The sequence below is a fragment of the Tropicibacter sp. S64 genome (assembly GCF_049803835.1).
GTDB lineage: Bacteria > Pseudomonadota > Alphaproteobacteria > Rhodobacterales > Rhodobacteraceae > Pacificoceanicola.
The window spans coordinates 112,292-160,747 of record NZ_JBNAGK010000013.1; the positions used below are offsets into that span (position 1 = coordinate 112,292).

Sequence of the window (48,456 nt, forward strand, 5' to 3'; positions counted from 1 at the left end):
ACCGGGCGCCTTGGCCTTCCTCGGCTCTTGCCTATCCGGGACGACCGGCTGCGGACGGCCAAGATGCGCTCGGGCCTCGGCGAGAAGGTCGGGGAAGCGCGTGATCCCCGTCCGGGCGCGGATGATGTCCAGGAGATCGCCATGCTCGCCTGTGGCCCCATCCGTAAACTTGCCCGCTGCCCCTGGTCCCGACGCAGGGCCCGCCAACCGCACGAAGAGCGACCGGCCGGGGTTGTTCTGCAGATCGCCGACGATCCAGTAGGATCCTTCCCGCCGTCCGGCGGGAAGGTAGGCACGACAGACGCCTTCGGCATTTTCTGCCAGATCGCGCACGAGGTCTTCGGTCTCGGAATACATAGGTCAACAGCCTCGGCGATCATGTAGACTTGCGACAGGACAACGTGCAAGCAGACGATCCAGTATCGCGATGCCATCGGCGTCGGTCGGGCAGAACAGCCGCAGCTTCCAGCTGATGATCTCCGAGAAGAAGCCATCGGACTTGAGCCGGTCCTTGGCGGCCTCCGAGAAGCCCGAGAGTTCAATCCGGTTCACGCCCATGACGCGGGACCGGTGCAATTCCATTCCCTCGGCCAGCCGCACCACGGTCTTGCCTTCCAGAACGAGGGCATGGACCTGCGCGGCCGAGAGCTCGGGCGCATCGGCGGCCAGCGTGGTTGCGACCCAGGCGGGCGAGACGCGGCGGCCGATGATGCGCTGCCCGTCATCGGTCTGCAGGCGGTAGACGCGGGTTTCATCCTGGGGGAGCTGCTTCCAGATAGGAAGAAGCAGACCCGCCACGATGTGCAGCGTGGAGTCCGAAAACTTCGGCACCTCGGCCAGTTCCGCCGTCCAGGCGGCGGCGAAGGCCGCGCGGTCGGCCTCCAACCAGTGGGTGTCCTCCATGACCTTGGCCGGGACCGTGCTGGCATCAAGCGGGCGGATCAGGCGCAGGCGCGGCTCGATGGTCCCATCGTCCAGCATGTAACTGGTGGCGGGAACCTGCACGGCAGCCCGGCCCGAGCGGCTGTTGACCAGAAGCCGCGCCTGCGGGTCATCCAGCCATTCGAGCGCATCCGCGAGCGCAGTTGGCGTGTTGCGGCGCTTTTCCGCGATGGTCAGGAGTTGGGTTTCCGCGCCGGAGCCGGGATGGGTGTAGATGACCTGTACGTCGGTGACGCGGAAGCTCTCGGCGCGGAGCGTCTCGAGTCCGAGGTCATAGACCCCGGCGGCGATGGCCGCCTCGATCCGTTGATCGAGCAATTCCTCGAAGGCCGAGAAGAGCACGGCCTGCATGTCGATCGTCAGCGCCAGCAGGCGATTGAGGAAGGTCGTGATCGGCGGCAGGTCATCCTTGAGCCCGTTATCATCGGTCAGACTGAGCCCGGTCGCATTCTCGAAAGCCCCGAGCGAACATCCGGCCAGATCGCCGCGATAGATGCGGCGGTAAAGCTGGCGCAGGGCGTCGCGGGCGTAGGGCGACTCGAGGTTATCCTCCGGGCGGAACAGCCCTTGCCCGCCGGTCTGGCGCTGGCCGCGAGTAATCGCGCCAAGCGTGTCGAGGCGGCGGGCAATAGTCGAGAGGAACCGCTTCTCTGCCTTCACATCGGTGGCCACCGGCCGGAAGAGCGGCGGCTGCGCCTGGTTGGTGCGGTTGGTACGGCCCAGACCTTGGATGGCCGCGTCGGCCTTCCAGCCGGGCTCCAAGAGGTAATGGACCCGCAGGCGCTGGTTCTTCGCCCCGAGATCGGCGTGATAGCTGCGCCCCGTGCCACCGGCATCCGAAAAGATCAGAATGCGCTTCTGGTCATCCATGAATGCTGCGGTTTCCGCGAGGTTGGCCGAGCCCGCCCGGCTTTCGACGACAAGGCGCGCGGAAACGCCCTCGCCCTTCCGCACGATGCGGCGCGAGCGGCCGGTGACCTCGGCCACCAGATCGGTGCCGAAGCGCTGGACAATCTGGTCGAGCGCGCCCGGCACGGGCGGCAACGACGCCAGCTTCTCGATCAGCGCGTCGCGCCTGCGAGCGGCCTCGCGGCATTCGACCGGCTGGCCATCGCGCACCACGGGCCGGGAGGAGAGATTGCCTTCGCTGTCGGTGAAGGGCTCGTAGAGCTGCACCGGGAAGGAATGGGCGAGGTAGTCCAGGACATATTCCCGCGGGGTGATGTCGACGCGGATGTCGTTCCACTCCTCGGTCGGGACCTCCGACAAGCGGCGTTCCATCAGCGCCTCTCCCGTCGAGACGATCTGGATGACAGCCGCATGGCCTGCGACCAGATCGGCCTCGATGGCAGCGATCAGGGTGGGGGTTTTCATGGAGGTGAGCAGATGGCCGAAGAAGCGCTGCTTGGCGGACTCAAACGCTGACCGCGCAGCGGACTTCGCCTGGCGATTCAGCGTGCCATTCTCACCCGTGATGTTGGCCGCCTCCATCGCGGCGGCGAGGTTGTTGTGGATGATGGCGAAGGCCCCGGCATAGGCATCATAGATGCCGCGCTGCTCGGGTGTCAGCGCGTGTTCCAGCATCTCATATTCGACGCCGTCATAGGAAAGCGACCGGGCAGTGTAGAGGCCGAGCGACCGCAGGTCGCGGGCAAGGACCTCCATCGCGGCGACGCCGCCGGCTTCGATGGCTTCGACAAACTCTCCGCGCGTCGCGAATGGAAAGTCTTCCCCGCCCCATAGGCCAAGCCGCTGCGCATAGGCGAGATTGTGGACCGTCGTGGCCCCAGTGGCCGAGACATAGACCACGCGGGCATTGGGCAGCTTGTGCTGCAGGCGCAGGCCTGCCCTGCTGCGAGGCTTCGGTGTCACCGCGCTCGCCCTTCGACCCAGCGGCATTGGCCATGGCATGGCTTTCATCGAAGAGGATCACCCCGTCGAAATCTGCCCCGAGCCAGTCCACGATCTGGTCGACGCGGGACTTTTTTGCGCCTCGCTCCTCGGAGCGCAGCGTCGCATAGGTGGTGAAGAGGATACCCTCGGCGAGCGGAATGTCGCGGCCTTGGGCGAAGCGCGACAGGGGCGTTACGAGCAGGCGCTCCTGACCCAGGGCAGACCAATCGCGCTGCGCGTCCTCGAGGAGCTTGTCACTCTTCGATATCCAGAGCGCCTTGCGGCGGCCCTGGCACCAGTTGTCGAGCAGGATCCCGGCCGACTGGCGGCCCTTGCCCGCCCCGGTGCCATCGCCGAGAAAGAAGCCACGACGGAAGTGGACGGCGTCAGCGGCAGCGTCGGGCGCGGCCGAGACCATATCGCCAGTTTCATCGACAGTCCAAGACCCCGCGAGATAGGCGCCATGGGCTTCGCCCGCGTAGATCACAGTCTCGAGTTGCGCGTCGGAGAGCAGACCGTCGCGCAGAACGGCGGTGGTGAGTTTCGGGCGATAGGAGGGTTTCGGGGGCGCGACCGAGGCCATCGCCGCCGACTGCACCAGCTTGGTCGGGTGCGGGGCCGCGCCGGGGATGTCGATCGCCTGCAGTCGGAAGGTCTCGTAGATGGCGTCGGACAGGCGCGCGGCGCCGAGATCCTCCGCCGTCTCGCGCAGGGTGTAGGCGAGGTCGTCGGCATCCAGTGTGGTGACATGAGCATCAGTCTTGGCGGCAGACGACGCACGCGGTTTGCTAGTCGGGGTGGCGGATGCACGGGCAGGACCTCCCGGGAAGGGGGACGTGGAGCGGGATCGAGCGGGATCGCCTGCATCCAACGCAAGGCGCGGAGGGACCTCGGCCAGGATTCGGGTGAGGAGCTGTGCCGCATCGACGGACATCGGCCGGGCGAGATCAGCGGTGATGCCACCCTTTTCGCCGCCGCGGCATTTGTCGAAGACCGAAATCCGCGTCTCGAAGCTGGTGCCATGCTTGGCGAAGGCGGCGCCGGACACGGCGCCGGTAAAGACCAGATGCGCGGCCGCGGTGAGACGGACGAAGGTCTCGGACCAGGCGGGCGCATCCGGTGCGAAACCGGAACCGGTGATGGCCACGAGCCGACCGCCGGGCACGAGACGCGCCAGCGCCGAGCGCAAATGCCGGGCCGTCGCCTCGGTGCTGCGGCCATCGACTTTGGCCACAGCCGAGAACGGCGGGTTCATCAGGATGACGCTGGGGCGCAAGCCCGCGTCGAGGTGATCGTCGATCTGTGCGGCGTCGAAACTGGTGACAGGGCACCCCGGAAAGAGGAGGCGCAGAAGATCGGCGCGGCTGTCGGCCAACTCGTTCAGCGCGAGGCTGCCACCCGCGATCTCAGCGAGGATCGCCAGAAGCCCGGTCCCGGCCGAAGGCTCGAGGACCAGATCGCGCGGCGTGATCTGTGCGGCGGCCAGTGCTGCAAGCCCCATGGGCAGCGGCGTCGAGAATTGCTGGAACCGCTCCATCTCTTCCGAGCGCCGGGTATGCGTGGGCAAAAGGTCCGCCACCTTGGTGAGGATCGGCAGAAACGCGGCAGGTGAGCCCGCCCGGGCCAGAAGCGCGCGGCCATACTTCCGCAGGAAGAGGACCAGCGCCACCTCGCCCGCCTCATAGGCAAGCTTCCAGTCCCAGGCGCCATCGGCATCGGAGCCGCCGAAGGCGCGCTCCATCTCAAGGCGAAGACGCAGCGCGTCGATCTGGAAGCCTTGGGCGAGATCGGGCTGCAGCACTTCGGCGACAGTGAGGATCGCGGGCGCGCAATCACGAGATGGAACGGCAACGGGAGGCGCAACGGGTGCGAGATAGGTCATCGGGAAACTCCGGAATGAGGGGCAGGAACAGGCCCGGACACCCTCTCTCGGGCACCCTCAGGCCTGATCTTTCCCTGCCCATCTCTCCCTCTCGAACCGATGTGCTCCGTTCGCTTGGCTTGATTTTGTTCCTGTTATGTTCTATATTGAAGACCAAGCCAGAAAGGGAGTTTCCCCATGGAAAGCACAACATACGCCCTGCCCGCGACGCCGAAGCAGATCGCCTATGCGCGGTCACTCGCCCTGCGCAATCAGACCCTTCTGCCCTGGGAGGTTCAGCAGGACCGCCGGTCCTTGAGCGTCTGGATTGAGGCTCAGGCCCAGCTGAAGCCGGTCTCCGACATGGACCGGCTGCCGACCTCAAAGCAGGTGGCCTTCGCGGAGAGACTCGCCCGGATCAAACGGCGCGCCGTCCCGGACGAATGCTTCCGCGACAAGGGGTTGATGTCGAAGTGGATCGACGGGAACAAGTGAGCACGGCACCGGCTGGCTCCGGCCTTCCGTAGCTTTTGCCATACCGTGGCTTGGCAAACCGAGCGTGGTTGCCAACCTATAGATTGGCAGATTAGCCCTTTGGGACATCAGCCTCGGTCAAACTCCTGTCCGAAGGACCAAGGTCTGGTCCCAACGGCACGCCAGGAGGTACACCGCTGCGACCTTCGGCAACCACTGCAAGTCGTTGCCGTCTCTCGACCCAGCGTCTTCAGAACTCCCACCACGTGGGGCTACCCCCTCAGATCTTTGGAAATCTTGATATTGGAGCGTCCATAACGCTGGAAAAGCAACCTCATCGAAGAAAAATACAGTGGTCTCTTGGGGCCGAGACGTCGCCGTGTGCCGGTTTCATGTCTTCGGACCCCGCCAAACAAGCGCTTGCGCCGCAAGGCGTCAGCCGACGACCGTAAGCGAGTAGTGCGGTGTCCCATCCCAAACAAGATCCCAAGACGCGCCAGGCCGGACGTTCTGGATGGCGTGGGGCTCGAAGCAGACGAGGCAATTCCCGCCCGGCGCGGGAGCCCGAACTGAGGGGTAGATCAGGCCACGCGATCCAGCCCGGCGCAGATGCTGGGCGAGGCTTTGGCCCTCGGGATATCCGACAGCCGGATCGGGATGCAACGCCGGATGGCCCGGCTCGTCGGTCAGATCATCGAAAATCCCGATGAAATCCGCCAGCAGTTCCACATAGCGGGCGCTGTCATGATAGCTGCCCACAAAGCCGAGTTCGCGCGTGCGGTGCCACGCCACTTCGCTGACGGAAACCATCACGTCCCACGCGCAGTACCAGCCGCCGCGCTCTTCGGTGTTGAAGCGGTTTCCGCCGGCGCGGGTGTAGGTAAAGGCGGCGTTGACGTGACTGTCGCCATAGAGGCGCAGATCACGGCTGCGGCGCTGCCAGGCCAGCTCGCGCGGGTCCAGATGCGGGTTGCGGCCACGTTCCGCCAGAAGACGGCCGCTGGTCAGGCCCTCGATTTCTGCCAGGATCTCCATCTCGTCTTCGGTATCGACGAGGCCGCGCAGGGATGGCGGCTTGTGGTAGGTGGCGGGCAGGAGACGAACGAGACCGCGATCAGAAATCTCGGTCTGCTTCATGCCCCACCGCGCAATGCATCAAGATAGGTCCGAACCGCGAGAATTTGCGGCAAGCCCCCGTCGATGGCGGTATCAACCGGACGGCTACCCCCGAACAGCGGCCCTGTGTTCGGTCGGGTGAACCAGCTTCGCGCGAGCGGCTCGGAGAAGTAGAGTTCGAGCGATTTGTAGATGCCGATCACCGCACTGAGCCGCAGCAGTTGATCCTTGGTCAGTTCTCCCGCAAAGTCAGGCTTCTTGGCGCGCTTCCAGGTGCTCTCTGACATATCGGCAAGGCCCGCCGCTTCCTTGAGGCTGAGACCCCAGGCATCGACCACGCGCGCATAGGCCTTCAACGCGACGGCGTTGATCTGTGCAGGTTCCCGGATTTTCTCTGCGACTTGCATGTCGTCCTCCATTACCCCGAATATAGACCATATGGACCAACTGTAAAGACCAAATGAACTGCGCGTCCTTGCTGAGGATCACTCGAACCGCCGCCCAGCTTCGGTGGAATTTCGAGGAGATGAGCTGGCCTTCCGAGCCGATCGGCTGCGACACCAAGAGCAACCAGTTAGTCTATGTCGCTGAAGCGCAGGAATGCCTCAGCCATGGACCATCTCTCCGACCAATCGTGCCAGCCAAGTCGGAAACTGCGGCGCGGCGGACATCAGCTCAGTCTTTGCCGTCTCCGTAAGCTTGGATCGCAGGATTTGCAGCGCCTTGGGAGCCTCATCCGGCCCGAGCCATGCCAGCGCACGTACGGCCTGGCCCGAGGTCTTGCTCCCAAGGGCCAACTGCCAGCGCGGCGCATGACGCAGTTCGACCGCTTGCCGGCCAAGGTTCAGCACACGGCTTCGACCGGAAGTGAGGTAAACCGACTTGACCGGCACCTGTGTCGTGAGGCCCAGAGCGTTTGCCGCGGCAGCACCGCTCGGCACAATCGTCTCGCCCCGCTGCACTGCGAGCGCTTCAATCGCCTGTTCAGCCGACGGACTGCGCGGACCAAAGCGTGTCTGGACGGGGCGCATGTAGATGCCGCGTCCCGCACGGATCAACTCGCCGCGCGCGGCCAGACGCGACAGCGTCTGATCGACTGCCGCGCGCGAGCCGAGGTGCAGGAGCCCCTTCGCTGCCAAGGGCACCCCCTCCGGCAACGTCGTCGCGACATTCATAATGCTCTCGGCCATGCGCTCCATGATCGCTCCTTTGTCAGAAATATACGCAGTTTTCTGACAGATTTCAACCGTGCGCTCTCACCCGAACCGCCGCCCGGCTTCCGTGAACGTATACTCGTTGACGATGATCCCCTCCTCGATGGCCTCGTCCGAGGTGAGATGGTCGTATTCGGCTTCAAGTTGGCGGTAGAGCCAGCGGGCCAGATCACGCAGCGCCTCGGTCACGATCTCCTCGGCGTCCTCGGTCGGCGGCTGCCAGGTCGGGCTGTCGCGCGTGACGTCCACCGACATGGTGTATTCGTGGTAGTAGCGGCTGCGGTGGCTGACCACGGCCGCGAGCTGGTAGAAGTTCCGCCGCTGGATGGCCTGCAGCCGGTCGGCGATGCCGTGCAGCGTCGCGTCGCTCGGGGCGTAGTCCCGGATGCGCGCGGCCGCGCAATTGGCGTGGGACCAGTAACCTTCGAAGCAGGCCCCGTCGCCCTGGCTCCAAAAGCCGGAGAACCAGATGCAGGGCTTGGCCCGCGTGCCGCCGCCCATCAGGCGGACGGGTGTGGTCTTCAGGCGAATGCCGAGGATTTCGCAGACCCGCTCGAAATCCTCGTAGACCCCATCCCACCAATCGTCATGGGGGCCAAGCTCGCGATACCAGCTGCGGGCCTTTTCCTTGGCGGCCTCCGAGAGTTCGGGGAACTGGTAGACCGTGGTGCAGATGAGTTCAGGCATCGACGTCCTCCCCGTTGAGAGCGCCGGCCAGCCATTCTTGCGTGCTGGTCCAGCCAATGGATTTGCGGGTACCGAGATCGATGACATGCGCGCCGCCACCGAAGGCGTCGAGGCGCGGCCGGGAGCAAGTCAGCGCATATTGGAACCCCCAGAGGCCGGTGAGATTAAGCTCTTCCGCGAGGCGCAGCACGAAGCGGATGACGGCCTCGACATCGCCGTACTCGTCGTCATGGATCCAGAGCGTGCTGCCCTCGGGCGCGTCCTGGCGCGCGATGTCGAAGCCCGCGACCTCCGGATCGTCAGCGTCCTGATCCGCAGCGCGGAGTTCCTGGAACAGCGCGAGCGCGCGGGCAGCCTTGTCGGGGGTGCCGACGTCGAGCAGGCACGAGAAATGGGTGAAGTAATCCGCCATGGGGACCTCCTGAATGGGGAAGACCCGGCCGAGAGACCGGGCATTGTGTTGGAATGAAGGGGTGGTTGGGTGCGATCAGCCGGTTGGCTCGTCGCCCGCCACCTGTCGCGCGGCATGCGCGCAGAGTATCTGCCGGTAGAAGCGCTTGCGCGCAGCCCGGAAGCCGCGCACGGCGCGCGTGTCGGGGTGCAGCGCCCGGACCGCCGCGCGCAGGACGGCGAATGGCGAAGCCGTCGCCGGCAGGCCGAGGCGCTGATAGGCCGGATCGCTCATGTCAGGTGACCTCGACCACGGACGAGGCGAGATGCGGATCCACCAGCGCCTCGATCCGCGCCGACCGGCCCATCCAGGGCTCGGGCCGGATGGCCTTCACCCAATCTGCGAAGCTCGGGATGAAGCCAAGGTCTTCCTTCACTTGTTGTTCGCCAACCCAGCGGGTCGGGATGATGCGCCCGGTCGAGAGCGTGAGGGTCGCCCCAAAAATCGTCTCGGCCATGAAGATGCCCTCGGCATGGTGGCGGAGCGCCCGGTGCCGAAAGTCGGCCGTAATCTCCTTGCTCTGGTCGAACCAGGCATGCACTGCCATGAAATCATCGACCCTGCCGCCCCATTTCTTCACGGAGGAGAGGGCGTGGTGATAGGGATGTGCCATCGCCGCCCCCTCAGAAATCGTGGGTATGGAGTTCGGACGAGGTGAAGCGCTCGTTGAACTCGAGGTGGATACAGCGGGCCGCCGCGTCGAAGCAGAACTCGCCCCAGGCGCCGTCGTTGTTCTCCCAGCCGCCATGGGTGTCGGAGAGGAAGTCGTAGGCCAGCTGCTCGACGACATCCTCAAGCGACAGGCTGCGCATTTCGACCTCGGGGTCGTCCCAGGTCAGCGCCGCGTAGGCGATCTCGGTCGCGGGGAACTCGACCGCGGTCTCGCCGGACCATGCGCCGATGCTTTCGATCTGGCCACTGTCACCGGCACCATCGAAGGTCACGATGACATGGGTGATGCCGGCGGCCATGAGGCCATCGAAAAGGCGGTCCTTGTTGCCGGGGCGCAGCGCTTCAATGCGGGCCGCGCGCGCGGCATGCGCGGCGAAGATCTGGGACATGTCGACAGTCGGGGGTGCCATCGGCGGCGCGAGGGTGGGTTCAGTCAGGGTCATTGGGTGTCTCCAGTAAGGGGAAGGGATCGGAGCCGGTCCGGGCGATCTCTCTCTCCCGGACAAGCTCCAAATCCCCCCTGCCCTCCTCTGTCTCTCGGACCTCACGCAGCGACCTGCAGCGCCCGGGCGGCAAAGGCGCGCCAGAGCGGATCGACGAGCCGGGCATCGAGAAGATCGGCGCGGTGGCGCAGCCGCTGCGCTAGATCTGGCTCACCCCAGCTGGCCGCTCGGCCCGCCTGCGCACGCAGCTGGCTTGCCTCGGTCACGACGCCGCGCGCCTCTGCCGCGCTCGACACCGGGTGGCACCAGGCGACGGCGTGGTCACTGGCGGCACCAGCCAGAACAAGCCGCTTGTCGCGATCGAGGATCGCCAGGAGCTGGGGCGCTGCATCCGGGGCGGTTCCCTCGGCATGGTCGATCGCGCCCTGCATAGCGTCCGCCAGAGTCGCGAAGCGGGCGAAGACGAGCGGAGCGGCCCGGCCCGACATGAGGTCGGCCGGCGCACGGCGCGACAGGGTCAGGGCGAAGGGGTGACTGTGGTCAGCGTCGTCCGAGGGAACATGCGGCGGGACGCCCCGCGCGTGGGCGGTCGAGTGGATTGGCGAGGACAAGTCGAACATGGGAAGATCTCCGACGGCGCGGGAAGCCTCTCTCCCCGCCTCATCCGTCAAAGACCAAACCGCCGCCCTCTTCCTCGAAGGGGCGGCGGTTCTTGACGTCTGCGTCGACAATGCGGGACATTGTCGACACTGCCATGATCTGAAAAGGTTCATTGATGGAAATCCCTAACCTCCCTCCTGACTTCCAGTTCGCCCGGCTTGGCAAAAACCCCGATGACGTTGCATTTGCTTTCGAAGCCAAAGGAGCAGCCATGGGGCCGCACATCATAAAGCGATGGACTTGGGACGAAGCATTCCAACGAGATCTGCATGAGCGCCACTACTGCGAGAAGCCGTTTTTCGAGATACGGCGCGCGGAGCAGAGACTTGGAACGTTATCGTTTCACAGGCAGCCGGATCACTTGCGCTTCGGTGAGTTTTACTTGTTCCCAGAGCATCAAGGCAAGGGACTGGGTTCTGCCATTCTTGCGCACTGTCTCGCATTGGCCGATGGTATGAGGTTGCCTGTCAGACTGGAGTATTTGCACTGGAACCCGGTTGGCTCGCTCTATCGACGGCATGGCTTCAAGGAAATCGATCGCTCTGAGACCCACTGCTTTCTGCAACGAGAAGCCGTCGGCTTTTAGGTCCGCCTTCGGCTCATGACTGCGTTTTCGGTGGGACGCCAGCAAGGCGCCCCCCTGCGTCAGCCAACTCGGTCGAGGAGCTTCTTGGCCCGCCCTTCCATGTCTAGACGCGCATCCTGCTGGGTCTTGTCCCGTGCAAGCCGCGTGATGCCCTGCACGAAGTCGAAGATGCTCTCGGGCGGGCGGCCCTCTTCCATCAGCACCTTCTCGATGATCTTGCCGGATTCAGCTTTCGAGAAGCCCCGCTTGCGCAGGAAGTCGTCCCGGTCCTCATCCGTCCGCGCCACGATCTGCTGCCGCGCCGCCTTGATACCATTCACGAAGCCCTGCGGCGAGGAATTGGCAAAGCGCGTCAGCGCCGGGGCGGCCTCATGGGCGAAGCGGGAGGCCGCGTATTTCGAATGCCGGATCCGGATTTCCTGAAAATCCTCGACGCCCCATAGATTCCTGTTTTGACACACGGCCCGCAGGTAGAAGCTCGCCATGCCGAGGGTTTTCGCGCCCACCTCGGAGTTCCAGCAATAAAAGCCCCGGAAGTAGAGATCGGGGGAGCCGTCGGGCAGGCGGCCCGCCTCGATCGGGTTGCGATCATCGACCAGGAACAGGAAGACGTCGCGATCCGAGGCATAGAGCGTGGTCGTATCGCGGCTGATCTCGACATCGGGGTTGTAGACCCCGGTCGACCAGTCAAGCACGCCCGGCACCTTCCAGCGCGTGTCGCCGGTCCCATTGCCCGCGATGCGCTGCACTGCTTCGACCAGTTCATGGTCATGGATGCGGCCGTAGTCGGGGCCGGTCACCGCGCGCAGTTCGGTGCGGCCATCCTCAGTCTCGAAGGTCTTCACTTGCTCGGCGCGGTGATTGGTCAGCCCGTATTGCAGGTTGATGCCCGCCAGCGGCGCCGGCAGCTGCCGCAGGTAGGACGCCGGAGCACCGACGATGCTCGCCAGCTGGCCAAAGGCCCAATGCGTGGGTGCCACCGGTTCATGTGCTTTCGGCAGCATCAGGTGCAACCGTTCGGGGTTGTCGCGCGCCGCCTCGACGCGGATGTCCGCCGTCTGCACGACACGGCTGCGGCTGCGCTCGGACCGACCTTTCACATTGGCCCAGAGATCATCGAGCGAAAGATACCGCTCGTCATCCGGCCGGTTGAACCATTCGGACGACACCCGCCCGTTCCGCTCCCCCCGGCTCACTTCCACTTTCCAGCCACCTGCCCGCGTCGGTGCGACCGGATCCAGAACTTCCACAACGCCCATCGGCTATCTCCCGCGACGGGCGCCGGAAGCCACTCTCCCAGCCCTCAACCCGTCACCGGGAAACCGGCACTCCTCTCACTCTTCAGCCGGAACGCGAATGGCAGCAACGCGGGACAAAGCGGAAGATTGCGGTTTTCGTCTGGATGGCCGCTTGATTGCCCGTTCAAGACACTCAAGGGATGTCGAGCATCTGATCAGGTCGCGTCATGATCGAAGTCACGCCAAGGCATAGGGCCGGCGGCAGCGTCGAGTTCGGCGACAATTCGCGTCGCGGCCTCGTGTAGCTTTGAGCTGTCTGATCGACCAAAATATCCTCGATCAACGATCCTTAGGGGGCGCGCAATTTCATTTGAGAGGTATCTCTCCCATTCCTCGTGTCGCCCCTCGTAGGTTTCAGCGTGGATTGCCGAAGCGATCCTTTTCAGCAATGGCGCTTCCGCGAGATTATCGTATTTAGCTTCAAATAGGTCGGCCGCGCCTTCAAGCTCGTCAAAGCCGCCCTGACCCTGCGCATCCACGCATCGGGTGTAGAGCAAATCCTCAGTCTCCGGGCAAAGACCGTGCTTCTCGACGATCATCGAGATCGTCCCGCTTTGGTTTACCTCGTGATCCATATCCCAGATTGGCAGGAACCGAGTGTAAACGGGTACGAAAGCGAGGTCTTGGAGCGCGCACACAGCCGCGCCCAATTCACCAAATTGCGAAGAGTCACACTCCCAAAGGCTCTCGCTCCAAGATTGCAGCTTCTCCGACCGTTTGATGAGTTCCGAAACCGCGTCAAACCAGGCCATGGCATCTTTGCGCAAGCCCGGGTCGGCGACGATTGCTGCCCAGAAGGCAATTCCATCTTCTCGCCACGGATCGAACATTCCTTCGTCCGGGCGCCATTTGCCTGTCGGGTCCAAACCGAAATAGTAGATGTCTTCATCCCTCAGGAGTTCTTCGATTTGACCCAGCACGGCAATCATTTCAGCCAACGTCGCACGCAATCCCTGCTGGGTGGTGATATCGTGGCCGTGTAGGGAGTACACAACTTGGCCGTACCCTTGGTTTGGGAAAAATTGAGATGGCATATGTCGTCCTGGTGGTTGAAACCGTTGGCATACTACGATGAAATTTGTCCCAAATTTGACTAGCGAAAAACTCTATTTGTTAACAGCAGCGCATTGATGCGATCGCGCCAGTACTGCCATTGGTGCAAGGCGCAGCATCAGTCACTCAGGGCTCGAAGCTGCCTTGCGGCAGTGCAACGGGCCCGGCGGTTTTCCCGCCGGGCCCGAGGGGGGACCCCGTTCCTCAGAACGGGATCTCGTCGTCGCGGTCGACCAGCTCGGGGTTTTCGTTCTCGGCCGACTTCGGGCGGCTCAGGAAGTCGACCTTCTCGGCGATGATCTCGCAGCCGTAGCGGTCGTTCCCCATGCTGTCGATCCACTTGGTGTAGTGGATGCGGCCGTGGACGAGGACCTTCATGCCCTTTTCGCAATGCTCTGCGACCGTCTTGCCGAGACCGTTGAAGCAGGTGATGCGGTGCCATTCCGTGTCCATGACCCGGTAGCCGTTCTCGTCGCGCAGGACGCGGCCTTCCGAGAGGCGGGGGCGGGAGGTGGCGAGGCTGAAGTTGGTGATCTTGGTGCCGCCCTGGGTGGTGCGGACTTCAGGGGTCTGGCCGATGTTGCCGGCGAGGATGACGATGTTCTGCATGGTAAGCTCCTGTGTGTCCTGTCTTCGGGACCGTCCCTTCGACAAGACCCGGAAAAAGCCCGTCGGGTGACGCGTGCACGGTGGACAGAATGGACGCCGGAAACCCCCAGAGGACCGGGGTGGAGCGGGCAGCCCCAAAGGGGCAACACGGCCCGGGCTGACGCGGGGTTGCGCGCAAGAGCCCGAACGGGATTAGGGGATTGTCAGTCGAAGGGATGGCCCAGGAGACAGCGATGCGCGGGGAGCCCATGCCAGACCCTGTCACCCTGTCCTTCGGAACAGCCTGACCCCCAATCCAGCACCCCTCCGGCGGCGAAGACGGCGATCACCAGCCTCCGCCACCCCTGCCCTTGCCTTCCGGGAGTTGCGGCAGCCTGCCGCGACAGGCTATCGATACCGGGACATTCAGGACACGGGCCGCATCAATGGCTGATTACGATCTCGAGGCACTGACGCTCAGCGAGCTGAAGAAAATGCAGAAGGACGTCGCCAAGGCGATTGCCACATTCGAAGATCGGCAGAAGGCGGAAGCCCGCGCCAAGGTGGAAGCTCTCGCCCGGGAACTGGGCTACTCCCTGGGTGAACTTGTCGGCACCGAGACGAAATCCTCCCGTGCACCGGCAGCGGCGAAATACCGGCACCCTGAGGACCCCGCACTTACGTGGTCCGGTCGTGGGCGCAAACCGCAGTGGTTCGTGGAGGCGTTGGAGGCGGGAAAGACCGCGAGCGACCTCACCATCAGTTGAAGGCTTGACCTACGCGATCGGCCCGAAGCGGACATCTACAGACCACTCTGGGTGCTGTGATGCAATCCTCCGAAGGAGACATTCGGGCGCGTGCCAGATGAGGCGGGAAGCGAAAGTCAGGTGTTCGGATTTACTGGATACCGCAGCATTCAAGACTTGGCGGAGATTTTGAACAATGTTGACTCATTGCAAGCCACCGGAATCTGCGGATGAGAATTATTTTTTGGCTTCACAACACTTGGCCGACATGTGATCCAAAAGTCCAAAGCCCACATACCCCATGGCAGGGGTATAGCCGGAAACACGCCGGTGACGAATGATGACTGCTCGCCGCCAAAGTTTTCCCACATTTGGTTGTTCTAGATCAATCTGATGATAGGTACTCGCTTTTCGCAAAAAGCGATCAGTTCCAGAGCTGAAGTCTGGGCGTTGGGGAGTAGACCAATGAATGATTCGTCCGAGCAGGAGTTTATTCAGCAACAGTTAGAGCAGATTGAAAGTTGGTTCAGAGAAGGCCGGATCACGAAGGAACGCTACGAGCTAACTCGCACGAATTTCCTTGCGCAATTCGATACGGTAAGTGACGAAGAATACTTCGCCTTGCGCGACGCGGCGCGCCGTCCGGCGCTGTTGCTTGACAAGATGCCGCGACCGGACATGCCGGGCGCGCCGGGATGTTGGCTTGGTGGCCTGCCGACGCTGCCTTCGGACATTGCCTGGCCGTGGTTCACCTACCATGGCAGGCCGCTTGCCCCCATGCATTTTGTCGCGCAAATCGATCTGGCGCAGCTGCCCAATCTTGAAGGCTTGCCCGCGCGCTCGACCACGGGGACGCTGTTTTTCTTCGTCAGCCCAATCCTGAACCAGCTACTGGACGGAAATGGCTGCGGACCGAAGGGCCACGTTTTCTATGTGGCGGGGGATGTGTCGAGGCTGGCTCCACGCCCGATGCCGGCTTTTCCCGACTTTGCCGACTTTCCGAACTTAGTTGAGGGTTGGGAGGTCCATTACGAAGAAACGCGGACCACGTCGCTGGATCGTTGGAACATCGGTTTTCGTCCTTTCGAAAACCTTGAACGAGTCGATGATCGGCGTACAGCCGTCACACGTCGTATCGGCGAAGAACAGTCTGAAATCATGGATGCGCTCTCGGCGGAAGCCGTCAGCCGACTGGCTGGCGCGACGCGAATGACCGATTACGCCGCTCTGCACCGAATGTTCGGGCTGTGTATGGGGTCCCCGCGCACCCCCGACCCAACCGACGCGAAGTCGGGGAAATGCCGGTTACTGCTCCTCGATTGGGATGCCGATATTGGCTATTATGACTACCTTACCAGATGGACATCGTTCTGGATTGGCCGCGACGATCTTGAACATGGCCGTTTCGAGCGCGCATTCTTGGAGTTTGAGGGCGCGTAATGGCGAAGATTTCCGGAGCAGACGCGACGGAACTTTGAGACCGCCCTGTGTCGATTTCCACCCTTTGGGTCAAATGGCCTGCCTCCTGATCGCAAGATTGCTCGAATGTCTGCTTCCATGCCCCGGATCGGGTGCCTTCGCACGCGCAGAGAAGGTCCGGAATCCGCCCTTACGTACCGCGATCTGCGCGGGCGGCACACTGGGCTAACAAGATCGGCACCGCCGATCACTCTGTCGAAGATAGGCCCGGAGGCGCACCTGCGCCGTGCCGGGCCATCGGAAAGTGAGGCCGAAGCCTCACCCGAAGGGATCGTATTCCGAGACGATCAGGACCTCGTCGCCGTCGATTTCGTCGGCGGGGACGGCGCCGAAGGTTCCATCCCCTGCCTGGAAGACGACGATCGAGACCATGAGCGTGGCGGCGAGGGAGGCGGCGAAGGCGTGTGCATCTTTGCGGGACATCTGTTTGGCTCCTGTCTTGGAGGCGGGGGACCATCCCCCGCGCGACAGGACCCCGCAGGCCCGAAGACTGGCTGACATCACCGGGTGCGTTCGGCTCGCCCGAATCCACCCGGCGGCACGGGCTCGCCCGTAGTCCGACCCCTCGCGGGTTGATCTCGAAGACGGGATTCGGGGCAAGGAAGGGAATGGCGAGCGGGGGATGGTGCCCTGACGACTGGAGCCGGTTGTCCCTCTGATGCTTGTAACGCGCCGCCGGTCTCCCGGGCAGGCTTGTGGTTGAAGACCTCCGTCTTTGGGGATGGATCCTATGGTGCCCCGGGGCATCGCGGGACGATGGTATGATCGGTGAGAGGCCTGCCCTTCAGAAGGCCCCCCACGCATTTTCAGGGCTCAGGCGGCGAGTTCCGCGCCCCCTGCCCTATCGCTGTCCTCGGCACCGACGATCTCAAGCCGCGCGTTGCGATAGCCCTCTCGCGCGATCCAGAGCTCGGCCGCGGTGACGGACTCCGCCAGATGCAGCAACTCGGTGTTGCCCCCGAAGTCCAGAAGCACGCGCACCTGCCCAGCCTTCGGTTCCTCGGCCACCTCGAAGACCAGTCGGCTGTCCGCCGAATGGCTGCGCATGATGGTGACGAGGATGACCCCGGCCGAGGAGAAGTTCCCTTCATGCAGCGTGAAGGAGGCCGGAGCAGTCCAGTTCGGATATACCCGAGGCGGTTCCTTCTTCACGAGACGGCCGACGCCGTTCGAACGCTCCCAGGCGGCAAGCTTCTTGGTGAACCGTGCCGGCGGCTTGGGACTGCCGTCGGTATAGCGGATCAGCGCCCCCAGAGGGGCTGTGTCGATGATGGTTGTTGCAGACATGATTCCTCATCCAGAATGCGAGTGTTCGCATTCATCATATTGATATTGCTGCGTTTTGTGGGGGTGAGGGCGGGTTTCCCCGCCCCCGGATGGCTCAGATCACTCTGCCGCCATCATCGCCGCGACGCTGTCCGGCAAATCGGCGGTCAGGAAGGCCGGAAGATCGACATCCTCGGGCTGGCCCGCGCCCTCCCCCTGCCCTTCTGCAATCTCCTCGCCGTCGTCCACCACCAGATCGGCGCGGCGCAGGACCTCGGGCAACCAGCCACTGCCCTTGAGGAGCCGCTCGGCTTCGGTCGCCATCTCGCCCTTTTTGAGGTGATCGAGAAGCTGCGCAGTCCCCTCGCCTTTCGCCTCGCGCACAGCCTCGAGGATCCGGACCTTGGGCACGCGGTTGAGGTAACCGTCGACCGTCGGCTCCCAACCTGCCTCGACCATGTCGAGCTCCACCGCGCGGGCCACGAGATCGGCATGGGCCATGCGGCGGGTCAGGCCGGTGGCCGAGATGCCAGCCCCATAGGGGTTCACCTTCTCATGGAGCGCGTTGATCCCGAAGCTGAGGCAATGCGCGAGCAGGGACAGCCGGCTGCCTTGGTCGAGAACGGACAGATAATTCCAGAGCGCAACATCGTCGCCGAGGGGCAGATCAGCCTCCCAGGCCGCGTGCCGTTCGTCGACCAGCTTCGCCACCACGCTGTCCTTGAGATCGGGCGCCTGGGCCGACATGTAGACGTGTCGGACGGAGGCTTCGAGGCAGCTGCCTGAGGCCGAGGAGGTGCGGAAGGTGTCCGTCACCAGCTTCAGGAGCAGGAGCGTCAGCGCGACGTCCGGAGAACGCCCGATGGCCTCGCGCAGGGCCAAGGTCCGGTGAGCGGTCAGTTCCATGACCAGCCGCTCGGGCAGCGGCTTCAGCGCCCCGTCGTCTTCCTCCTCGGACGCATCGACGCCGATCGGCTGTCCACCCGAGGTGATGACGGTACCCCCGGCGGAGGTCACCGACGGGTTCCAGTTGGAAACACCGACATCACCCCCCTGCCCCATGGCATCCGCGCAATCACCATCCTGGACCGCGGTCTCCTCGCGCGGCTCGTCCTCGGGCCGGACATAGCCGCGACAGACAGCCAAGCTGCCGTCCCGATCCAGCGACACGAAGACCCCCGCCCGCGCAATCTCGGCCGGGTCGTAGATCAAGGGCCGCTGTTCGAGTGCTTCCATTGCCATCTCGAGCTGCCCGAGCCGGGCATCGATCTCCTCAGGGTACTCGTCCTCGCCGGAGTATTCCTCCTCCAGCGTCCGATACTCTGCGAGGAGCGTCGCGTGGGCCGCGCTTTCCTCGTCGGTCATCGGTGCGGGATCACCGGCCAGACGCCGCAGCCCGTGGCTGTAGCCATAGGGCAGGTCGGTCGCCACCTCGATCCACTTCCAGCCCTCCGAAGTAAGTGCCTCGGCTTCCGCCTGGAGCTTCTCGGAGACCAACCGGTCGAGCAGGGCAGGGTCCTCGAGCCAGCCACCATCGTCGCCCTGGAAGAGATCACGCAGGACGGCACCGCCCGCCGCCTCATAGGTATCGACACCCACGAAGACCGCACGACGATCGGAAGCTCGGACCGAGGTCTCAGTGAGCATGCGCCGGATGGCGTAGGGCTCCTTGTTCCAGGAGTTCTTCACTGCATCCCAGACCTGCACCTGACGCGCGTGATCCGGGTTCACTGTGAAGGCCATCAGCTGCTCCAGCGTCATGCCGTCCTCGGCATAGACCTCGAGCAGGGCAGGGGCCACGGACGCGAGTTTCAGGCGCTGCTTGACGATCTGCCGCGTGACGAAGAACGCCGCCGCGATCGCTTCCTCACCCTGACCCTTCTCGCGCAGGGCCACGAAGGCGCGGAACTGATCGAGCGGGTGCAGAGCGACGCGCTGCATGTTCTCTGCCAGCGAGTCGTCCTCGGCCAGAATGTCGGACGCAGCATCCCGCACGATGCAGGGGATCGGCGCGGCCTTCGCCAGCCTCTTCTGCTTCACTAGGAGCGACAGCGCCTCGAAGCGGCGGCCACCGGCCGGGATCTCGAACGTGCCGGTTTCGACCCCGTCGGCATCAAGCACGGGCCGGACGTTCAAGCCCTGCAGCAGGCCGCGCCGGGCGATGTCCTCGGCCAGTTCCTCGACCGATACGCCGGCCTTGATGCGCCGCACGTTGGACTGGCTCGGCACGAGCTTGTTGAAGGGGATATCCCGCGACGGGGACAGGGTGATGTTCTGGGCAACCTTAGCCATCAGATCTTCTCCACGACGGGCGTCGGAAGCCACTCTCCCGATCTCACTTCCCGTCACCCCTCAAACCCCCAGCCTTTCCCTCTATCTGCTGGTTGCTCATCAGACGGCGCAGAGAGTTCACAGCTGTGAACTTCATCGATTGGGATGCCGACGGGGAGAATGTTCACAGCTGTGAACATCACGCAGCGCTTCGCCGGGACATCAGAGCCATGACCATCGGCCCGCAGGAGAACTCGCCCGCCGCCGCCTTCGATGTCAGCGCACGGAGATAGCCACCGGGCGATCGGATGTCGGAGAAGCGTTCCAGCATGGCGACAACAACGATCGATGCCTGCTCGGGGCCCATGAACCGTTGCGCTTCTTCCCAAGCGGAAGCACTGATCCCCATGGCCGGCCGCACATGGCAAGCCGCGTCGAAAAGCTGATGCCAGTGGCGGATATCGCCCTGGTAGAAAGTTTTGAGCGACGGGCAGCCCGCGATCACCAGATGGAGCGGGATCTTTGGCACGCGTCTTGTGTCCGCTTCTTCCACGTCAGCAGCAGGTGCATCCGTTTCAACATATGGCGCGCTGGCCGCCGCCCCGCCTTTTTCTAAGGCAGGTTCAAGATCTATAGATTCTTTATTTGAATTATGATGGTGGCGTTCAATATTGGCACCATTGGTGTTCATTTCTTCTGTTTCAGGACCATCAATGACGTTGCGTGCGTGGTCGAGAATGGCTTCAAGGTCGGCGCGAAATGCTGAGAGCTCCTCGAGCGTGAGCTTGCGGCGGAGGGCGCGCGCCGTAAGGGCCGCCTTGTCGCGAAGCTGATCCCAAAGGCCAAGGCCAGGGCGGATCTCCTCTCCGAACTCGGCCAGGGCAGCAAGGTCTCGCCGCATGAGGCTCACGACTTCCCTCAGGCGCCGAACACGCTCCTCGGCCTCACGCACGGCCTCTGCGGCCCGTGCAATCTCCTCGGACCGACAGTAGATTGGCGACAGGTCGAAGCCGAAGGCCACGCGCTCTTCGCCGTGCTTTCGGACATAGCGCTTCCCGTTGGGGCTATCGCGCCGCATGAGCAAGCCAGCATCCACCAGACGGGCAATGTGCCTGCGCATCGTGGAGCAGGGCATGCCGTTCAGCCGCTCGCAGATTGCCTTGTTCGACGGGAAGACGACCATCTCGGTATTCCCGCCAAGTGCATCATCCGGAAAGAAGCTGAGAAGCCCCTGCAGAACGGTCAGATCGCGTTCGGAAACCCCAAAGGCCGCCTGCGCCTTAGACAGCTCGCGAAGGAGCTCCCACTTGTTGACGGGCTTGCCCGGAACAGACGCCTCAGGACGCTCGACCACGCGCAGATGGGCGTGCGAGATCGGCCGCATAAACGGCGAAATCGGTGTGTACTCCATGATGTCATTCACGAAGGCATAGAAAAGCTGTTCCGCGAATCACATATGACTTGCGGTTTGCGCGCCGGCCCACTACCTTGAAAGTGCTAAGATCAAAGTTGGGGTCTCGTGGAGCGCAAGCTTTGCGGGACCTTTTCTTTAGCCTGTACCGTGCCTCCTTTTTGTTGCTGCTCTGCCTCTCTTCATGTCTCGCCTTTCCAGCGATCGTGAAGCTCTTCGAGGACGTCCTGCGCGCGTGCATCAAGCCACTCCGCAAAGGCATCATCCACATCCGTCAGGTCCAGGCGAAGCGCCCGGCCAGATCTCTTGATAGCGCCCACGGGCGTGCCATCGATCACAAGGGCAGTGGTCTTCGATCTCGGCTTCTTGCCGAGCGTCGAGCTCACACTCTTTTTTACGTGCCGCGCAACGGCCTCAAAAGCCGCCACCGAAGGATCAACCTGCGGATCCTCATCCGCCTGTTCGTTCGCGGCCGCCTTGGCGCGAACATCAAGAGCAATTCGGGAAAGATCGTCGTTCTCGACCCGGCTGTCGGCAAGCTCCTTGGCCAAAGCTTCCCATCTGGGACGGCCGACGCCGTGCGCCGGTCCGATTGCATGGGCCAGTGCAGTTCCGATCGCCTTGGCAACCGAGATCGACATCGATACCGCCGAACGGGTCACGTTCAGCACTTCGGCAATCTGTGCCTGCGAGCCAAAGCCACTATCGAGCAGTTCCTGAGCGAAGAGGGCACGCTCGATGTAACTCAGGTCACGTCTACCAGTATTCTCTGAAACCTGAGCGCGGAGTGCCGCCGTATCGTCCAGGTTAGCGATGAGGGCGCGAACCTTGCTCACTTTGTCGGAGGCACGAATGGCCTCAAGACGGCGGCGTCCATAGACGAGGAGATACCGATTGGGGTCGGTCGCACGGCGCCGAACAAGGATGGGCACAGTCTGCCCGTTTTGTTCAATCGACGCGCGAAGGTCGTGCACATCCTTTGGGTCGAGGCGATCCGAGTATCGCTCGTCTTGGATCTCAGCCGGATCGAGCTCCCAAACATGGTGAGCATCGACAGCATCACGCGCTGACCGCAGGGCCCGATTGCTAGACATCATGCTACCAGGGGCAGGGGGCGTCCCCGCCGCTGCAAGACTATCCAGCATGGACATGCGCTTCTTCTTGCTGTCGGCCATCAGCGCCCCCAAGTCTTCTGAATGAGCTGGGCAATCTCGTCGTTGACCGCATTCAGGCTTTCAATGGCCCGGTCATAGGTCGTCCGAGTGAACGCGCTGCGTTCGACCTCGTAAAGGGTCTGCTTGGTCAAACCGGCATCTGAGATGGCCGTCGACTTGAGCATCGGCGCGTTCAAAACCTTGTCGCCGTACATCGTTCGTAAGAAGGCGACGATACGGTTCTGCGGTGCGTCTGTCGGCTCATACCGGGTCAAGAGATACCGCATCCAGTCATGCGACATGTCGGCCCCACTGTCGGCAATGACGTCCATCAGGTCGGCCGTCATTCTGAGGAACTGGCTCATCGACATCACGTCGAGCATCTCGGGATGGATCGTAACGAGAACGCCTGTCGCGGCCGACAGCGCGGACATGGTCAAGAACCCCAGTTGCGGAGGACAGTCGATGACGACGACGTCATACCGCTCATCGACCTGCGCCAGCGCCTCCTTCACACGGAAAAAGAACAAACCCGCGTTGCCGCGAGAAAGCGCCCGCGGCGTCTCGTGCTCGAACTCCATCAGTTCGAGATTACCAGGAATCAGATCGAGGTTCGGGATATATGTCTTGCGGATCACCTCGGCGATCGGAACCGGGTCTTCATAACGGATCGCATCGTAGAGCGTGCCGCCGTCCAGCAGGTCAAACTCAGGCTGAACCCCATGCAAGGCCGTGAGAGAAGCCTGCGGATCTAGGTCGATCGCCAGAACTCGGTAACCCTTGAGAGCCAACCGTTGAGCGAGATGCGCCGAGGAGGTCGTCTTGCCCGACCCACCCTTGAAGTTCATCACGCCGATGATCTGCAGATGGTCACCTGCGCGACGACCTGGAAGGTAGTCTCCCGGCTTGCGAGCCGTTTTTTCCAACAAAACGCGCAAGTTATGGATGTCTTCGGCCGAATAGTGCCGCCGGTTCCCCGATGAAACTTCCGGCGACGGCCCCTTGCCATCAAGGTGGAGCTTCCTGAGGTATGAATCGTTGACGCCCAGCAGAGCAGCTGCTTCCCCAGAGGTGAATTTGCGCATAGACTTGGATGCGTCGGGCGGAAACAGGCTCTCACGCTGCGAATGCAGTTGCGCCGCCAGCAGTTCAGAGTGCTGACGGATCACAGCGTTGAGGTCTTCCTGTGTATCGGCTCTGCTCATCTGCCCTCGCGCGCCCGTGGCGTGTTCACGGATTTTGGCGTTTAGTCGCCCTTTTCCGTGACTATTGCCGGAGAACTCAGATTCGTGCAAGCTCTTTCTAAATCTGGTGTCAGGCGCCGCATGATGCACAAGAGTAGCCTGGGTTCGGGGACAGGCTTGCCGACGTGACCAGCTTGATATACATTCCTGAACGTATATCCACGCAGGAGGTCACGATGCAGGTCGCAAAATGGGGCAACTCGCTGGCCGTCCGTTTGCCCGCGGAGCTTGTCCGGGAACTTGACCTTAAGGAAGGCGATCAGATCGATCTGGTCAAGGACGACGGCCAAGTCAAAGTTCGTCGTCTGGCGCGTGCGGATGAGGTGCTCACAGGTCTCCGCCGCTTCCGGGGTAAGCTGCCCGCTGCAGAACGCCTAAGCCGCGACGACGCGCATGAGCGCTGAATTCGCGGATACGAATGTTGTCCTCTACCTGCTCGACGACGGCCCGAAGGCCGATCGAGCCGAGACCATCCTGGGGCAGGGGCCTCGGATCAGCGTTCAGGTCCTGAACGAGACGCTGGTGAACTGCCGCCGCAAGGCTGGCCTGAGTTGGGAGGAAGCAGCAGCATTTCTCGAAGGCGTGCGCGCCTTGTGCCCCGTCGAAGACCTGACACTTCAGACCCATGACGTCGGTCGCGCTTTGGCGGAACGCTACGGCTTCTCGATCTATGATGCGATGATCGTGGCGAGCGCCCTGATTGCGGGTTGCGCCACGCTGTGGAGCGAGGACATGCAAGATGGACTGCTCGTTGAAAACCAGCTGCGGATTGTGAACCCGTTTGCATAAGGGGTGGCGGTCCGCTGCGTCTACCCCAGTAGCCCTAGCCTTTCGGCCCGCTCCAGCAGCATCTTTACCGACGAGGGCTGCCAGCTGGTCCGCCCACGCGGCGTCCGCTCCCGCATCTTCTCGAGCCGGTTGCAGATTTCTTGCAGCGTAATTTCCGGGTTTGCGCCCTTGATGCCGGCCACGATGGCGGGCAAGCGGTCGTCGGTATCGCGACGACCGGCACGGCCCAGAACGGTTTCCGGCAGAAAGCCGTCGCGGACATAGGCATTCACGGCGCGTAGCAATCGGCTTTGTGTCCACTGGCGCTCATGGGGCAGGGGGCCGTTGACGATGCGCACTACGTCTTCCCAGGCCAAGTCCGGGCGCAGGCGACGGACATGGGGAACCCAGTCCTGCGCCGTCTCGTTCAGGCGTTCCATGTAGCCATCCTGCCGCGCCAGCCGCACCTTGCGCAACGCCGCCGGATCGCGGGCGCGCAAGCCCGGATTGCCGCCGATCCGGCCCTTGCTGCGCGCGCTGGCCAGCCCCGCCTTGGTGCGTTCGCGGATCAGGGCGCGCTCGAACTCGGCCGCGGCGCCGAGAATTTGCAGGGTGAACTTGCCCTGCGGCGAAGACGTGTCGATCGGGTCGGTCAGAGAGCGGAAGAAGGCACCCTTCGCCTCCAGCCGCTCGATCACCTCCAGCAGATGCGAGAGGGATCGCGCCAGGCGGTCGATGCGCACGACGACCAGCGTGTCGCCTTTGCCGATCCGTTCCAGCACGCGGGCCAGCACGGGCCGCGCGCGGTTCCCGCCAGAGGCCTGCTCCTCGTGGATCTCGACGCAGCCCGCCGATTTCAGGGCCTGCGACTGGGGCAGGGGGGTCTGATCTTCGGTCGAGACGCGCGCGTAGCCGATCAGGGGCATCAAAACAGGCCTTTTGCAGTTTCATGTAGCGCGAATAAACGACCGTTTGTAAACGAATGCAAGGGCGCTCTCTGTGACCCTGCTCAACGAAAAGCCGTTGGTTTCCATACACTGAGCGCGATCACAGAGCCCTCGCCGACCATCGCCTGCGCGTGCTATATAAGGTGCGTGAGTGCACTCTGACAAAACCCTTGGGTAAGATGCAAAACTTAGATATTTTGCATATATGAAGCCTCAAGCGCCTGTCTTAAATGATGAATATGATGCTCTCATCCTCGCCGGTGAGGAGGTGGAAGAGGCGTCTGAGGACGATCTGTGGTTTCTGCCCGGTCCGATGGAAGAGGAACCGGATTATTTGCCGCCCGGACCACGGGCCGAACCGTGTGAAACCGAAGTCCTCGACGATTGGCGGAAAGCAGAGGCGGGCCAAGCCGCGCGTCTCGCCCGCGCCGCAGGTCGGCTCGGCGCGCTTGATGATAGGCTGCGGCGCGGGCCAGAGGGTTGGCGCCACAGGCTGGCCCTGATCGAGGCTGCCGATCTGAGTTGGTTCGCGGGCGACCGCATTGGACCGGATAGGCTGGCGCTCTGGATCTCCATGCGCCTGTTAGGGGTACAGGACGACACCGCCGCGCTCGCGCGTGTCGGTTGGGCGGTGCGGCGGCTAACCGGTGGGCCGGGACCGGAGGTAGACCTTTCCGCCTTCCTTGACCGCCGCGACCCCGAGAACCTCGCCGATGCGGCCGAACCGTTTGCGGATCGCGCAGGCGGTTGGCTGGATCTGACGGCGCAAGCCTCCGAGTTGCACCCGATCACCCGTGCTTGCTTGGGCTTTCACCTCTGGAGCCTCGCGGGACTCGGGCAGCAAGGCGATCGAATGGAGGCGGCAGTCACAGCTGCGCGGATCGCGGCCAGCGAGGGCAAGGGAGCAGTCTTTGCGCCTCTGGCAATGGGCGGGGCAGGGGGGCTACGAGCCGGTGGTCTACCGGTCGACCGTCTCGCGCGTTGGCTCGACGGCATCGAGACGGCATGCCTGACAGCGATGCGGCACCTTGACGATATCGAAGCTTGGGCTGCGCGGGCGGAGGCCGAGATGACGCCGCTTTCAGGCAAGACACCCCCTTCCTTGCGCGCTGTGCTGACCGAATGGCCGCTCGTTTCGGCCCCGATGGCCGAGGCCCTGACGGGCGCCAGCCGTGCCGCCGTCCAGCGCAACCTTGCCTGGATGGAAATGCGAGGCCTGATATGCGAGGTGACAGGGCAAGGGCGATTCCGGATGTGGCGGCTTGCAACTTAGGTTTAGCTCGTCGTCCGGAGGACAAAAATTTACGTTTAGGTCAAAACAGCCGTACGCTACGCTTGTAGAGATTCACGCATCGAGCCCATGAAGACCAATCTTACGTGGTTGATGGCTGTCCATAAGGGAGAAAGTAAACTTGCCTGCGTCCTGTCTTGGCCTTGATCCACAACTTAGAAATGCGTGGCCCAGCTGGGATGGCTCTCGTCGATGATCAAGGCGTGGCTGTGCCTGCGATGCCCTTGCAGATGGGGGTGATCAAGCGGCAGATTGTCGTGGGTATGCTCTACCTCGACAGGATCGTTTGCGGGCCAGAGCTTCAATGCAACAAGCATTCCAATGCCAGCGAGGAGGGCCAGTCCGGCCAGCGCGGGAATGACGCCATAGACCGTCAGCATCCAACCCGACAATGGATAGGTCACCAGCCAGCAGGCGTGCGACAGCGCGAATTGCGCTGCGAAGAGTGCCGGGCGGTCTCCGGCATGGGCGGAACGGCGCAGCAAGCGGCCCGAAGGGGTGAGGACGGCGGAATACCCAAGTCCCACCAGCAACCAGGCTGCCAGAAGGATCGACCAGCCGAGCCCGGCTACGAGGACCGTCATTCCCAGCCCCAGAAGTGTCGCCACCATCAGCAGCGCGCCACCGAACATCACAGGCCGGTCCGGCAGTGCATCCAGAACACGCGGCAAAGCCAGAGCGGCCGTCATGGAGCCCGCACCGAAGGCGAACATCGTCCAGGCCAGTGCACTCTCGGACAGGCCGAGCTCTCCGCGCACCAGAACGACGGTATTGACCAGCACCATCGCCCCCGCCGCCGCTGCCGCAAGATTCAGCGCCAGGAGCCCGCGAAGGCGGGGCGTGGCAAGATAGATGCGGATGCCGCGCGTGGTGCGGTGATAGACGCCGCGGGGCTCGGATGGACGGGGGCTCGGCAGCAGCACCGAGACGACCAGGAGGGCCGAGGCGGTAAAACCTGCGACCGTTCCGAGGAAAAGCGAACTGTAGGACATCACCGCGAGCAGAAGTGCGGCCAAGGTCGGACTGACGATGTTCTCCAGATCGTAGGCCAGCCGTGACAGCGACAACGCGCGGGTATAGCGCGCCTCTTCGGGCAGAACGTCCGGGATCGTCGCCTGAAAGGTCGGCGTGAAGGCGGCGGAGGCCGATTGCAGCAGGAAGATCAGCACATAGACCTGCCAGACCTCGGTCACGAAGGGCAATGCCAGCGCGACACCCGCCCGCACCAGATCAAGCGTCACCAGCAGCGCGCGGCGCGGCACCCGGTCCGCGAAGGCCCCGGCGATGGGGGCGATGCCCACATAGGCCACCATCTTGATGGTGAAGACCGTGCCCAGCACCAGCGCGGCCCCGTCGCCTGCAAGATCGAAGGCCAGCAGACCGAGCGCGACCGTTGCGAGTCCGGTTCCCAGAAGCGCCACGATCTGCGCCAGAAACAGATGACGGTAGGTGCGGTCGGAAAGGATATCGAGCATGGCGAGCCTCAGAGATAGCGGGCAATCGTCCGCAGTTCGGCACGATCCGTTTCGGACCCCTCGACGTCCAGGCAATGATCCATATGGTCATGGATCAGCGCCCGCTTGGCGTTCGTGATAGCCTTTTCGACCGCCTGCATCTGTTGGGCGATTTCGAGGCAGGGCTTGCCTGCCTCGATCATCTCGATCACGGCGCGCAGGTGGCCGTCAGCACGTTTCAGCCGGGCGACGAGGGCGGGATGACTTGCATGAACCGGGGAATCTGTCATATGAAAGGCTTATCCTCCCCTGGGGGATAGAACAAGATGGTGCCGCGACGCACCACGCGAGCGACGAGCGGGCAGGCAGAGTTGATGACAAGTTTACGGACAATCGGAAAGGCGGCTTTCGCGACCCTTCTCTGCGCGGCCATTCTTGTCTGGTCGGTGATGCCTACAACCTCGCACGCTCCCGCGATCATCGATGTGCTTCAGGAGCACGCGGAGATGATCGCCGAGCACGGGCATTCGCACGGTTTGGAAGAAGACCTGGCTTGGGCCATGCACGGGCACAGCCACGACAGTATCGATCACGACCACAGCCAGGCGGTTGTGCCTCGCCCCGATCTGTCGCCGCAGCCGCTCGATATCTACAGGACCGCATGGTGGCTGAGTTCAGCCACAGCGAATACGCTACGGATCGACCAGATCGAACGACCTCCGCGCGTCTGATCGACCGCGCGCTATCGGCGCGTTTCATTCGATCATCAACACATATGCGGAGTTCAATCCATGACTACAGTCCATCGGGGCTGGACCGATCCCGGCATACGCCGGATCGTGATCCTGTCCTTCATTACGCTGTCAGCGCTTATCTCAAGTGCGGGCCACGCGCTTGCCCATAACGTCACCGAAGGTGACGCGGGCTACATCCAGGAAATCTGGGGGGTAAACATCATTCCCTTCATGTATCTCGGTGCCAAACACATGGTGACGGGTTACGACCACATCCTGTTCCTGCTTGGCGTCGTCTTCTTCCTCTACAGGATGAAGGACGTGGGCATCTATGTGAGCCTCTTCGCCCTCGGGCATTCGACCACGATGCTGGCGGGCGTCTGGTTCGGATGGGGCATAAATGCCTATATCATCGACGCCATAATCGGCCTGTCGGTCGTCTACAAGGCGCTCGACAATCTCGGCGCCTACCAGCGCTGGTTCGGGTTCCAACCCAACACCAAGGCCGCGACGCTGATCTTCGGCTTCTTCCACGGCACTGGCCTGGCCACCAAGATCCTCGACTACGAGATCGCCTCGGACGGACTTCTGGCCAACCTGCTGGCGTTCAACGTGGGCGTCGAGATCGGTCAGCTTCTGGCGCTCGCCATGATCCTCATCGTCATGGGCTACTGGCGGAAGTCCCCGAACTTCTTCCGCCAAGCCTACACCGCCAACGTCGTCATGATGTCCATGGGCTTCATCCTGATGGGCTTGCAAATCACCGGCTATTTCGTAGCCACCTGAGAAATTGGAGACCAAAATGTTCAACGCAGAAAAACCGAGCCTCGAAGAACTGCCAAGCTCCGCGCAGCTGATCCGTTCCACCGCCATCGCGGCCGCCAGCGCCGTCGCGATCCTCGTGACCGTCGTGTTGCCCGCTGAATACAACATCGACCCGACCGGGATCGGTGGAGTCCTTGGACTGGCGGAAATGGGCGAGATCAAGACCCAGCTCGCGGAAGAGGCCGAGGCCGACAGGCTGATAGAGCTTGAGGCAGAGGAACAGTCGAGCCTGATGAACGATATTTTCGGGCTCTTCGTCGGCGCGGCACACGCGCAAGAAGTCGAAGTCTGGCGCGATGAGATATCCTTTACTCTAGCACCTGGTGACAGTGCCGAATGGAAGCTGGTGATGGAAGAAGGCCAGACGGTCGAATACCGGATTTTTGTCGAAGGCGGTCGCGTGAACTTCGATATGCATGGCCATGGCGGCGGTCAGTCGGTGACCTATGATAAGAGCCGCGGCTCCACTGGCGACGCAGGCGAGATCGTCGCCGCGTTCGACGGCGAACACGGCTGGTTCTGGCGCAACCGCGACAGCGAGCCCGCCACCGTGACCGTTCAGGTTCGCGGTGAATATGCCGAATTCAAAGACGCCAGTTGAACTCAGGGGCTACCACTGCCGAATCGCGTGGAGTTGGTGGCCCCTACTCATTTAGGCGGGCGGCCAGTTCTGCGCAAATCACAGCGATGAAGGTTTTGAGTTCTCGAAACAGAAGCGCGTTGTTGCGCAGACCAGATCTGGCCCAACGAGAGTAGCTTGTCAGTTGATACAAAGTGCAACCGTAGCAGGCGCTCTAAGCCTGAAAGGACCGCCGACTTGTTCACAAAAATATTCCCTTGAACCTCTAGCTACTAGAAGTCTTATCTACTGAAAGTGAACACATGCCGTTCTTGCCATCAATCGCCGGCGGGAACCGAAAGGGTACGAAATGCTGACAAGACGACACTTCATCCAGACAACAACGGCGCTATTTTCGGTGACCGTTCCCGGCGTGGCTTTTGCCGACAGTTGGCCAACCGAGGCGCAGAAGGCTGCGTGGGACGCACAGGTGACGCCTCAGGATTATGTTGCCGAGACTTCCAACCCATGGGGATTGCACCCGCGGTTCCTACCGCAACGTGTAGTCGCGAACGACGGTCTCGTGCCGGGAGATATCCATGTCGATGCGGTCGCGCGATATCTCTACCACATTGAAGAGGGTGGGACCGCGATGCGCTACGGCGTGGCGATCGCGCGGGGGAACCTCTACGAGCCGGGTGTCTATACCATCAAGCGCAAGGTCAGGTGGCCGCACTGGCAACCGACACAGAGCATGATCAATCGCGACCCCGAACTTTATGCTGATATTGCCGATGGCATGGAACCCGGACCGGAAAACGCGCTTGGATCAAGGGCGCTGTATCTCTACGTCGGGGATCGCGATACCCTTCTGCGCATCCATGGCACTCCGAGCCCACGGAGTATCGGTGGCCGCGCAAGTTCGGGCTGCGTACGGATGGTCATGGCCCATATCAATGACCTTTACCCGAACGTCGAGACCGGCTCTACGGCCTATCTTTACTCGGCAGAGGACAGCGTCACTGCCCGCAGCTAAGCCAAGCAGCGGTCGGCAAACGTAGTTAAGTTTCGCGAGGGGTGCAGATACGATTGCCGTTCGCCGTTCGCAGCGGCAGCAGGGTCGTTTCAACGGGGCCGCTGTGTTCGTACCAGTAGCACCCGTCTTCCGGTACCAAGCGCGCGGTTGCAACATCCTGATCCGGGGCAGCCAATGCAATCACAGCTTCGGGAACGTTGCCCCGCTGGTCTGCCGCGTCGCCCGGCCCAGTCGGCTGGACTGCGCACCCGGCCGTAAGCGACAACGCCACTGCGACCATAATTTTTTGCTTCAGCATCATAACCCGCATCAAGCTTCCTTTCGTGACTGTTTTTCTTTGCAGCGGCTGTTCATGCTTAAAGGCGTGATAGAGCCGGTCACCGCATCCTCTAGCAATAAAACAAACTGAAATACCACCGTATTTTGCTCTTGAAGCTCTAGCTACTGTAGGGGCTATGCCATGGCGAAGCACCCGAATCCAGAGGTCCGTTCATGCCGTCCGACACCCACCGTCACGATCACGCCGAAGATACCCAGACAAGCAGCGGCAGCTGCTGCGGCAGCGCCGGATCGTGCGGCGACATCGTTCCGGCGACCCCCGCGCCAGCGGGCGGGCGCAGTTTTCAGGTGTCCGGCCTCGATTGCGCCGAGGAGGTAGCAATCCTGAACAAGGTGGTCGGCCCGAAGATCGGCGGGGCCGAGCATCTCGCGTTCGACGTGATCAATGGACGGATGACTATTCTCGACAGCGCCAAGAGTGTATCGGACGGCGAAATTGCAGAACTGGTCGCAAGGACCGGCATGACCGCCAAGCCCTGGGATGCCGAAAACGCGTCGGTCGACCAGGCGGCCCATCTTGCACGACAGCGGCTGTTTACGGCGCTCAGTGGCGGCTTCTGGGCCGCGGGATTTCTGTGGCACATCATCGAGACCGGCATGGGCGGGGCACTCGGCCTCTTCGCAGGGCACGGCGAAGCGCCGATGCCACTGGTCGAGGCAGGGCTATTCGCGGTTGCTATCCTGTTCGGTGTCTGGCTCGTGGCACCCAAGGCATGGTCGTCCGCACGGCGGCTGTCGCCAGACATGAACCTGCTGATGGTCGTCGCAGTCGCGGGTGCAATTGGCCTGGGCGAATTTTTCGAGGCGGCGACAGTCGCGTTCTTCTTCTCGCTCTCGCTTTATCTCGAAAGCTGGAGCATCGGGCGTGCGAGGAATGCGGTTTCAGCTCTGCTCGACCTCGCGCCGCCGACGGCAAGAGTTCTTAATGATGACGGCTCGGAAGCGGACGTTCCGGCTTCTGCGGTTGCTATCAACGCACATTTCGTCGTGCGCGGCGGAGACCGCATCCCATTGGATGGTGAGGTTGTCGATGGGGCAGGGGCCGTCGATCAGGCGCCAATCACCGGAGAGAGTGCGCTGGTCCCAAAGGAACGGGGCGACGAAGTCTATGCCGGTACGATCAACGGCGAAGGCACACTGACGGTGCGCGCCACGAAGGCCGCCTCGGACACCGTCTTGGCCAAGATCATCCGCATGGTCGGCGACGCCCATGCCCGCCGCGCGCCGGTGGAGCAGTGGGTGGCGAAATTCGCCCGCATCTACACGCCTATCGTCATGGCTCTCGCCATTGCAATTGCCCTGCTGCCGCCGCTCATTATCGGTGGGGCCTGGGATTATTGGTTCTACAATGCACTCGTGCTGCTGGTGATCGCCTGCCCGTGTGCTCTGGTCATCTCGACGCCGGTCTCCATCGTCGCCGCACTCACCGCCTCAGCGCGGGCCGGAGTGCTGATCAAGGGCGGTGCATATGTTGAGGCACCAGGCAAGACCACTGCACTGGCCATGGACAAGACCGGCACGATCACCATGGGCGAGCCCGAGGTGGCGGCGGTGCATCCGCTGGGCAAAGCATCGGCGCAAGATTTGATGACCCTCGCCGCTGGGCTGGAGGCACGTTCCTCGCATCCCTTGGCGCGCGCCATTCTTGCGCGGGCAGAAGCCGACGGCATCAAGGTATCCGCCGCGGAAGATACCCGAACCGTTCCGGGCAGGGGACTTGAAGGACGCACAGACGGCCGGTCGATCTGGCTGGGGTCGGACCGGTTTGCCGAGGAGAAGGGTTTCGGCGACGCCATTCCGAAGGATTTGCGCGACCGCATCGAAGGGGCTGGCAGCACCCTTGTTGCCGTGGGCGACGACACCGGCGTCACCGGCATCCTGGAATTGCGCGACCGTATCCGCCCCGACGCCAAGGGCATCGTGGCACAGCTCCACGCGCAGGGCGTGAAGACCATCGTCATGCTGACGGGCGACAACGAGCGGACAGCGCGCGCCGTTGCCGCCGAGGTCGGCATCGACGAGGTCCGCGCCGAGCTTCTGCCCGAAGACAAAGTGACAGCCATCGAAGAACTGGTCGAAACGCATGACATGGTGGCCATGATCGGCGACGGGGTCAACGACGCCCCGGCCATGGCGCGCGCGCATTACGCCATCGCGATGGGTGCCGTTGGTTCGGACGCGGCAATCGAGACGGCGGATATTGCCCTGATGACAGACGACCTCGGGAAGGTGCCTTGGCTGATCGGTCATTCGCGCCGGACAATGTCGATTATCCATCAGAACATCGGTATTTCCTTGGCGACCAAGGGCGTTTTCGTTGTCGCTACCGCGTTCGGACTGGCATCGATGTGGGGCGCTATTGCAGCCGACGTAGGAGTGTCATTGCTGGTGGTGGCCAATGCCCTGCGCCTGCTGAACAGCCAAGAGGCCAAGGCACCGCCGTCCGGCGGTGAACAGGTTGGTCCACAGATGGCAAAGGCCGCGCTTGCCCACGGACATTGATCACGCAGCATTTGCAAGGTAACGTAATGTCCATATCAGACCTCACGAAAGAGGCATCGAGCAGTGAAAACCATCCGATTTCCCCGCCGTGCCGTCCTGTTGGGCGGGTTGGCAGCGTTTTTGTCCGGCTGTGCCAGCAAGTTCCGCAGCTATGGCGGACCCGAGGTGACCCGTGTTCGGCTTTACAAGGGGCAGCGCTTGCTTGTTCTGGACGGAGCCGATCGCGTATTGCAAACCTATCCGGTCGGGCTGGGTTTCGCGCCCGAGGGTCACAAGCAATTCGAGGGAGACGGTCGGACCCCGGAGGGCGCCTACGTAGTCGATAAGCGCAACCCTGAAAGTACCTATCATCTTTCAGTTGGTATCTCTTATCCGAATGAGGCCGACATCGCCTTTGCCGAAGCGCAGGGCCTTTCCCCCGGCGGCGACATCTTCATCCATGGTGGTCCACGCCCGGGCATCGACCCAACGGACGTCCGCGACTGGACAGCTGGCTGCATCGCGGTCACAGATCGGCAGATCGAGGACATCTATGCAATGGTGAAGGACGGAACACCTATCCACATCTTTGCATGACGGTTTTTCTCATGCGGCGGTAGCGCGCCGTCGCATTGGCCGCCATTGCCCAGCTCCACGAAGCCAAGATGAACGCCAACGGCATCCAGTCCCCGAAGCTCGCGTAGAGTGTCGGCGGCCGCGCGGAGGGCAGGCTAGCATTGATGATCCCTGTTTCGCCGGTATCGAGCCGCGCAACGATTTCTCCGTTCGCGTCGATGACCGAGGAGATGCCCGTATTCGCGGCTCGGATGACAGGAAGGCCTTCCTCCACGGCGCGCATCCGTGCGGAAGCCAGATGCTGCTCGGGTCCGATGCTGGTGCCAAACCAGGCATCGTTGGTGGCGTTGAAAATCCAGTCCGGCCGGAACAGGTCGTCGACCACATGCCCTGGGAAGATGATCTCATAGCAGATCGCCACGGCGACCAGCGGCACACCCGGAAGCGCAAGCGTTCTCGGGCCCGGTCCGGGCGTAAAATCGCCCAGACCCGCCGTGAGCCGCTCGATGGGCAACCAGCCGCGGAATGGCACATATTCGCCGAAGGGCACGAGATGGTGTTTCGCGTATCCGGTCAGGATCTCGCCGGTCTCGTCAAATGCCTGGACCGTGTTGAAATATCGGGTGCCATCCTCGCTCGGTACACGGTCCGGCACACCGGTAAGCAGCACTCTGCCGTCTGGTAGCGCTGCGGCAATGCGGGCCCGTGCCTCCGTATCCTCATCGAGGAAACCCGGAAAGGCGGTTTCCGGCCAGAGAAGCACGTCGAAATCGCCGGGCCGGGTTGAAAGCTCAAGATAGCGCGCGAAGGTCGCCTCGCGGTTCTCGGGAGCCCATTTCTCCTCTTGTGGAATGTTGCCCTGGACGATGCGCAGGTCGACACCGGGTGGCTGTTGTGCATCCGACTGGAGGCGCAGCGTGCCGACAGCCCACATCGTCGCGATTCCGGCCAGCGCCATGAGCGAGATGGTCAATCGTTGCCGCCCGGACGCCATAGCAGCCGCGCCAGGGAGTACCGCGACGAACACGGTGAGAAAGCTTAGCCCATAGCTTCCGACCCAGGCGGCGGTCTGGCGAAGGGCGGCGTAGTCTACAAGTGCGTAACCGGCCAGGTTCCAGGGAAACCCTGTCAGAACGTGACCACGCAACCACTCGGCCACGGTCCAGGAGGTCGCGAACAGGAGGCAGGCCAAGAGACTGCCCATGGCTCCGCGCCGCGCGATTTCGGCAAAAAGCGCAGCGGCAATGGCTGGGAAAATCGCGAGACCTGCGGACAATCCCGCGACCGCCGGAATCGCCATCGTCCCAAACCGCTCGGCCTCGACGTAGAAACTTTCCGCGATCCACCAAATCCCGAAACCGAACTGGCCGAGACCAAACGCCCAGCCGACGAGGAAAGCGCGCCCGAAGGAGAGATCGCGAAGCCCGACAAACAACGCGGAATAGGCAACGGGAACGAGCAGGAGAATCGAAAGAGGCGGGAAAGTCAGAACGGTCATCGCCCCGGCGGCGAAACCAAGCGTCATCCGCGAAAGCAAACGGTGGCGCAGAGCGATGCGGTTCAGAATTTCCGGCTTCACGACTTGATCGAACGCCGCGCGCTGATCCATGGCGCGGCGAGCAAGAGCCCCACGCCACTGACGACAAATACATCGGCCAAGTTGAAGGCAGGCCAATGTGTTGTGCCAATGTAGAAATCGAGAAAGTCTGTTACAGCCCGATACCGCACACGATCGATGACATTGCCCAGGGCTCCGCCAATGATCGCACCGTAGGCAAGCGTTTCCACCGCATTGTCGGCGCGAAACAGCATAACCCCCAGCCAAACACAGATGGCAAGAGCGAAAGCGATGAGGCTCCACCACGGCGCGCCGCCCAACATCCCGAAAGTCACGCCGTCATTACGATAAAAGACGAGGTTGAATCCCGGAAACACGGGAATTCCGGCGCTTAAAGTGACGGCATTCGCAACGACAATGGCTTTGGTGATCTGATCGATCGCGAACGCAGCAAGTGCTGCGAAGACGCCGATCATCGGAGATACCTTGTTTAGTGACATTGCCTCATCCCAACCAGACATCAAGGAACAGCATCAGAACGAGCCCGACTGCGAGACCGAGCGTCGCCCTGTTCTGATGGCCGCTGCGATGGGTTTCGGGGATGATTTCGTGGCTAATGACGTAGAGCATTGCGCCCGCGGCAAAGGCCAGTCCCCATGGCAGCAGCGGTTCCGACAGTGTGATGATCCCGGCCCCGAGCAGGCCGCCAATCGGCTCGACCATGCCCGTCAGCGCCGCGATGCCCCAGGCGCGCAGCTTCGGATATCCCTCGCCCAGCAGAGATACAGCGACGGCCAATCCTTCGGGCGCATTCTGAAGCCCGATGCCGATGGCGAGCGGCAAACCGCCCTCCATACCTCCGGATCCGAAGCCGACCCCGACCGCGAGGCCTTCGGGGAAGTTGTGGATCGTGATCGCGATGATGAAAAGCCAGACCCGCCGCAAAGACGCCGCTTCGGGCCCTTCGCGTCCTGTCTTGAAATGCTCGTGCGGCAGCTTTTCGTTCATCAGGGCGACGGCCCCCATTCCCAGAAGGATCGAGACGCATACGATGGCCGCAGGCATCGCGCCGTTCTCGAACATCGGCTCGGCCGCATCCAATGCCGGGATGATCAGCGAAAAGAACGAGGCTGACAGCATGACACCGGCAGCGAAGCCGAGCGACAGATCGCGCGTGGCCCGGGACGGGATGCGCCCAAACAGCACGGGAGCTGCTCCGACTGCCGTGAGCGCACCGGCGGCGAGACTTCCGAGAAAGCCGAGCATTATCGGAGACAGATTTTCCATGGGCGGGCCAGATTATCCTTCGGCGTAGCTCGAAAAGACTTCCGTCGACCCGTCCTTGCGGATGAGGAAGACATCATAGGCCTCGCGGTCGTCTTCTGGCCCCATGCCGGGCGAGCCATAGGGCATCCCCGGAACGGCGAGGCCGACGGCGTCCGGGCGCTCCTCGAGAATGCGGCGGATGTCAGCGGCCGGGACATGGCCTTCGATCACGTAGCCATCAATGAGCGCGGTGTGGCAGGAGACCATGCGCTGCGGCACCCCGTTGTCGAGCTTGAAGCGAACCAGCGACCCACCGAACATGTTCTCGCCCGTCGGCGCAAACCCGTTTTCTTCGAGATGGTTCATCCAAGACAGGCAACAGCCGCAACCGTTCGTCTTGCGGACCTCGATCGCCGTTGCCTCTGCGAGGACCTGGGCCGCTGGTAACAGGGCGAGGGTGATTGCCAGAGCTTGGGTCATGCGTTTCATGGGTCAGAGCCTTTCGGTTGTCGTTTCGGCAATCTCGCTGCCGAGGTTTTGATTCAGAAGCGCGCGCGCCTCGGCCAGACGCGAGAGCGCGGCGGTATCATCCGCTTCGCTCTCGGCTGCTTCGGCGAGCCGGTCGTCAGAGAGGGGGTCAGTCGGGCGCCCATCCACGAGGACTTCGTAGTGCAGGTTCGGACCTGTCGCCGTGCCAGTCGCGCCGACGCGGCCGATCACATCTCCCGCCGCAACGCGTTGGCCTTGTGCCAGGCCATCCGGCACGGCGCTCAGATGCGCATAGCGCGTCAAGGTGTCGGAGCCGTGGGCGATTTCGACCACACGGCCATAGCCGCCGCGCCAGCCGATGAAGCTGACCCGCCCCGGTGCCGTCGCTTGAACCGGTGTCCCACGTGCCGCTGCGAAATCGACGCCGGTGTGCATCCGGACGTTACCAAAGACCGGATGCGTGCGGCGTCCGAACACCGAGCTGAGGCGCGCACCCTCGACCGGCTGTGCGAAGACGCGCAGCACCTCGCCATCGACGTAGATCGTCGCCTGACCGCTGCCGTCGTCCGGCCATACGATCTCGTAAAGCGAACCGCCGATCTCCAGTGCGGCGAAGGCGAGCTCGGGCTGTCCGATCCTGTCCGCCCCCACACGCGCCTCGCGCCAGAGAAGCCTTAGTGTCTCGCCTCCGGCCATCTCGCGGCGGAAATCCACGGTCCCACCCAGCATCTGCGCAAGGTCCACGGAAAAACGGGCGGGTATGCCGGCTTCGTCGAGTGCCGCAAAGATCGAGCTGTCGATCACGGCTTCGCCGGCAAGGGTTACGATCTCCGGATCCGGAGCCACGACCTGCGTGGACAACTGCTCGCCGAAAACCACCTCGATCCGCACTCCGTCCTCGACGGCGAGCGAGACGGTGCGGGGTCTGCCGTCCACGGTCGAAGCGACAGTGACCGAGTGCCCCGGCCGCAGCCGTCGCAGATCGTATTCCGCGCCAAGCGCGAGGGCAACTTCGGCTCTGTCAGGTGCCGCAAGTCCAGCTTCGGACAGCAAGAAATCGAGCGTCTCGCCAGGTGCAATGTCGCGCGACCACGTCGACAGGGGTGGCTCGATCGCCTGCACCGGCCTGTCGGCAAACGCGACCTGCAGAAGGGGCAGGGGGCCGAGGTTGGGTGCATCCTCTGCCCATGCCGTCGCGGGCAGCGTCACGAGGATGTCAACGTTTTGGGGAGCTTCAGGACCTTGGGGCATCCATTTACCTGCCGAGGCAAGTTCCGGCGGCACGGGTTCTTTCGACATGAAATCAGAGAGGGCGATAGCCGCTCCCGAAACCGTCCCCGCAATTGCGACAACCGCCGCCAAAGTTCTGAGCCTCATGTCGCCCCCTCCATTTCTTCTGCCAGCGCGCGGCGAATTTTCGGTACCGCGAATTCTCTGGGTTCGTGATAGTCGATCATGGTGACGAACCGCCCAGAGGCTGCGAACAGGAAGACGCTCGCGCTGTGGTTCATCGTGTAATCGCCGCTCTCCGTCGGCACCCTTTCGTAGGTGGCGTGGAAGCCGTCCGCGACGCGCGCTATCTGCTCCTCCGGCCCCGTCCAGCCGCGGATCGCCGGATGGAAGTAGCCGACATATTCGGCCATCGCCTCTACAGTGTCGCGCTCGGGATCGACCGTGATGAAAACCACGTTCATCTCGTCGGCCTCGTCTCCCAGATCGTCGAGCCATCCCGAAATGTCCGAGAGCGTGGTCGGGCAGACATCGGGACAGTAGGTGAAGCCGAAGAACGCAATCGTCGGTCGCCCGATCAGGGTTTCCGGCCCGACCGCGTTGCCCTCATGATCCGTCAGACGGAAATCCATCGCGGTCAGAGCCACAGGCCGCTGCCCGATAGGCTCAGGTCCACCGGGGCCATCGACCTGCCACCAACCGACGAAGAGCATAAGGGCGACCGCCCCGACACCAGCCGCACCATACCCCTGGATCGCCCGTCGCCGCATCAGTCCTCTGGCCCCCGCGCGGCGATGCCGAGGATCGGCACCTCGACCGTCACCTCGCCTCCGTCGTCGAAAAGCAGGGTCAGCGGAAAGGTGTCCCCTTTCGTCATCGGTTCTTGTAGCCGCATCAGCATTGCGTGCAGGCCCCCCGGTTCGAGCGCGACGCTCTCGCCCGGGGCGATCGCGATCTCCCCCGCCGGGCTCATGGAACTCACACCTTCGGCATTTGTCTTCGTCTCGTGGATTTCGGGCATCATCGCGAGCGGTGTTGCAAGGCCGATCAGCGTCACTGGCTCGTCGCCAGTGTTGCGGATCGTCATGTAGGCGGCTCCAGGACGGTTCATCCCGATGGAGGCGCGGGACCACGCGTTCTCGACGACAACATCCTCTGGTCCGGCCAGCGCAGGCACCGAGAGCCCTCCAAGGGTCAAAAGCGCCGCTAGTGTGCTGGTCAAAATATACTTTTTCATGGTTCTGATCCTGCCTTTTCCATTCAGCTTTGCGCGGCAGCGACTTCGGCAGCCACCAATCGCCGCAGTTCTGCCTCCCCGAACGGATCGAGCGGCTTGCCGTTCACGAAGAATGTGGGCGTCTGGCGAATTCCCACGGTCTCGACGTCAGCACGATCCTGATTCAGGATTGCCACGACATCAGGTGCCAGCATTTGCGTGCGCGCGGCCTCGGCATCGAGTCCGGCCGTGGCGCCGATCTGAAGGATCAGGCCGGGCGCCGGGGCACCGTGCGACGCCCAGCTCGGCTGTTCCCGCAAAACGGCCTCCAGCACCGGCACGTAAACATCCTGCATGCGTGCCACCTCGAGCACGCGGATGGCTTCCTCGGATGCCTCGCCGTGGAAGGGCGTGTAGCGGATCACGACGCGGACAGCATCCCCATGCTCGGCCATGATGTCCTTCACGATGGGATGAAAGGCGCGACAGGCCTCGCAGGCCGGATCGAAGAATTCGACGATCGTGACGGGCGCCTCCGCAGGCCCAAGGATGGGCGAGTAGGGGCGGATCATCGCGTCCGCGAGTTCCGGCGCAACGGGCTCAACTTCGGCCACCGGGCCGAGGCGGTTTGCAAACCAGGTGGCTCCGGCGAAACCGGCGACGCCGAGGGCGAGAACGGACAGGATCAGGCCGCGTCGGTTCATCTTCGTGTGTCCTTCAGTGAAAGGGCCGACAGCGCCCCGATCAGCGCGAAGGTGGCGAGCGCCATCAGCGGGATAGGGATGCCGAAGACCAGTTGGTTGTCATCGGTGCAAGAGGGGCCGGTGGCCGTGCAGGGCTGGATGCGTTCGGGAACAAGACCGACGTACAGCCCCATGTGCCAGAGGGCGATTGCGCCGCCGCCAAGCGCCAATGCGATGCCGTAGCGCCCCACGCGACCGTCCCGCCACCAAAGGCCGAGCCCGAGGACAATGGCCAAGGGAAACATGAAGGCGCGCTGGAACCAGCACAGCACACAGGGCGTCTGCCCCAGCACCTCGCCGATGAAAAGCACGGCAAGCGAGGCGACGAGCGCGATGATCCATGCCAGCCCGAGGGCTGTTTCTCCGGACATACGGTTCATATCGGTCAGATCCTCTCTTCCAGATCGGCGAGGATCTCTTCGGCGGAGGTGCCGTAGGGCCACGAGTCGGCGAAGCCCGCGTCGGGATCGAAGAGGAATAGATGCGACGTGTGGCCCATCGTGTAACCATCCGGCGCTGTCGCCTCTTCGACGCGCTCAAAGAAGCTTGGAAACGTCTCGGACGTGGCGGCGATCTGTTCCGGCGTGCCCGTCAGCCCGATGATGCCCGCATCGAACAGCGGGACGTATTCGGCGAGTGCTGGGGGCGTGTCTCGTTCAGGGTCGATTGTTATGAAAATCGGCTGGACCTTGGCGGCATCGTCGCCCAGACCCTCCATCACCGCCGCGACCTCAGATAGGGTCGTCGGGCAAACGTCGGGGCAGTTGGTAAAGCCGAAAAACACCAGCATCCAGCGCCCCGCAAAGTCTTCCTCGGTTTGAACCATACCCCGGTGGTCTGTCAGTTCGAACTCAGCGAAAAAAGGCGGCTCGGTGTCGGTTCGGGCGCGGTCGGCACGATAGTCCGACCAGAGGAAAAGCCATACGAAGGCAAGCGCTGCGACGCCCGCCAAAACCCAAAGAAATTTCTGTGCCGATGTAAGGGACAATCCTGAGCGCCTGCCATTGATTCTTGATTGTTGCTGCGTCTACATCCTCTAGCAGCTAGAGGTTCAAGCGCGAAGTCATAGTAAAGCTTGAACACACGCATCTGTGAATCCGGCACTTGTATTTTCCGACCGCCAAACCTACACAAACTTTACCTTTTTCATGGAGGCGAGAATGCTCACGATCGGTACTCTGTCAAAGAAGACTGGCACAAAAGTGCAGACCATCCGGTACTACGAACAGATCGGACTCATGCCCGAACCTGGCCGGACCGAAGGCGGACAGAGGCGCTACGACAATGCACAGCTCGACCGACTGTCCTTCATCCGCCATTCGCGGCAACTCGGTTTCTCGCTCGATGCGATCCGCGAGCTGCTCGACCTCAGCGACCATCCCAACCGCCCCTGCGACGAGGCAGATGCCATCGCGCGTCGCCAGCTCAAACAGGTGGAGCAGCGCATGGCCCGCCTGAAGGCGCTGCGCACGGAACTGAAACGCATGGTTCACGAATGCAGCGGCGGGCGGACGGGAGATTGCAAAGTGCTTGAGGTGTTGCGGGACCATTCGGAATGCTTGACCGAGCACGAGGAAATCGGGGCATAAGATAAGAGTTGGGGCAAACGTAAAAATTTTTGAGCAAAGGGTTGATGCTATAGTGACTATAGCAATTAGTCTTGTTCCAAGACGATTCGAGGAGCACTCCATTGCAGATGACCGACCCCCTACTTGCACCAACCAGACTACTGGATTTTGATGCCGCGCCTCTTGCGGATCTAATTGAAAATCGCGGCTGGCGCGACTTATCCGAATACGATCGGATCGGAGCAGTCTATGATTTCGTTCGGAATGAAATCGCGTTCGGATACAATCGAGCTGACGACATCCCCGCATCCGAGGTGTTTTCCGACGGCTACGGGCAGTGCAATACCAAAGGCACGCTCTTGATGGCGCTGCTGCGTGGTGTTGGCATTCGTTGCCGGTTGCATGGGTTTACGATCCACAAAGGCTTGCAGCGCGGCGTTGTCCCAGAGTTGGTGTATCCGCTTGCTCCGCAGGAAATTCTCCACTCATGGGTTGAGATCGAATATCAAAGGGCCTGGATCAACCTTGAAGGCTTCATCCTGGATGGCGGTTTCCTGACAGTCCTGCAAAAGTCTTTCTCGGACACGGACAGTCTCTGCGGTTATGGCGCGGGCACGGATTGCCTTGGCGCGCCTCCCGTCGCCTGGAACGGAGAAGATACCTACATTCAGAAAACCGGCATCGTGCAGGATTTCGGCGTGTTTGATACGCCGGACGCCTTCTATTTGTCCCATGAGCAATCCTTTGGATGGCTGCGTGGTGCCCTTTACCGTCATATCATACGCCACTGGATGAATGCGCGCGTACGTGGTCTCCGCAACGGTCGTCTGAAGACTGACCAACGCGCGACACACACGCATCAGGAGCCCGCCAATGCCGCATGACCACGGGCACGCGCATATCGATCCGGACTCTGGGGATCGGCGGGTTGCGATCGCGATCTGGGCGAATGGGCTACTTACGATTGCGCAAGTCGTCGGGGGCATTTTGTCGGGCAGTCTGGCACTGATCGCCGACGCGCTGCACAACTTTTCCGATATGGCCTCGCTTGTCATTGCCTTCGCTGCACGTAAGATCGCGCGCCGACCGGCGGATGAACGCATGACCTTCGGCTATGGCCGGGTCGAAATCGTGGCGGCCCTGATCAACTACACCACCCTGATCGTGATCGGCTTCTACCTGATCTACGAGGGTGGCATGCGCATGATTGATCCACCCGAAGTCATGGGGTGGACCGTCGTCATTCTCGGCGGAATCGCGCTTGTGGTCGACACGCTGACCGCAATGCTGACCTACTCGATGCAGAAGGGGAGCGTGAACATCCGTGCGCTTTTTCTCCACAACCTTTCGGATGCGTTGGCTTCAGTGGCCGTCATAGTCGGCGGGACGCTTATTATACTTTATGATATGCGTTGGGTTGATCCGGCCATCACCATCGGCATCGCGCTCTACATCCTGTATCTGTCCTTCACCGAAATAGGGGGCCCAATTCGAACCCTGATGCTTGGAAGCCCGCCGGATGTGGATGGAAACGACGTGGTCAGAGCGATCCAGTGTGTCGATGGCGTTGTGGACGTGCATCATGTCCACCTGTGGCAAATGCAGGAGCACGCTGCGGCATTGGACTGCCATATTGTCGTCGAACGCGACCGGATGAGTGAGGCCGACAAAATTAAAGAAAACGTCAAATCAGTGCTGCATGGACGTTTTTCAATTGAGCATTCCACGCTTGAGTTTGAAGCGAGCGACAATGCGCATAAGGAGGCACAGGTGTTCGGACACCGCTCATGACGGTGGTTCAAAGCATCTAATGGTCATTGGCCTCCTGTCCGGTCTGGTATTGATTAGCGCGCTTCTTTGCTCAATCTTCCACCCATCTAGGCACATTTGGTCTCCGAACAGCGAAAGATCAGTCATTCCAAACTTCACATGGTGACTCACATTGGCCGTGTTTGGAGCGATGATCGCTTCGGGCAACAGGCGCGCACCCGTCAACCGCAACCTCGCTTGGATGGAAGCCAGAGCCCCACTTCGCGAAATATCCGGGCAAAGAATAATTCGGATGTGGTGCGACGCAATCCATGGTGATCGGAAGGCGTCTGAATATGGTCTGGTTTCACACGGCGCGACTACGTCAAAAAGTTCATATTATTCAGCCTAGCGTCAGCACCATGTTGTCGGACAAGGCCAGGGGTGGGATGTGCAAGTTCTCCGGCGCAGGCCCTTTGCGAATGCGTCCAGCGGTATCGTAATGCGACCCGTGGCAGGGACAGAACCACCCTCCGAAATCGCCCGCACCATAGCCAAGCGGGACACATCCCAAATGGGTGCAGACACCGATCATCACCAGATAGGCGTCATAGCCCAAAATGGCGCGGTTCTCATCCTGCGCTGCGGCCTCGCCGGGAAGATTGGGATTGCGCGCATCGGTGTCCGGCAAGGTGGAGACCGCCTGTTGACGCGCCTGGGCCATCTCAGCTTGCGTCCGGTGGCGAATGAAGACGGGCTTTCCGCGCCAATTGACGGTCAGTTGCGTGCCTTCGGCGAGCCCGGAGATATCCACCGAGATTGTCGCCAGGGCGCGCACATCTGCCGAGGGGTTCATCTGGTTGATCAGCGGCCAGAGCGCCGCACCTGAGGCGACCACGCCCGCGCCAGCAGTGGCGTAATACAGGAAATCCCTGCGTTCAGTGTTATCGGTCGCATCCATAGCATGGCAAATGTGCAACCTTCCCGCGCCGGAACGTCAACGCGGGTTTTGTAACGGTTTGTCTGCAACCCGGGGCCTGGCGGAGGGAAACTGTGGCCGATCTTCAACTCAATGGTGGGGCGGTTCGCCTTTTGCCATCATGAGATGATGCTTCTGGTGATGCGCGCCAATGGTCATCAGTCCGAAGAACCCAAGACCCTGTATCTGGTCGGTATCGCCATCGACGAGGAGGGCGACGCCGTCCCCGAGATCCTCTGTCGTGACGTCCCAACCCGTCTCGGCCGCAAGGAAAGGCGCATGGACAGGTACCATGGTGCGAATGGCATCGAGAACGCGCGGTGCCCCCCGGACCTCGAACCGGATACCGGCAGGCCGCGCACTGCGGGTAACCTCGGCCTCCATCGCTACAAGCTCCATGTCCACCAGATGTCGCCTCAGAGCCGCAATATCAACGTTTGCCCAATCGGTATCGGGATCGGCGCGTAGGAGCGCCACGATCTCGGCCATGGCGGCAAAGGCCGATTGCCCGGTTTCCTGTGGGCCCGGCATCGCATGCCCGGTCGCGAAATGGCTGTGCTGGGCCGCGACGGGTCTAGACAATGACAGGGCAAGCAGGAGAGCAACAAGGCGCATGGCGGGCTCCTTTTGAACGGCAAGATACCCGTTTTTCCTAGCACGCAGACCTACTACGGAATATGATTTCAATCATATGCTGCCAGAGCCCTACGATCTTCTTCCGACATCTGCGCTTCGGCCGCAAACAATTGCGGTTGGCGACGTGCTCTTTCGACAGGGTGCACGGACCCGGGGTCTCTATGTGCTGATAACCGGGCGTGTACATCTCGAGCGGGTTGGTCCGAATGGCGAGCGCCTCATCATTCACCGGGCGGCATCCGGGACCAGCTTTGCCGAAGCCTCGGTCTTTTCGGAGCGCTATCATTGCGATGCCATCGTGATGGACGCTGGAGACCTGGTCCGGATCGACAAATCCGCGGTTCTCGCCGCCTTCGCGAACCCGGACTTTGCGCGGGCCTATGGACGCCAGGCGGCCCAACAGGTTCAGGCGCACCGGCAGATCATGGAAATTGTCGGCATCCGCCGCGCCGAGGATCGGGTGATGGCGGGGATCGTTGCGGGTCTTCTGGAGGGCACCGTCGTCGACTTTGCCGCCCGTCTCCAGCTGACGCATGAGGCGACCTACCGTGCGCTGCGGGCGCTTGTCGAAGCGGGCCGGGTCACAAACCCGTCCCGTGGGGCCTACCGATTGGCCTAGCTGTGACTGGCAAAGACCGATGTCGCGCCATCGGGCCCGACAAGCAGCGTATCAAACGTATCGCCGGCACCGGGACCGCCCATGCCGGGGGAACTCATCGGCATACCCGGCACGGTGAGCCCGCGCGCCGCCGGTTGCTCTGAGAGAAGCCGGGCGATGTCTTCTGCCGGCACATGGCCCTCAATGAAATAATCGCCCACCACGGCGGTGTGGCAACCGGCCAGTTCCGACGCGATTTGGAGCCTGTCTTTCAGCGCATAGAGGGCGTCCTGCTCGACATCCTGGACCTCGACCTGGAATCCGGCCTGCCGGACATGATCGACCCAGTCGGTACAGCATCCGCAGGTCGGGGATTTGACAACCTTGATGGCCGGTGCGGTATCGGCCATGGCCGGAAGCGCGATTGTGGCGGCAGCGCCGGTCAGTAGAAAGGTGCGTCGTTTCATTCATCAATCCTTTTCTTCGGTATCTGGAATATTGGTCTTATCGGACTGGGAGTCGAGCGCCTGTTCGGACTGCGGTTCGCTATTCCCGGACATATCGAGCGCATATCCGCTTGCGGGTCCCCGGATCGGCTTGACAACTCATTCGCCCTAGCAAATCGCGAAGCAGACTTATTAGATGAACTGGCTACCGTTTCGACCGAAAACTCGGGCACGACCATCGAGGCTCAGGCATATGTCTGAGGTAGAAGTCTACCGTTTCCACGCATTCCGGGCCTGCCCGCGTGATTTGATTACGAATCGTTGCCCTGGAGTGCGGTTTTGGATAGCCATCCTTAGCTTAACATAAACTTCACTATCAGATTCTTGACGTGCGTAGGGGCAGATTCTAAACTAGGTTGCGACAAATGCCCTATCTTGCTGGAAAGCAAGGAGAACGGACATGGCCCACACAGAGCTGGATTTGCGTGAGAGACGCGCCATCGAAGACATGCTGAATGCAAAAGTACCGGTCAGCAAGATCGCCGCAGAGATCGGTCGGCATCGTTCGACCGTCTATCGCGAGATCAAACGGAACTTTTTCACCGACGAAGAGCTGCCGTATCTGAACGGCTACTATGGCATGGTCGCGCAGCGTGAAGCATCAAAGCGCCGTGCTCGCAGACGCAAATTGATCCGCCTGGAAGCATTGCGCACGCACGTCGTCGGTCGGCTCATCGAAGGCTGGACGCCAGAACAGATCGCGGGCCGTCTCGGTTTCGAAGACCAGCCTGTTCGGGTCAGCCACGAAACGATTTACGCCTATGTCTACAGCAAGGAGGGGCAGTCGGAAGACCTGGCACGCCACCTTCCCAGCCGACGCAGGAAACGCAGGCTACGCTATGCCAGGCGACCCAGAGGCCAGGTTTTCCCGCCGGATCGGTCCATCCATCAACGCCCTGAGTACGTCGCCACCCGTGAAACCTTTGGCGAATGGGAAGGCGATCTGATGATCTTCGAGCGGTCTCAGGGCAAGATGAACGTCGCCTCGCTGGTCGAGCGGAAGACCCGGTTTGCCGTCTTGTTCCGCAACAACGACCGCAGTTCGACACACTTCATTAACAAGCTGATGGATGTGATGGAGCCCCTTCCCCAACCCGCGCGGAAGTCGATCACTTTCGACCGGGGCTTCGAGTTCCGCGAATGGCGCAAGTTGAAATCCGGCATTGGAACGGAAAGCTGGTTTTGCGATCCGCAAGCGCCCTGGCAAAAAGGATCAGTTGAGAATTTGAACAAACGCGCCCGCAGGTATCTGCCGCGTGATACCCAACTCGCGGCGCTGTCAAATCGCAAGATGAAGGCGATTTGCGACCGCCTGAACGGTACGCCCAGAAAGTGCCTTGGTTGGCGCACCCCCACCGAGGCCTTCAGAGCCGAGATGATGAAACTGAGATAGCGGAAA

The 48,456-nt window shown here is 62.2% G+C and carries 54 protein-coding genes and 1 pseudogene (1 of these 55 running past the window's edge); 18 read left to right on the forward strand and 37 right to left on the reverse strand.

All coding sequences use genetic code 11. The features are described from left to right. Nucleotides 1–357, reverse strand: partial view of a DUF7146 domain-containing protein gene (locus ACP159_RS19765; RefSeq protein ID WP_425101440.1) — the beginning only. The gene continues 675 nt to the left of window position 1, outside the view; 357 of the gene's 1,032 nt are visible here — the first part of the coding sequence; its start codon is at nt 355–357; its stop codon lies beyond the left edge, outside the window. Nucleotides 358–360: 3 nt separating this feature from the next. Further along, nucleotides 361–4,717 (reverse strand): annotated as a pseudogene (locus ACP159_RS19770) (strawberry notch-like NTP hydrolase domain-containing protein). Between the two features lie 177 nt (nt 4,718–4,894). On the opposite strand from ACP159_RS19770, the gene ACP159_RS19775 reads away from it, so the two are divergent. Beyond that, a complete protein-coding gene (locus ACP159_RS19775; RefSeq protein ID WP_425101441.1) occupies nt 4,895–5,191 on the forward strand; it encodes a hypothetical protein in 297 nt (98 codons plus the stop codon). 414 nt (nt 5,192–5,605) lie between these two features. Here ACP159_RS19775 and ACP159_RS19780 read toward each other — a convergent pair whose 3' ends face one another. The 9 genes from ACP159_RS19780 to ACP159_RS19820 all read right to left on the reverse strand — a co-directional run bounded on the left by ACP159_RS19780 (nt 5,606) and on the right by ACP159_RS19820 (nt 10,373). Beyond that, a complete protein-coding gene (locus ACP159_RS19780; RefSeq protein WP_425101442.1) occupies nt 5,606–6,307 on the reverse strand; it encodes an RES family NAD+ phosphorylase in 702 nt (233 codons plus the stop codon). Continuing rightward, on the reverse strand, nt 6,304–6,705 hold the full coding sequence (locus tag ACP159_RS19785; protein ID WP_425101443.1) for an antitoxin Xre-like helix-turn-helix domain-containing protein: 402 nt from the start codon (nt 6,703–6,705) through the stop codon (nt 6,304–6,306). The genes ACP159_RS19780 and ACP159_RS19785 overlap by 4 nt, the downstream gene beginning before the upstream one ends. Nucleotides 6,706–6,891: 186 nt before the next feature. Beyond that, nucleotides 6,892–7,485 (reverse strand): DUF6088 family protein, encoded by a 594-nt coding sequence (locus ACP159_RS19790; RefSeq protein WP_164615275.1) that lies wholly within the window; start codon nt 7,483–7,485, stop codon nt 6,892–6,894. A gap of 57 nt (nt 7,486–7,542) precedes the next feature. Beyond that, the gene (locus ACP159_RS19795) at nt 7,543–8,187 is read right to left on the reverse strand and encodes an antitoxin of toxin-antitoxin stability system (RefSeq protein ID WP_425101444.1); all 645 of its coding nucleotides are present in this window, start codon (nt 8,185–8,187) and stop codon (nt 7,543–7,545) included. Next, nucleotides 8,180–8,599, reverse strand: coding sequence for a hypothetical protein (locus ACP159_RS19800; RefSeq protein ID WP_425101445.1), 420 nt, complete (start codon nt 8,597–8,599; stop codon nt 8,180–8,182). The genes ACP159_RS19795 and ACP159_RS19800 overlap by 8 nt, the downstream gene beginning before the upstream one ends. 75 nt (nt 8,600–8,674) lie before the next feature. Beyond that, nucleotides 8,675–8,872, reverse strand: coding sequence for a hypothetical protein (locus tag ACP159_RS19805; protein WP_425101446.1), 198 nt, complete (start codon nt 8,870–8,872; stop codon nt 8,675–8,677). Between the two features lies 1 nt (nt 8,873). Beyond that, nucleotides 8,874–9,251 (reverse strand): DUF6915 family protein, encoded by a 378-nt coding sequence (locus tag ACP159_RS19810; RefSeq protein ID WP_425101447.1) that lies wholly within the window; start codon nt 9,249–9,251, stop codon nt 8,874–8,876. A 10-nt stretch (nt 9,252–9,261) separates the two neighbouring features. Then, nucleotides 9,262–9,753 (reverse strand): DUF6878 family protein, encoded by a 492-nt coding sequence (locus ACP159_RS19815; RefSeq protein ID WP_425101448.1) that lies wholly within the window; start codon nt 9,751–9,753, stop codon nt 9,262–9,264. Nucleotides 9,754–9,854: 101 nt separating this feature from the next. Then, on the reverse strand, nt 9,855–10,373 hold the full coding sequence (locus tag ACP159_RS19820) for a DNA repair protein RadC (protein WP_425101449.1): 519 nt from the start codon (nt 10,371–10,373) through the stop codon (nt 9,855–9,857). Nucleotides 10,374–10,528: 155 nt separating this feature from the next. Here ACP159_RS19820 and ACP159_RS19825 point away from each other — a divergent pair, with 155 nt between their 5' ends. Next, on the forward strand, nt 10,529–10,999 hold the full coding sequence (locus ACP159_RS19825; RefSeq protein ID WP_425101450.1) for a GNAT family N-acetyltransferase: 471 nt from the start codon (nt 10,529–10,531) through the stop codon (nt 10,997–10,999). Nucleotides 11,000–11,058: 59 nt separating this feature from the next. Here the strand turns inward: ACP159_RS19825 and ACP159_RS19830 are convergent, their stop codons facing one another. From ACP159_RS19830 to ACP159_RS19840, 3 genes are all read right to left on the reverse strand, one after another. Next, nucleotides 11,059–12,258 carry a DUF932 domain-containing protein gene (locus ACP159_RS19830; protein WP_425101451.1) on the reverse strand — a complete coding sequence of 400 codons (1,200 nt, stop codon included), beginning with the start codon at nt 12,256–12,258 and terminating at the stop codon, nt 11,059–11,061. A gap of 194 nt (nt 12,259–12,452) precedes the next feature. After that, nucleotides 12,453–13,289 carry a hypothetical protein gene (locus tag ACP159_RS19835; RefSeq protein ID WP_425101452.1) on the reverse strand — a complete coding sequence of 279 codons (837 nt, stop codon included), beginning with the start codon at nt 13,287–13,289 and terminating at the stop codon, nt 12,453–12,455. Between the two features lie 265 nt (nt 13,290–13,554). Next, on the reverse strand, nt 13,555–13,959 hold the full coding sequence (locus ACP159_RS19840; RefSeq protein WP_090271194.1) for a single-stranded DNA-binding protein: 405 nt from the start codon (nt 13,957–13,959) through the stop codon (nt 13,555–13,557). A 425-nt stretch (nt 13,960–14,384) separates the two neighbouring features. On the opposite strand from ACP159_RS19840, the gene ACP159_RS19845 reads away from it, so the two are divergent. Beyond that, the gene (locus ACP159_RS19845; RefSeq protein WP_425101453.1) at nt 14,385–14,705 is read left to right on the forward strand and encodes an H-NS family nucleoid-associated regulatory protein; all 321 of its coding nucleotides are present in this window, start codon (nt 14,385–14,387) and stop codon (nt 14,703–14,705) included. Nucleotides 14,706–15,149: 444 nt separating this feature from the next. Continuing rightward, nucleotides 15,150–16,124, forward strand: a complete 975-nt coding sequence (locus ACP159_RS19850) for a DUF1963 domain-containing protein (RefSeq protein WP_425101454.1) — start codon at nt 15,150–15,152, stop codon at nt 16,122–16,124. A 297-nt stretch (nt 16,125–16,421) separates the two neighbouring features. On the opposite strand, the gene ACP159_RS19855 is transcribed toward ACP159_RS19850, so the two are convergent. The 6 genes from ACP159_RS19855 to repA all read right to left on the reverse strand — a co-directional run bounded on the left by ACP159_RS19855 (nt 16,422) and on the right by repA (nt 23,470). Further along, complete coding sequence (locus tag ACP159_RS19855; RefSeq protein ID WP_170952728.1) at nt 16,422–16,586, reverse strand: hypothetical protein; 165 nt, start codon at nt 16,584–16,586, stop codon at nt 16,422–16,424. Nucleotides 16,587–16,976: 390 nt separating this feature from the next. Then, nucleotides 16,977–17,450 carry a hypothetical protein gene (locus ACP159_RS19860; RefSeq protein ID WP_425101455.1) on the reverse strand — a complete coding sequence of 158 codons (474 nt, stop codon included), beginning with the start codon at nt 17,448–17,450 and terminating at the stop codon, nt 16,977–16,979. Between the two features lie 99 nt (nt 17,451–17,549). Further along, a complete protein-coding gene (locus ACP159_RS19865; RefSeq protein WP_425101456.1) occupies nt 17,550–19,721 on the reverse strand; it encodes a ParB/RepB/Spo0J family partition protein in 2,172 nt (723 codons plus the stop codon). 178 nt (nt 19,722–19,899) lie between these two features. Beyond that, a complete protein-coding gene (gene repC, locus ACP159_RS19870; protein WP_425101488.1) occupies nt 19,900–21,111 on the reverse strand; it encodes a plasmid replication protein RepC in 1,212 nt (403 codons plus the stop codon). 182 nt (nt 21,112–21,293) lie between these two features. Further along, complete coding sequence (repB, locus tag ACP159_RS19875; RefSeq protein WP_425101457.1) at nt 21,294–22,286, reverse strand: plasmid partitioning protein RepB; 993 nt, start codon at nt 22,284–22,286, stop codon at nt 21,294–21,296. Continuing rightward, nucleotides 22,286–23,470 carry a plasmid partitioning protein RepA gene (gene repA, locus ACP159_RS19880; RefSeq protein ID WP_425101458.1) on the reverse strand — a complete coding sequence of 395 codons (1,185 nt, stop codon included), beginning with the start codon at nt 23,468–23,470 and terminating at the stop codon, nt 22,286–22,288. Before repA ends, repB begins: the two co-directional genes overlap by 1 nt. Nucleotides 23,471–23,685: 215 nt before the next feature. On the opposite strand from repA, the gene ACP159_RS19885 reads away from it, so the two are divergent. Next, nucleotides 23,686–23,913 (forward strand): AbrB/MazE/SpoVT family DNA-binding domain-containing protein, encoded by a 228-nt coding sequence (locus tag ACP159_RS19885; protein ID WP_425101460.1) that lies wholly within the window; start codon nt 23,686–23,688, stop codon nt 23,911–23,913. Continuing rightward, a complete protein-coding gene (locus ACP159_RS19890) occupies nt 23,903–24,298 on the forward strand; it encodes a PIN domain-containing protein (protein ID WP_425101461.1) in 396 nt (131 codons plus the stop codon). Before ACP159_RS19885 ends, ACP159_RS19890 begins: the two co-directional genes overlap by 11 nt. A gap of 20 nt (nt 24,299–24,318) precedes the next feature. Here the strand turns inward: ACP159_RS19890 and ACP159_RS19895 are convergent, their stop codons facing one another. Beyond that, nucleotides 24,319–25,203 carry a recombinase family protein gene (locus ACP159_RS19895; protein ID WP_299480008.1) on the reverse strand — a complete coding sequence of 295 codons (885 nt, stop codon included), beginning with the start codon at nt 25,201–25,203 and terminating at the stop codon, nt 24,319–24,321. Between the two features lie 226 nt (nt 25,204–25,429). Here ACP159_RS19895 and ACP159_RS19900 point away from each other — a divergent pair, with 226 nt between their 5' ends. Further along, nucleotides 25,430–26,497 (forward strand): hypothetical protein, encoded by a 1,068-nt coding sequence (locus tag ACP159_RS19900; RefSeq protein WP_425101462.1) that lies wholly within the window; start codon nt 25,430–25,432, stop codon nt 26,495–26,497. 173 nt (nt 26,498–26,670) lie between these two features. On the opposite strand, the gene ACP159_RS19905 is transcribed toward ACP159_RS19900, so the two are convergent. Both ACP159_RS19905 and ACP159_RS19910 read right to left on the reverse strand, forming a co-directional pair. Next, entirely contained in the window at nt 26,671–27,990 is a 1,320-nt protein-coding gene (locus ACP159_RS19905; RefSeq protein WP_107718010.1) for an MFS transporter, read from the reverse strand. 8 nt (nt 27,991–27,998) lie between these two features. After that, complete coding sequence (locus tag ACP159_RS19910; protein ID WP_096807345.1) at nt 27,999–28,259, reverse strand: metal-sensing transcriptional repressor; 261 nt, start codon at nt 28,257–28,259, stop codon at nt 27,999–28,001. Nucleotides 28,260–28,295: 36 nt separating this feature from the next. Between ACP159_RS19910 and ACP159_RS19915 the strand changes: the two genes are divergently transcribed. The 4 genes from ACP159_RS19915 (at nt 28,296) to ACP159_RS19930 (ending at nt 31,123) form a co-directional block, all read left to right on the forward strand. After that, nucleotides 28,296–28,700 (forward strand): hypothetical protein, encoded by a 405-nt coding sequence (locus tag ACP159_RS19915; protein WP_244906231.1) that lies wholly within the window; start codon nt 28,296–28,298, stop codon nt 28,698–28,700. A 60-nt stretch (nt 28,701–28,760) separates the two neighbouring features. Further along, entirely contained in the window at nt 28,761–29,489 is a 729-nt protein-coding gene (locus ACP159_RS19920) for a HupE/UreJ family protein (RefSeq protein WP_425101463.1), read from the forward strand. 16 nt (nt 29,490–29,505) lie between these two features. Next, complete coding sequence (locus ACP159_RS19925) at nt 29,506–30,129, forward strand: transmembrane anchor protein (protein WP_425101464.1); 624 nt, start codon at nt 29,506–29,508, stop codon at nt 30,127–30,129. Nucleotides 30,130–30,457: 328 nt separating this feature from the next. Next, nucleotides 30,458–31,123, forward strand: a complete 666-nt coding sequence (locus ACP159_RS19930; protein WP_107718014.1) for a L,D-transpeptidase — start codon at nt 30,458–30,460, stop codon at nt 31,121–31,123. 25 nt (nt 31,124–31,148) lie between these two features. Here the strand turns inward: ACP159_RS19930 and ACP159_RS19935 are convergent, their stop codons facing one another. Further along, entirely contained in the window at nt 31,149–31,433 is a 285-nt protein-coding gene (locus ACP159_RS19935) for a hypothetical protein (RefSeq protein ID WP_107718016.1), read from the reverse strand. A 182-nt stretch (nt 31,434–31,615) separates the two neighbouring features. Between ACP159_RS19935 and ACP159_RS19940 the strand changes: the two genes are divergently transcribed. Together ACP159_RS19940 and ACP159_RS19945 are read left to right on the forward strand one after the other, a co-directional pair. Next, nucleotides 31,616–33,964, forward strand: coding sequence for a heavy metal translocating P-type ATPase (locus ACP159_RS19940; protein ID WP_425101465.1), 2,349 nt, complete (start codon nt 31,616–31,618; stop codon nt 33,962–33,964). Nucleotides 33,965–34,027: 63 nt separating this feature from the next. Further along, nucleotides 34,028–34,540, forward strand: coding sequence for a L,D-transpeptidase family protein (locus ACP159_RS19945; protein ID WP_425101466.1), 513 nt, complete (start codon nt 34,028–34,030; stop codon nt 34,538–34,540). Here ACP159_RS19945 and lnt read toward each other — a convergent pair. The 10 genes from lnt to ACP159_RS19995 are packed head-to-tail and all read right to left on the reverse strand — an operon-like array spanning nt 34,521 to nt 41,973. Next, complete coding sequence (gene lnt, locus ACP159_RS19950; RefSeq protein WP_425101467.1) at nt 34,521–36,128, reverse strand: apolipoprotein N-acyltransferase; 1,608 nt, start codon at nt 36,126–36,128, stop codon at nt 34,521–34,523. The genes ACP159_RS19945 and lnt overlap by 20 nt on opposite strands. Then, nucleotides 36,095–36,553, reverse strand: a complete 459-nt coding sequence (gene lspA, locus ACP159_RS19955) for a signal peptidase II (RefSeq protein WP_018001715.1) — start codon at nt 36,551–36,553, stop codon at nt 36,095–36,097. Before lspA ends, lnt begins: the two co-directional genes overlap by 34 nt. Before the next feature lie 28 nt (nt 36,554–36,581). Beyond that, nucleotides 36,582–37,364 carry a ZIP family metal transporter gene (locus ACP159_RS19960; protein ID WP_425101468.1) on the reverse strand — a complete coding sequence of 261 codons (783 nt, stop codon included), beginning with the start codon at nt 37,362–37,364 and terminating at the stop codon, nt 36,582–36,584. Between the two features lie 12 nt (nt 37,365–37,376). After that, nucleotides 37,377–37,832 (reverse strand): DUF411 domain-containing protein, encoded by a 456-nt coding sequence (locus ACP159_RS19965; protein WP_089851977.1) that lies wholly within the window; start codon nt 37,830–37,832, stop codon nt 37,377–37,379. Nucleotides 37,833–37,835: 3 nt separating this feature from the next. Continuing rightward, nucleotides 37,836–39,209 (reverse strand): M23 family metallopeptidase, encoded by a 1,374-nt coding sequence (locus ACP159_RS19970; RefSeq protein WP_425101469.1) that lies wholly within the window; start codon nt 39,207–39,209, stop codon nt 37,836–37,838. Then, a complete protein-coding gene (locus tag ACP159_RS19975) occupies nt 39,206–39,832 on the reverse strand; it encodes an SCO family protein (protein ID WP_425101470.1) in 627 nt (208 codons plus the stop codon). Before ACP159_RS19975 ends, ACP159_RS19970 begins: the two co-directional genes overlap by 4 nt. Next, the gene (locus ACP159_RS19980) at nt 39,832–40,299 is read right to left on the reverse strand and encodes a copper chaperone PCu(A)C (protein ID WP_425101471.1); all 468 of its coding nucleotides are present in this window, start codon (nt 40,297–40,299) and stop codon (nt 39,832–39,834) included. The genes ACP159_RS19975 and ACP159_RS19980 overlap by 1 nt, the downstream gene beginning before the upstream one ends. A gap of 23 nt (nt 40,300–40,322) precedes the next feature. Continuing rightward, nucleotides 40,323–40,982, reverse strand: a complete 660-nt coding sequence (locus ACP159_RS19985; RefSeq protein ID WP_425101472.1) for a DsbA family protein — start codon at nt 40,980–40,982, stop codon at nt 40,323–40,325. After that, nucleotides 40,979–41,401: a disulfide bond formation protein B gene (locus tag ACP159_RS19990; RefSeq protein ID WP_425101474.1), complete on the reverse strand. Its 423-nt coding sequence runs from the start codon at nt 41,399–41,401 to the stop codon at nt 40,979–40,981. Before ACP159_RS19990 ends, ACP159_RS19985 begins: the two co-directional genes overlap by 4 nt. 5 nt (nt 41,402–41,406) lie before the next feature. Further along, a complete protein-coding gene (locus tag ACP159_RS19995; RefSeq protein WP_425101475.1) occupies nt 41,407–41,973 on the reverse strand; it encodes an SCO family protein in 567 nt (188 codons plus the stop codon). Between the two features lie 208 nt (nt 41,974–42,181). On the opposite strand from ACP159_RS19995, the gene ACP159_RS20000 reads away from it, so the two are divergent. The 3 genes from ACP159_RS20000 (at nt 42,182) to ACP159_RS20010 (ending at nt 44,380) form a co-directional block, all read left to right on the forward strand. Continuing rightward, nucleotides 42,182–42,610, forward strand: coding sequence for a MerR family transcriptional regulator (locus ACP159_RS20000; RefSeq protein ID WP_013959865.1), 429 nt, complete (start codon nt 42,182–42,184; stop codon nt 42,608–42,610). A 107-nt stretch (nt 42,611–42,717) separates the two neighbouring features. Then, nucleotides 42,718–43,473, forward strand: a complete 756-nt coding sequence (locus ACP159_RS20005; protein ID WP_425101476.1) for a transglutaminase-like domain-containing protein — start codon at nt 42,718–42,720, stop codon at nt 43,471–43,473. Then, the gene (locus ACP159_RS20010) at nt 43,463–44,380 is read left to right on the forward strand and encodes a cation diffusion facilitator family transporter (protein ID WP_425101477.1); all 918 of its coding nucleotides are present in this window, start codon (nt 43,463–43,465) and stop codon (nt 44,378–44,380) included. The genes ACP159_RS20005 and ACP159_RS20010 overlap by 11 nt, the downstream gene beginning before the upstream one ends. A 361-nt stretch (nt 44,381–44,741) precedes the next feature. Here the strand turns inward: ACP159_RS20010 and petA are convergent, their stop codons facing one another. Continuing rightward, complete coding sequence (petA, locus tag ACP159_RS20015; RefSeq protein WP_425101478.1) at nt 44,742–45,299, reverse strand: ubiquinol-cytochrome c reductase iron-sulfur subunit; 558 nt, start codon at nt 45,297–45,299, stop codon at nt 44,742–44,744. Between the two features lie 108 nt (nt 45,300–45,407). After that, on the reverse strand, nt 45,408–45,932 hold the full coding sequence (locus tag ACP159_RS20020; protein ID WP_425101479.1) for a hypothetical protein: 525 nt from the start codon (nt 45,930–45,932) through the stop codon (nt 45,408–45,410). A gap of 76 nt (nt 45,933–46,008) precedes the next feature. Here ACP159_RS20020 and ACP159_RS20025 point away from each other — a divergent pair, with 76 nt between their 5' ends. After that, nucleotides 46,009–46,572: a Crp/Fnr family transcriptional regulator gene (locus tag ACP159_RS20025; RefSeq protein ID WP_425101480.1), complete on the forward strand. Its 564-nt coding sequence runs from the start codon at nt 46,009–46,011 to the stop codon at nt 46,570–46,572. Here the strand turns inward: ACP159_RS20025 and ACP159_RS20030 are convergent. Further along, nucleotides 46,569–47,018, reverse strand: coding sequence for a DUF411 domain-containing protein (locus ACP159_RS20030; RefSeq protein WP_425101481.1), 450 nt, complete (start codon nt 47,016–47,018; stop codon nt 46,569–46,571). The two genes, ACP159_RS20025 and ACP159_RS20030, sit on opposite strands and share 4 nt — an antisense overlap. A gap of 439 nt (nt 47,019–47,457) precedes the next feature. Between ACP159_RS20030 and ACP159_RS20035 the strand changes: the two genes are divergently transcribed. Next, complete coding sequence (locus tag ACP159_RS20035) at nt 47,458–48,450, forward strand: IS30 family transposase (RefSeq protein ID WP_425101343.1); 993 nt, start codon at nt 47,458–47,460, stop codon at nt 48,448–48,450. Nucleotides 48,451–48,456: the final 6 nt, after the last annotated feature.

What these genes read in the sequence shown, in the direction of transcription:
- ACP159_RS19775 (WP_425101441.1), top strand. Translation starts at nt 4,895, where the DNA reads ATGGAAAGCACAACATACGCCCTGCCCGCGACGCCGAAGCAGATCGCC.
- ACP159_RS19780 (WP_425101442.1), bottom strand. Translation starts at nt 6,307, where the DNA reads ATGAAGCAGACCGAGATTTCTGATCGCGGTCTCGTTCGTCTCCTGCCC.
- ACP159_RS19785 (WP_425101443.1), bottom strand. Translation starts at nt 6,705, where the DNA reads ATGGAGGACGACATGCAAGTCGCAGAGAAAATCCGGGAACCTGCACAG.
- ACP159_RS19790 (WP_164615275.1), bottom strand. Translation starts at nt 7,485, where the DNA reads ATGGAGCGCATGGCCGAGAGCATTATGAATGTCGCGACGACGTTGCCG.
- ACP159_RS19795 (WP_425101444.1), bottom strand. Translation starts at nt 8,187, where the DNA reads ATGCCTGAACTCATCTGCACCACGGTCTACCAGTTCCCCGAACTCTCG.
- ACP159_RS19800 (WP_425101445.1), bottom strand. Translation starts at nt 8,599, where the DNA reads ATGGCGGATTACTTCACCCATTTCTCGTGCCTGCTCGACGTCGGCACC.
- ACP159_RS19805 (WP_425101446.1), bottom strand. Translation starts at nt 8,872, where the DNA reads ATGAGCGATCCGGCCTATCAGCGCCTCGGCCTGCCGGCGACGGCTTCG.
- ACP159_RS19810 (WP_425101447.1), bottom strand. Translation starts at nt 9,251, where the DNA reads ATGGCACATCCCTATCACCACGCCCTCTCCTCCGTGAAGAAATGGGGC.
- ACP159_RS19815 (WP_425101448.1), bottom strand. Translation starts at nt 9,753, where the DNA reads ATGACCCTGACTGAACCCACCCTCGCGCCGCCGATGGCACCCCCGACT.
- ACP159_RS19820 (WP_425101449.1), bottom strand. Translation starts at nt 10,373, where the DNA reads ATGTTCGACTTGTCCTCGCCAATCCACTCGACCGCCCACGCGCGGGGC.
- ACP159_RS19825 (WP_425101450.1), top strand. Translation starts at nt 10,529, where the DNA reads ATGGAAATCCCTAACCTCCCTCCTGACTTCCAGTTCGCCCGGCTTGGC.
- ACP159_RS19830 (WP_425101451.1), bottom strand. Translation starts at nt 12,258, where the DNA reads ATGGGCGTTGTGGAAGTTCTGGATCCGGTCGCACCGACGCGGGCAGGT.
- ACP159_RS19840 (WP_090271194.1), bottom strand. Translation starts at nt 13,959, where the DNA reads ATGCAGAACATCGTCATCCTCGCCGGCAACATCGGCCAGACCCCTGAA.
- ACP159_RS19845 (WP_425101453.1), top strand. Translation starts at nt 14,385, where the DNA reads ATGGCTGATTACGATCTCGAGGCACTGACGCTCAGCGAGCTGAAGAAA.
- ACP159_RS19850 (WP_425101454.1), top strand. Translation starts at nt 15,150, where the DNA reads ATGAATGATTCGTCCGAGCAGGAGTTTATTCAGCAACAGTTAGAGCAG.
- ACP159_RS19855 (WP_170952728.1), bottom strand. Translation starts at nt 16,586, where the DNA reads ATGTCCCGCAAAGATGCACACGCCTTCGCCGCCTCCCTCGCCGCCACG.
- ACP159_RS19860 (WP_425101455.1), bottom strand. Translation starts at nt 17,450, where the DNA reads ATGTCTGCAACAACCATCATCGACACAGCCCCTCTGGGGGCGCTGATC.
- ACP159_RS19865 (WP_425101456.1), bottom strand. Translation starts at nt 19,721, where the DNA reads ATGGCTAAGGTTGCCCAGAACATCACCCTGTCCCCGTCGCGGGATATC.
- repC (WP_425101488.1), bottom strand. Translation starts at nt 21,111, where the DNA reads ATGGAGTACACACCGATTTCGCCGTTTATGCGGCCGATCTCGCACGCC.
- repB (WP_425101457.1), bottom strand. Translation starts at nt 22,286, where the DNA reads ATGGCCGACAGCAAGAAGAAGCGCATGTCCATGCTGGATAGTCTTGCA.
- repA (WP_425101458.1), bottom strand. Translation starts at nt 23,470, where the DNA reads ATGAGCAGAGCCGATACACAGGAAGACCTCAACGCTGTGATCCGTCAG.
- ACP159_RS19885 (WP_425101460.1), top strand. Translation starts at nt 23,686, where the DNA reads ATGCAGGTCGCAAAATGGGGCAACTCGCTGGCCGTCCGTTTGCCCGCG.
- ACP159_RS19890 (WP_425101461.1), top strand. Translation starts at nt 23,903, where the DNA reads ATGAGCGCTGAATTCGCGGATACGAATGTTGTCCTCTACCTGCTCGAC.
- ACP159_RS19895 (WP_299480008.1), bottom strand. Translation starts at nt 25,203, where the DNA reads ATGCCCCTGATCGGCTACGCGCGCGTCTCGACCGAAGATCAGACCCCC.
- ACP159_RS19900 (WP_425101462.1), top strand. Translation starts at nt 25,430, where the DNA reads ATGAAGCCTCAAGCGCCTGTCTTAAATGATGAATATGATGCTCTCATC.
- ACP159_RS19905 (WP_107718010.1), bottom strand. Translation starts at nt 27,990, where the DNA reads ATGCTCGATATCCTTTCCGACCGCACCTACCGTCATCTGTTTCTGGCG.
- ACP159_RS19910 (WP_096807345.1), bottom strand. Translation starts at nt 28,259, where the DNA reads ATGACAGATTCCCCGGTTCATGCAAGTCATCCCGCCCTCGTCGCCCGG.
- ACP159_RS19915 (WP_244906231.1), top strand. Translation starts at nt 28,296, where the DNA reads ATGGTGCCGCGACGCACCACGCGAGCGACGAGCGGGCAGGCAGAGTTG.
- ACP159_RS19920 (WP_425101463.1), top strand. Translation starts at nt 28,761, where the DNA reads ATGACTACAGTCCATCGGGGCTGGACCGATCCCGGCATACGCCGGATC.
- ACP159_RS19925 (WP_425101464.1), top strand. Translation starts at nt 29,506, where the DNA reads ATGTTCAACGCAGAAAAACCGAGCCTCGAAGAACTGCCAAGCTCCGCG.
- ACP159_RS19930 (WP_107718014.1), top strand. Translation starts at nt 30,458, where the DNA reads ATGCTGACAAGACGACACTTCATCCAGACAACAACGGCGCTATTTTCG.
- ACP159_RS19935 (WP_107718016.1), bottom strand. Translation starts at nt 31,433, where the DNA reads ATGCGGGTTATGATGCTGAAGCAAAAAATTATGGTCGCAGTGGCGTTG.
- ACP159_RS19940 (WP_425101465.1), top strand. Translation starts at nt 31,616, where the DNA reads ATGCCGTCCGACACCCACCGTCACGATCACGCCGAAGATACCCAGACA.
- lnt (WP_425101467.1), bottom strand. Translation starts at nt 36,128, where the DNA reads ATGGATCAGCGCGCGGCGTTCGATCAAGTCGTGAAGCCGGAAATTCTG.
- lspA (WP_018001715.1), bottom strand. Translation starts at nt 36,553, where the DNA reads ATGATCGGCGTCTTCGCAGCACTTGCTGCGTTCGCGATCGATCAGATC.
- ACP159_RS19960 (WP_425101468.1), bottom strand. Translation starts at nt 37,364, where the DNA reads ATGGAAAATCTGTCTCCGATAATGCTCGGCTTTCTCGGAAGTCTCGCC.
- ACP159_RS19965 (WP_089851977.1), bottom strand. Translation starts at nt 37,832, where the DNA reads ATGAAACGCATGACCCAAGCTCTGGCAATCACCCTCGCCCTGTTACCA.
- ACP159_RS19970 (WP_425101469.1), bottom strand. Translation starts at nt 39,209, where the DNA reads ATGAGGCTCAGAACTTTGGCGGCGGTTGTCGCAATTGCGGGGACGGTT.
- ACP159_RS19975 (WP_425101470.1), bottom strand. Translation starts at nt 39,832, where the DNA reads ATGCGGCGACGGGCGATCCAGGGGTATGGTGCGGCTGGTGTCGGGGCG.
- ACP159_RS19980 (WP_425101471.1), bottom strand. Translation starts at nt 40,299, where the DNA reads ATGAAAAAGTATATTTTGACCAGCACACTAGCGGCGCTTTTGACCCTT.
- ACP159_RS19985 (WP_425101472.1), bottom strand. Translation starts at nt 40,982, where the DNA reads ATGAACCGACGCGGCCTGATCCTGTCCGTTCTCGCCCTCGGCGTCGCC.
- ACP159_RS19990 (WP_425101474.1), bottom strand. Translation starts at nt 41,401, where the DNA reads ATGAACCGTATGTCCGGAGAAACAGCCCTCGGGCTGGCATGGATCATC.
- ACP159_RS20000 (WP_013959865.1), top strand. Translation starts at nt 42,182, where the DNA reads ATGCTCACGATCGGTACTCTGTCAAAGAAGACTGGCACAAAAGTGCAG.
- ACP159_RS20005 (WP_425101476.1), top strand. Translation starts at nt 42,718, where the DNA reads ATGACCGACCCCCTACTTGCACCAACCAGACTACTGGATTTTGATGCC.
- ACP159_RS20010 (WP_425101477.1), top strand. Translation starts at nt 43,463, where the DNA reads ATGCCGCATGACCACGGGCACGCGCATATCGATCCGGACTCTGGGGAT.
- petA (WP_425101478.1), bottom strand. Translation starts at nt 45,299, where the DNA reads ATGGATGCGACCGATAACACTGAACGCAGGGATTTCCTGTATTACGCC.
- ACP159_RS20020 (WP_425101479.1), bottom strand. Translation starts at nt 45,932, where the DNA reads ATGCGCCTTGTTGCTCTCCTGCTTGCCCTGTCATTGTCTAGACCCGTC.
- ACP159_RS20025 (WP_425101480.1), top strand. Translation starts at nt 46,009, where the DNA reads ATGCTGCCAGAGCCCTACGATCTTCTTCCGACATCTGCGCTTCGGCCG.
- ACP159_RS20030 (WP_425101481.1), bottom strand. Translation starts at nt 47,018, where the DNA reads ATGAAACGACGCACCTTTCTACTGACCGGCGCTGCCGCCACAATCGCG.
- ACP159_RS20035 (WP_425101343.1), top strand. Translation starts at nt 47,458, where the DNA reads ATGGCCCACACAGAGCTGGATTTGCGTGAGAGACGCGCCATCGAAGAC.